General features: G+C 51.9%; 54 protein-coding genes and 1 riboswitch. Of the genes, 35 read left to right on the top strand and 19 right to left on the bottom strand.

All coding sequences use genetic code 11. The features are described 5' to 3' along the window. Window positions 1-172: 172 nt before the first annotated feature. The 4 genes from NNO03_RS12515 to glgS all read left to right on the top strand — a co-directional run bounded on the left by NNO03_RS12515 (window position 173) and on the right by glgS (window position 6414). Window positions 173-1474 (top strand): inorganic triphosphatase, encoded by a 1302-nt coding sequence (locus NNO03_RS12515; RefSeq protein WP_271449656.1) that lies wholly within the window; start codon window positions 173-175, stop codon window positions 1472-1474. A gap of 126 nt (window positions 1475-1600) precedes the next feature. Continuing rightward, a complete protein-coding gene (gene glnE, locus NNO03_RS12510; RefSeq protein WP_271449655.1) occupies window positions 1601-4441 on the top strand; it encodes a bifunctional [glutamate--ammonia ligase]-adenylyl-L-tyrosine phosphorylase/[glutamate--ammonia-ligase] adenylyltransferase in 2841 nt (946 codons plus the stop codon). Window positions 4442-4500: 59 nt separating this feature from the next. After that, the gene (hldE, locus tag NNO03_RS12505; RefSeq protein ID WP_137382550.1) at window positions 4501-5934 is read left to right on the top strand and encodes a bifunctional D-glycero-beta-D-manno-heptose-7-phosphate kinase/D-glycero-beta-D-manno-heptose 1-phosphate adenylyltransferase HldE; all 1434 of its coding nucleotides are present in this window, start codon (window positions 4501-4503) and stop codon (window positions 5932-5934) included. 273 nt (window positions 5935-6207) lie between these two features. Then, the gene (gene glgS / locus NNO03_RS12500; protein ID WP_137382553.1) at window positions 6208-6414 is read left to right on the top strand and encodes a cell surface composition regulator GlgS; all 207 of its coding nucleotides are present in this window, start codon (window positions 6208-6210) and stop codon (window positions 6412-6414) included. 33 nt (window positions 6415-6447) lie between these two features. On the opposite strand, the gene ubiK is transcribed toward glgS, so the two are convergent. After that, the gene (ubiK, locus tag NNO03_RS12495) at window positions 6448-6744 is read right to left on the bottom strand and encodes a ubiquinone biosynthesis accessory factor UbiK (protein WP_202037734.1); all 297 of its coding nucleotides are present in this window, start codon (window positions 6742-6744) and stop codon (window positions 6448-6450) included. Between the two features lie 132 nt (window positions 6745-6876). Next, a riboswitch (FMN riboswitch) is annotated at window positions 6877-7026 on the top strand. Between the two features lie 106 nt (window positions 7027-7132). Between ubiK and ribB the strand changes: the two genes are divergently transcribed. Both ribB and NNO03_RS12485 read left to right on the top strand, forming a co-directional pair. After that, entirely contained in the window at window positions 7133-7786 is a 654-nt protein-coding gene (gene ribB / locus NNO03_RS12490) for a 3,4-dihydroxy-2-butanone-4-phosphate synthase (RefSeq protein ID WP_137382554.1), read from the top strand. Window positions 7787-8286: 500 nt separating this feature from the next. Continuing rightward, window positions 8287-8463, top strand: a complete 177-nt coding sequence (locus NNO03_RS12485) for a hypothetical protein (RefSeq protein WP_271442242.1) — start codon at window positions 8287-8289, stop codon at window positions 8461-8463. 62 nt (window positions 8464-8525) lie between these two features. On the opposite strand, the gene zupT is transcribed toward NNO03_RS12485, so the two are convergent. Continuing rightward, a complete protein-coding gene (zupT, locus tag NNO03_RS12480; RefSeq protein ID WP_003024600.1) occupies window positions 8526-9299 on the bottom strand; it encodes a zinc transporter ZupT in 774 nt (257 codons plus the stop codon). 147 nt (window positions 9300-9446) lie between these two features. Between zupT and ygiD the strand changes: the two genes are divergently transcribed. After that, window positions 9447-10235, top strand: coding sequence for a 4,5-DOPA dioxygenase extradiol (gene ygiD, locus NNO03_RS12475; protein WP_271449654.1), 789 nt, complete (start codon window positions 9447-9449; stop codon window positions 10233-10235). A gap of 63 nt (window positions 10236-10298) precedes the next feature. Here ygiD and NNO03_RS12470 read toward each other — a convergent pair whose 3' ends face one another. The 3 genes from NNO03_RS12470 to tolC form a co-directional block, all read right to left on the bottom strand. Next, window positions 10299-11459: a glutathionylspermidine synthase family protein gene (locus NNO03_RS12470; RefSeq protein ID WP_271449653.1), complete on the bottom strand. Its 1161-nt coding sequence runs from the start codon at window positions 11457-11459 to the stop codon at window positions 10299-10301. A 5-nt stretch (window positions 11460-11464) separates the two neighbouring features. Beyond that, entirely contained in the window at window positions 11465-12142 is a 678-nt protein-coding gene (locus NNO03_RS12465; RefSeq protein WP_016154521.1) for a DUF1190 family protein, read from the bottom strand. 148 nt (window positions 12143-12290) lie between these two features. Next, a complete protein-coding gene (gene tolC, locus NNO03_RS12460; RefSeq protein ID WP_137382557.1) occupies window positions 12291-13772 on the bottom strand; it encodes an outer membrane channel protein TolC in 1482 nt (493 codons plus the stop codon). Window positions 13773-13971: 199 nt separating this feature from the next. Here tolC and nudF point away from each other — a divergent pair, with 199 nt between their 5' ends. From nudF to parE, 5 genes are read left to right on the top strand one after another with little or no spacing between them, the layout of a single operon-like run. Further along, the gene (gene nudF, locus NNO03_RS12455; protein WP_040233966.1) at window positions 13972-14604 is read left to right on the top strand and encodes an ADP-ribose diphosphatase; all 633 of its coding nucleotides are present in this window, start codon (window positions 13972-13974) and stop codon (window positions 14602-14604) included. Further along, the gene (locus tag NNO03_RS12450; protein ID WP_005123087.1) at window positions 14601-15023 is read left to right on the top strand and encodes a DUF1249 family protein; all 423 of its coding nucleotides are present in this window, start codon (window positions 14601-14603) and stop codon (window positions 15021-15023) included. Before nudF ends, NNO03_RS12450 begins: the two co-directional genes overlap by 4 nt. A 24-nt stretch (window positions 15024-15047) precedes the next feature. After that, window positions 15048-15875 carry a 3',5'-cyclic-AMP phosphodiesterase gene (gene cpdA / locus NNO03_RS12445; protein ID WP_271442239.1) on the top strand — a complete coding sequence of 276 codons (828 nt, stop codon included), beginning with the start codon at window positions 15048-15050 and terminating at the stop codon, window positions 15873-15875. Then, complete coding sequence (yqiA, locus tag NNO03_RS12440; RefSeq protein ID WP_003024575.1) at window positions 15875-16456, top strand: esterase YqiA; 582 nt, start codon at window positions 15875-15877, stop codon at window positions 16454-16456. The genes cpdA and yqiA overlap by 1 nt, the downstream gene beginning before the upstream one ends. Window positions 16457-16484: 28 nt before the next feature. Continuing rightward, the gene (gene parE / locus NNO03_RS12435; RefSeq protein ID WP_271449652.1) at window positions 16485-18377 is read left to right on the top strand and encodes a DNA topoisomerase IV subunit B; all 1893 of its coding nucleotides are present in this window, start codon (window positions 16485-16487) and stop codon (window positions 18375-18377) included. Window positions 18378-18483: 106 nt separating this feature from the next. On the opposite strand, the gene NNO03_RS12430 is transcribed toward parE, so the two are convergent. The 4 genes from NNO03_RS12430 to qseB all read right to left on the bottom strand — a co-directional run bounded on the left by NNO03_RS12430 (window position 18484) and on the right by qseB (window position 21525). After that, the gene (locus NNO03_RS12430) at window positions 18484-18798 is read right to left on the bottom strand and encodes a putative quinol monooxygenase (RefSeq protein WP_003024557.1); all 315 of its coding nucleotides are present in this window, start codon (window positions 18796-18798) and stop codon (window positions 18484-18486) included. Window positions 18799-18828: 30 nt separating this feature from the next. Next, window positions 18829-19410 (bottom strand): NAD(P)H-dependent oxidoreductase, encoded by a 582-nt coding sequence (locus tag NNO03_RS12425; RefSeq protein WP_271442236.1) that lies wholly within the window; start codon window positions 19408-19410, stop codon window positions 18829-18831. 109 nt (window positions 19411-19519) lie between these two features. Beyond that, the gene (gene qseC, locus NNO03_RS12420; RefSeq protein ID WP_271442235.1) at window positions 19520-20869 is read right to left on the bottom strand and encodes a quorum sensing histidine kinase QseC; all 1350 of its coding nucleotides are present in this window, start codon (window positions 20867-20869) and stop codon (window positions 19520-19522) included. After that, complete coding sequence (gene qseB / locus NNO03_RS12415) at window positions 20866-21525, bottom strand: quorum sensing response regulator transcription factor QseB (RefSeq protein WP_137382562.1); 660 nt, start codon at window positions 21523-21525, stop codon at window positions 20866-20868. The genes qseC and qseB overlap by 4 nt, the downstream gene beginning before the upstream one ends. Window positions 21526-21677: 152 nt before the next feature. Here qseB and NNO03_RS12410 point away from each other — a divergent pair, with 152 nt between their 5' ends. From NNO03_RS12410 to NNO03_RS12385, 6 genes are all read left to right on the top strand, one after another. Next, window positions 21678-22073 (top strand): YgiW/YdeI family stress tolerance OB fold protein, encoded by a 396-nt coding sequence (locus NNO03_RS12410; RefSeq protein ID WP_271449651.1) that lies wholly within the window; start codon window positions 21678-21680, stop codon window positions 22071-22073. A gap of 75 nt (window positions 22074-22148) precedes the next feature. Then, window positions 22149-23015: a GyrI-like domain-containing protein gene (locus tag NNO03_RS12405; protein ID WP_271449650.1), complete on the top strand. Its 867-nt coding sequence runs from the start codon at window positions 22149-22151 to the stop codon at window positions 23013-23015. Between the two features lie 147 nt (window positions 23016-23162). Further along, window positions 23163-25421, top strand: a complete 2259-nt coding sequence (parC, locus tag NNO03_RS12400; RefSeq protein WP_271449649.1) for a DNA topoisomerase IV subunit A — start codon at window positions 23163-23165, stop codon at window positions 25419-25421. A 196-nt stretch (window positions 25422-25617) separates the two neighbouring features. Beyond that, window positions 25618-26355: a 1-acylglycerol-3-phosphate O-acyltransferase gene (gene plsC / locus NNO03_RS12395; RefSeq protein WP_040233973.1), complete on the top strand. Its 738-nt coding sequence runs from the start codon at window positions 25618-25620 to the stop codon at window positions 26353-26355. 71 nt (window positions 26356-26426) lie between these two features. Further along, the gene (gene ftsP, locus NNO03_RS12390) at window positions 26427-27839 is read left to right on the top strand and encodes a cell division protein FtsP (protein WP_005123112.1); all 1413 of its coding nucleotides are present in this window, start codon (window positions 26427-26429) and stop codon (window positions 27837-27839) included. Window positions 27840-28028: 189 nt separating this feature from the next. Continuing rightward, a complete protein-coding gene (locus NNO03_RS12385) occupies window positions 28029-30200 on the top strand; it encodes a YgiQ family radical SAM protein (protein WP_202037744.1) in 2172 nt (723 codons plus the stop codon). Window positions 30201-30303: 103 nt separating this feature from the next. Here the strand turns inward: NNO03_RS12385 and NNO03_RS12380 are convergent, their stop codons facing one another. The 4 genes from NNO03_RS12380 to yqhD form a co-directional block, all read right to left on the bottom strand. Then, a complete protein-coding gene (locus NNO03_RS12380) occupies window positions 30304-30759 on the bottom strand; it encodes an HIT family protein (protein ID WP_271449648.1) in 456 nt (151 codons plus the stop codon). Window positions 30760-30803: 44 nt separating this feature from the next. After that, the gene (locus tag NNO03_RS12375; protein ID WP_137382568.1) at window positions 30804-32258 is read right to left on the bottom strand and encodes a DASS family sodium-coupled anion symporter; all 1455 of its coding nucleotides are present in this window, start codon (window positions 32256-32258) and stop codon (window positions 30804-30806) included. Window positions 32259-32446: 188 nt separating this feature from the next. After that, a complete protein-coding gene (gene dkgA, locus NNO03_RS12370; protein WP_271449647.1) occupies window positions 32447-33274 on the bottom strand; it encodes a 2,5-didehydrogluconate reductase DkgA in 828 nt (275 codons plus the stop codon). A 225-nt stretch (window positions 33275-33499) separates the two neighbouring features. After that, a complete protein-coding gene (gene yqhD / locus NNO03_RS12365) occupies window positions 33500-34663 on the bottom strand; it encodes an alcohol dehydrogenase (protein ID WP_271449646.1) in 1164 nt (387 codons plus the stop codon). 193 nt (window positions 34664-34856) lie between these two features. On the opposite strand from yqhD, the gene NNO03_RS12360 reads away from it, so the two are divergent. Then, window positions 34857-35756: an AraC family transcriptional regulator gene (locus NNO03_RS12360; RefSeq protein WP_271442227.1), complete on the top strand. Its 900-nt coding sequence runs from the start codon at window positions 34857-34859 to the stop codon at window positions 35754-35756. A gap of 90 nt (window positions 35757-35846) precedes the next feature. On the opposite strand, the gene yghB is transcribed toward NNO03_RS12360, so the two are convergent. Further along, window positions 35847-36506: a DedA family general envelope maintenance protein YghB gene (gene yghB / locus NNO03_RS12355; RefSeq protein ID WP_137382572.1), complete on the bottom strand. Its 660-nt coding sequence runs from the start codon at window positions 36504-36506 to the stop codon at window positions 35847-35849. 131 nt (window positions 36507-36637) lie between these two features. Next, the gene (gene metC / locus NNO03_RS12350) at window positions 36638-37825 is read right to left on the bottom strand and encodes a cystathionine beta-lyase (protein ID WP_271449645.1); all 1188 of its coding nucleotides are present in this window, start codon (window positions 37823-37825) and stop codon (window positions 36638-36640) included. Between the two features lie 251 nt (window positions 37826-38076). On the opposite strand from metC, the gene exbB reads away from it, so the two are divergent. Both exbB and exbD read left to right on the top strand, forming a co-directional pair. Further along, window positions 38077-38811, top strand: coding sequence for a tol-pal system-associated acyl-CoA thioesterase (gene exbB / locus NNO03_RS12345; protein WP_271442225.1), 735 nt, complete (start codon window positions 38077-38079; stop codon window positions 38809-38811). Window positions 38812-38817: 6 nt separating this feature from the next. Continuing rightward, a complete protein-coding gene (exbD, locus tag NNO03_RS12340; RefSeq protein WP_271449644.1) occupies window positions 38818-39243 on the top strand; it encodes a TonB system transport protein ExbD in 426 nt (141 codons plus the stop codon). Window positions 39244-39318: 75 nt separating this feature from the next. Here exbD and NNO03_RS12335 read toward each other — a convergent pair whose 3' ends face one another. Then, complete coding sequence (locus NNO03_RS12335; RefSeq protein WP_005123132.1) at window positions 39319-39726, bottom strand: hypothetical protein; 408 nt, start codon at window positions 39724-39726, stop codon at window positions 39319-39321. Between the two features lies 1 nt (window position 39727). After that, entirely contained in the window at window positions 39728-40132 is a 405-nt protein-coding gene (locus tag NNO03_RS12330) for a hypothetical protein (RefSeq protein WP_271442223.1), read from the bottom strand. 103 nt (window positions 40133-40235) lie between these two features. Here NNO03_RS12330 and NNO03_RS12325 point away from each other — a divergent pair, with 103 nt between their 5' ends. Next, complete coding sequence (locus tag NNO03_RS12325; RefSeq protein ID WP_333908919.1) at window positions 40236-40739, top strand: ESA_00282 family adhesion-associated protein; 504 nt, start codon at window positions 40236-40238, stop codon at window positions 40737-40739. Window positions 40740-40821: 82 nt separating this feature from the next. Here the strand turns inward: NNO03_RS12325 and NNO03_RS12320 are convergent, their stop codons facing one another. Further along, a complete protein-coding gene (locus NNO03_RS12320) occupies window positions 40822-41862 on the bottom strand; it encodes an aldo/keto reductase (RefSeq protein WP_271442221.1) in 1041 nt (346 codons plus the stop codon). 155 nt (window positions 41863-42017) lie between these two features. Here NNO03_RS12320 and yghX point away from each other — a divergent pair, with 155 nt between their 5' ends. From yghX to hybG, 11 genes are all read left to right on the top strand, one after another. After that, the gene (gene yghX, locus NNO03_RS12315) at window positions 42018-42905 is read left to right on the top strand and encodes a YghX family hydrolase (RefSeq protein ID WP_271449680.1); all 888 of its coding nucleotides are present in this window, start codon (window positions 42018-42020) and stop codon (window positions 42903-42905) included. A gap of 215 nt (window positions 42906-43120) precedes the next feature. Next, window positions 43121-44761, top strand: coding sequence for a methyl-accepting chemotaxis protein (locus NNO03_RS12310; protein ID WP_271449642.1), 1641 nt, complete (start codon window positions 43121-43123; stop codon window positions 44759-44761). Between the two features lie 85 nt (window positions 44762-44846). Then, on the top strand, window positions 44847-45134 hold the full coding sequence (locus NNO03_RS12305; RefSeq protein ID WP_048213218.1) for a DUF2623 family protein: 288 nt from the start codon (window positions 44847-44849) through the stop codon (window positions 45132-45134). Window positions 45135-45322: 188 nt separating this feature from the next. Further along, a complete protein-coding gene (gene hybO, locus NNO03_RS12300) occupies window positions 45323-46441 on the top strand; it encodes a hydrogenase 2 small subunit (RefSeq protein ID WP_016154493.1) in 1119 nt (372 codons plus the stop codon). Window positions 46442-46443: 2 nt separating this feature from the next. Next, on the top strand, window positions 46444-47430 hold the full coding sequence (hybA, locus tag NNO03_RS12295) for a hydrogenase 2 operon protein HybA (RefSeq protein ID WP_271449641.1): 987 nt from the start codon (window positions 46444-46446) through the stop codon (window positions 47428-47430). Continuing rightward, window positions 47420-48598 (top strand): Ni/Fe-hydrogenase cytochrome b subunit, encoded by a 1179-nt coding sequence (gene hybB / locus NNO03_RS12290; protein ID WP_137382580.1) that lies wholly within the window; start codon window positions 47420-47422, stop codon window positions 48596-48598. Before hybA ends, hybB begins: the two co-directional genes overlap by 11 nt. After that, entirely contained in the window at window positions 48595-50298 is a 1704-nt protein-coding gene (hybC, locus tag NNO03_RS12285) for a hydrogenase 2 large subunit (RefSeq protein ID WP_003828353.1), read from the top strand. The genes hybB and hybC overlap by 4 nt, the downstream gene beginning before the upstream one ends. Beyond that, a complete protein-coding gene (locus tag NNO03_RS12280; protein WP_271449640.1) occupies window positions 50298-50792 on the top strand; it encodes a HyaD/HybD family hydrogenase maturation endopeptidase in 495 nt (164 codons plus the stop codon). Before hybC ends, NNO03_RS12280 begins: the two co-directional genes overlap by 1 nt. Further along, the gene (hybE, locus tag NNO03_RS12275; RefSeq protein ID WP_271442646.1) at window positions 50785-51273 is read left to right on the top strand and encodes a hydrogenase-2 assembly chaperone; all 489 of its coding nucleotides are present in this window, start codon (window positions 50785-50787) and stop codon (window positions 51271-51273) included. Before NNO03_RS12280 ends, hybE begins: the two co-directional genes overlap by 8 nt. Beyond that, window positions 51266-51607, top strand: coding sequence for a hydrogenase maturation nickel metallochaperone HypA (hypA, locus tag NNO03_RS12270; protein WP_045447504.1), 342 nt, complete (start codon window positions 51266-51268; stop codon window positions 51605-51607). The genes hybE and hypA overlap by 8 nt, the downstream gene beginning before the upstream one ends. 30 nt (window positions 51608-51637) lie before the next feature. After that, window positions 51638-51886 carry a hydrogenase maturation factor HybG gene (gene hybG, locus NNO03_RS12265; RefSeq protein ID WP_048213216.1) on the top strand — a complete coding sequence of 83 codons (249 nt, stop codon included), beginning with the start codon at window positions 51638-51640 and terminating at the stop codon, window positions 51884-51886. A gap of 96 nt (window positions 51887-51982) precedes the next feature. On the opposite strand, the gene yghU is transcribed toward hybG, so the two are convergent. Further along, the gene (yghU, locus tag NNO03_RS12260) at window positions 51983-52849 is read right to left on the bottom strand and encodes a glutathione-dependent disulfide-bond oxidoreductase (RefSeq protein ID WP_137382583.1); all 867 of its coding nucleotides are present in this window, start codon (window positions 52847-52849) and stop codon (window positions 51983-51985) included. Between the two features lie 218 nt (window positions 52850-53067). Between yghU and NNO03_RS12255 the strand changes: the two genes are divergently transcribed. Both NNO03_RS12255 and gss read left to right on the top strand, forming a co-directional pair. Continuing rightward, entirely contained in the window at window positions 53068-55356 is a 2289-nt protein-coding gene (locus tag NNO03_RS12255; RefSeq protein WP_271449639.1) for an FdhF/YdeP family oxidoreductase, read from the top strand. A 152-nt stretch (window positions 55357-55508) separates the two neighbouring features. Continuing rightward, window positions 55509-57371, top strand: coding sequence for a bifunctional glutathionylspermidine amidase/synthase (gene gss, locus NNO03_RS12250; protein ID WP_271449638.1), 1863 nt, complete (start codon window positions 55509-55511; stop codon window positions 57369-57371). Window positions 57372-57671 lie beyond the last annotated feature (300 nt).

Here is a 57671-nt window from a genome sequence, read left to right as displayed (position 1 = left end):
GACATCAATCGGAATCATCTGTGTCCTTTTTGCCACCACTCGAAACTTTTACGCCCGTCAAATTGCACGTTGCATGGCAATTTGGCGCAAAATACTATCTACTGACAATAAAGAATGCACTTAGTTCGCAGTCTGTTTTCTCAACTGTGACATAACCCATAAGTACAAGACCATGGCCCAGGAAATCGAATTAAAGTTTATCGTCAATAGTGATGCTGTAGATGCGCTACGTGAACGTCTGAATACATTGGGGGGAGAGCATCACGCCCCCAGCCAGTTGCTGAATATTTACTACGAAACCCCGGATGCCTGGTTGCGAGGCCATGATATGGGGCTGCGTATTCGCGGGGAGAATGGTCGTTATGAAATGACCATGAAAATTGCCGGACGGGTAACGGGCGGTCTGCATCAGCGACCAGAATATAATGTCGCCTTGAGCGCGCCGGAACTGGATCTCACCCAGTTTCCTGCTGAGGTTTGGCCCAATGGTGAACTGCCAGCCGATCTTGCCTCTCAGGTGCAACCGTTGTTCAGCACCGACTTTTACCGCGAGAAATGGTTGGTTGATGTCGACGGCAGCCGGATTGAAATCGCTCTCGATCTGGGGGAGGTGAAGGCCGGCGAGTTTGCAGAACCCCTCTGCGAGCTTGAACTTGAGTTGTTGAGCGGCGATATCCGTGCGGTACTGAAGCTGGCAAGTCAGCTGGTGTCGCAAACCGGTTTACGTCAGGGCAGTCTGAGCAAGGCGGCTCGTGGTTATCATCTGGCGCAGGGGAACGCACCACGTGAAATCAAACAGACGGGTATTCTGAAAGTCCCTGCGAAAGCGAACATTGAACAAGGGCTGGAAGCGGCGCTGGAACAGGCATTGTCACAATGGCAGTATCACGAAGAGTTGTGGGTGCGCGGCGTCAAAGGCGCGAAAGCCGGCGTGTTGGCTGCAATAGGGTTGGTTCGCCACGTCCTGATGCTCTTTGGTGGTCATGTTCCACGTAAAGCGAGCGCTCACTTACGTGATTTGCTCACTCAGTCGGAAGCGACTATTGCTGCGGATGTTTCTGCCGTTTCGGCGGTTTATAGTACGCAAACGGCAATGGCTAAACTGGCACTGACCGAATGGCTGGTAACCAAAGGGTGGCAAACGTTCCTTGATGCAAAAGCACAGGCTAAAATTACCGACTCCTTTAAGCGTTTTTCTGACACCCATCTTTCACGCCATGCCGCTGAACTGAAAACGGCTTTTGCTCAACCGCTGGGCGATCAGTACACCGATCAACTCCCTCGTCTGACGCGAAATATTGATAGCATTCTGATGCTGGCGGGTTACTACGATGAGAATGTCGCATCAGAATGGATTGCCAACTGGCAGGGGCTGCGTCATGCCATCGAAACCCGCCAACATATTGAAATTGAACACTTCCGCAACGAAGCGATCTCTCAGGAACCGTTCTGGCTACACAGCGGTAAACGATAACCAGGATCGAGGCCGGGATGCCTGATGGCGCTGCGCTTATCAGGCCTACGCGATGGGTGTAAGTGTCATGTAGGCCGGATAAAGCGAAACGCCGCCATCCGGCACCATTCAAAGGATAACCCGTAGATGAAGCAGCTCTCTTCACCGTTACAGCAGTACTGGCCGACCGTTGTTGAGCGGCTGCCAGCAGCAATATCTGAGTCCTCACTTAGTGTGCAGGCGAAGTCAGTGCTTACATTCAGTGATTTTGTTCGCGACAGTGTGATTGCCCATCCTGAATGGCTGGTGGAGCTGGAAAGCGCCGCGCCACAGGCTGATGAATGGCAACACTATGTCACCTGGTTACAGCAAGCGTTGAACGACGTCAGTGATGAAGCGACGTTGATGCGTGAACTTCGCCTGTTCCGCCGTCGCATCATGGTGCGCATTGCCTGGGCGCAGACGCTGTCGCTGGTGGCTGAAGAGAGTATTTTGCAACAGCTAAGTCACCTGGCGGAGACGCTGATCATTGCCGCACGTGATTGGCTGTATGACGCCTGTTGCCGTGAGTGGGGAACGCCCTGTAATCAGGATGGCACCCCACAACCGCTGCTGATTTTAGGGATGGGAAAACTCGGTGGCGGCGAGCTGAATTTTTCTTCCGATATCGATCTGATTTTCGCCTGGCCGGAACATGGTTCTACGCAGGGTGGGCGGCGTGAACTGGATAACGCGCAGTTCTTTACCCGTATGGGGCAGCGACTCATCAAGGTGTTGGATCAGCCAACCATGGACGGGTTTGTTTATCGGGTAGACATGCGCTTACGTCCGTTTGGCGACAGCGGTCCGTTGGTGCTGAGCTTCTCCGCGCTGGAGGATTATTATCAGGAGCAAGGGCGCGACTGGGAACGCTATGCAATGGTGAAAGCACGTATTATGGGCGATGCCGACGGTACTTATGTCAGCGAGCTTCGCGCCATGCTACGACCGTTTGTCTTCCGTCGCTACATCGATTTCAGTGTGATCCAGTCCCTGCGTAATATGAAAGGAATGATTGCCCGTGAAGTTCGCCGTCGTGGTCTGAAGGACAACATTAAGCTCGGCGCGGGCGGTATTCGTGAAATTGAATTTATCGTTCAGGTATTCCAGCTGATCCGCGGCGGGCGTGAGCCTTCTCTGCAATCCCGTTCGCTTTTACCTACACTAAGCGCCATCAATGCGCTGCATTTGCTGTCTGATACCGATGCGGAACAACTGCGGACGGCCTATCTCTGTTTACGCCGCCTGGAAAATCTGCTGCAGAGTATCAATGACGAACAGACCCAAACGCTGCCGGGCGATGAGCTGAACCGGGCAAGACTGGCGTGGGGGATGCGTGTCGATGACTGGCAGCAACTGACTGATGTGCTGGCGGCGCACATGAGTAATGTGCGCCGGGTGTTTAATGAGTTAATTGGTGATGACGACAGTGAAACTCAGGAAGAGTCGCTGTCGGAACAGTGGCGCGAGCTGTGGCAGGATGCGTTGCAGGAAGATGATACTACGCCAGTGCTGATGCATCTGGCGGATGATGATCGCCGCCGTGTGCTGACACTGATCGCTGATTTCCGTAAAGAGCTGGATAAGCGCACGATAGGCCCGCGGGGGCGTCAGGTGCTGGATCATTTGATGCCGCATCTGCTGAGCGATGTCTGTTCCCGCGATGATGCCTCCGTGCCGTTGTCGCGTATTACTCCGCTGCTGGTGGGCATTGTCACCCGCACGACTTATCTGGAACTGCTGAGCGAATTCCCAGGGGCGCTTAAACACCTGATTTCGCTGTGCGCTGCCTCACCCATGGTGGCCAGCCAACTGGCACGCTATCCGCTGTTGCTCGATGAACTGCTGGACCCCAACACGTTGTACCAACCCACGGCGACTGACGCCTATCGTGATGAGTTGCGCCAGTATTTGCTACGCGTACCGGAAGATGACGAAGAGCAGCAGCTGGAAGCCCTGCGTCAGTTTAAGCAAACGCAGTTGCTGCGTATTGCGGCGGCTGATATCGCCGGGACGCTGCCAGTCATGAAGGTAAGCGATCACCTGACCTGGCTGGCGGAAGCCATTATTGATGCCGTAGTTCAGCAGGCGTGGACGCAAATGGTCGCCCGCTACGGGCAACCAACGCATCTTGGCGATCGTGAAGGCCGCGGTTTTGCCGTTGTTGGCTACGGCAAACTGGGCGGTTGGGAGCTGGGCTATAGCTCCGATCTCGACTTGATCTTCCTGCATGATTGCCCGATGGATGTGATGACTGACGGCGAACGTGAGATTGACGGGCGGCAGTTCTATCTGCGCCTGTCGCAGCGCATTATGCATCTTTTCAGTACCCGCACCTCATCTGGCATTTTATATGAAGTGGATGCACGGCTGCGTCCGTCCGGTGCGGCGGGAATGCTGGTGACCTCAACAGACGCTTTTGCTGACTACCAACGTAACGAAGCCTGGACGTGGGAGCATCAGGCGCTGGTGCGGGCTCGTGTGGTGTACGGCGACCCGCAACTAACCTCTCAGTTTGATGTGGTGCGGCGCGATATCATGACCCTCGCCCGTGATGGAAAAACATTACAGACAGACGTGCGCGAAATGCGTGAGAAAATGCGTGCCCATCTGGGCAATAAACATCGCGATCGTTTTGATATTAAAGCAGATGAAGGCGGTATCACCGACATTGAGTTTATTACGCAATATCTGGTGCTGCGCTATGCCCACGAAAAACCCAAGCTGACGCGCTGGTCGGATAACGTGCGCATTCTGGAATTACTGGCACAAAACGACATTATGGACGAACAGGAAGCGCTGGCGCTTACCCGCGCTTACACGACGCTGCGCGATGAACTTCACCATCTTGCCCTGCAGGAACTTCCGGGCCATGTCGCGCCGGAGAGCTTCAGTGCTGAACGTACGCTGGTGCGTGACAGCTGGCAGAAGTGGCTGGTTGCCGAGTGAAGTGTGCTATTATCGCGCGCAAATTTTAAGACCCTCAGAGAATCTCTCAGGAGACAGGAATGAAAGTAACGCTGCCAGAGTTTGAACGTGCAGGAGTCATGGTTGTCGGTGATGTGATGCTGGATCGCTACTGGTACGGCCCTACCAGCCGTATCTCCCCAGAAGCGCCGGTCCCGGTGGTAAAAGTGGATACCATTGAAGAACGTCCCGGTGGCGCAGCAAACGTGGCGATGAACATTGCCTCTCTGGGAGCGAATTCGCGTCTGGTGGGCCTGACCGGCATTGACGATGCGGCGCGTGCACTCAGTAAAACGCTGGCGGACGTAAACGTAAAATGTGACTTCGTTTCCGTGCCGACGCATCCGACGATAACCAAGCTGCGAGTGCTTTCCCGCAACCAGCAGCTGATTCGCCTGGATTTTGAAGAAGGCTTTGAAGGTGTGGATCCGCAGCCACTGCATGAGCGTATCAATCAGGCACTGGGATCTATCGGCGCGCTGGTGCTGTCGGACTACGCCAAAGGTGCGCTGGCAAGCGTGCAGCAAATGATCGCACTGGCACGTAAAGCTGGGGTTCCGGTACTTATCGATCCGAAAGGGACCGATTTTGAACGTTACCGCGGCGCGACACTGTTGACGCCGAATCTGTCCGAATTTGAAGCGGTTGCGGGTAAGTGCAAGAGCGAAGATGAACTGGTTGAACGCGGCATGAAGGTGATTGCTGATTTCGGTCTTTCTGCACTGTTAATCACGCGCTCCGAACAGGGAATGACGCTGCTGCAACCGGGCAAAGCGCCATTGCACATGCCGACGCAAGCGCAGGAAGTGTATGACGTGACCGGCGCGGGCGATACGGTTATCGGTGTGCTGGCAGCGACGCTTGCCGCGGGTAATTCACTGGAAGAGGCGTGCTATTTTGCTAACGCGGCAGCTGGTGTTGTTGTCGGTAAGCTGGGGACCTCTACGGTTTCACCGATCGAGCTGGAAAATGCCGTGCGCGGTCGCGCTGATACCGGCTTTGGCGTGATGAGTGAAGATGAGCTGAAGCAGGCTGTCGCCAGCGCCCGTAAACGTGGCGAGAAAGTGGTGATGACCAACGGCGTGTTCGACATCCTGCATGCGGGTCATGTCTCCTATCTGGCAAATGCGCGCAAGCTGGGGGACCGTCTGATCGTCGCGGTTAACAGCGATGCGTCCACCAAACGTCTGAAAGGTGAAACGCGCCCGGTCAACCCGCTTGAGCAGCGTATGATCGTGCTGGGTGCGCTGGAGTCCGTCGACTGGGTCGTCTCTTTTGAAGAGGATACGCCGCAGCGTCTGATTGCCGGTGTTCTGCCGGATCTGCTGGTCAAAGGTGGCGATTACAAGCCGGACGAGATTGCCGGCAGCAAAGAGGTGTGGGCCAACGGCGGAGAAGTATTGGTACTCAACTTCGAAGATGGTTGTTCAACGACCAATATCATCAAAAAGATCCAGAAAGACAGCGATAAATAACAATTACCGGAAACGCGTCGAACCTTCCGTTTAGCGCGCTTTCCTTGCTTGACGATGCTGTTTGCTCGATCCGGAGTACCGGAAGAAAGATCAGAGGAGGAGATGTATTCCTCCTCTGATAGACCTCATTTGACTCTCTCACAGATTTCGTAGAAAAGTGTGAAGCAGAGCCCTCATTTTGCGCACATAATGTACAGAACAGCTTCGCGTATAGGGAAATACTGAAATCAGAAAAAGCATATGGCCTTAACAGATATTCAATAACTGGAGGGTATGCTCATGAACAGCAATATGTATTCACTGAACAATTTCGATTTCCTGGCCCGGAGTTTTGCCAGAATGCAGGCTGAGGGCCGACCCGTTGATATCCAGGCTGTCACTGGAAATATGGATGAGGAACATCGCAGCTGGTTTTGCAAACGCTATGCACTTTACTGCCAGCAGGCAACAGAGGCGAAAAAATTAGAACTGGAACACTGACATATTAACGGGCCTTACGGCCCGTTGTCGTTTTTATACTTGTGGATCGACTGGCGGGATTGCGGGCGCAGGCTTAACTTCAGCCGTTTTCTCACGCGCTTCAAGCTCCGTCAGGCGTTGCTCAAGCAACGCCAGTTTTTCACGGGTACGCAGTAAAACCTGGGTTTGTACGTCAAACTCTTCGCGGCTTACCAGATCCAGACGTGTCAGCTGCGACTGCAGCGTTTGGCGAATTTTCTTCTCGACGTCTTCGCCAAACTCCCGGATCCCTTTCGGCATCGACTCGTGAACCTGACGAGCAATCTGCTCAATTTTTTTCGGGTCAATCATTATGGTTTCCCTGAACTGGTACGTGTTGCTGCCTATTGTAGTGCGAACTGCCCCAGGCATAAACCAGAATTGTGTGAAGCTAAGTCGAGTAAAGGCGTTGATGAAGGTAATCAATAGCGTTATAGTTAACCCGCTTATTCTCAGGGCGGGGCGAAATTCCCCACCGGCGGTAAATCAACGAATGTTGAAAGCCCGCGAGCGCTTTTTGTTACGGCAAAAAGGTCAGCAGATCCGGTGTAATTCCGGGGCCGACGGTTAGAGTCCGGATGGGAGAGAGTAACGATCCAGTCGGGCATGGACCCGCTCACGTTATTTTTTTGCCGCTTTGACGGCACTCCTAAGACTGCCCTGATTCTGGTAACCATAATTTTAGTGAGGTTTTTTTACCATGAATCAGACGCTACTTTCCTCTTTTGGTACGCCTTTCGAACGTGTTGAACATGCGCTTGCTGCGCTGCGTGAAGGACGCGGTGTGATGGTGCTTGACGATGAAGACCGTGAAAACGAAGGTGATATGATTTTCCCGGCAGAAACCATGACTGTTGAACAGATGGCGCTGACCATCCGTCACGGTAGCGGTATTGTTTGCCTGTGCATCACTGAAGACCGACGCAAACAGCTCGATCTGCCGATGATGGTGGAAAATAACACCAGCGCTTACGGTACGGGTTTTACCGTGACCATTGAAGCGGCAGAAGGTGTGACTACCGGTGTTTCCGCAGCAGACCGTGTCACTACCGTTCGCGCGGCGATTAAAGATGGCGCTAAACCTTCCGATCTGAACCGCCCGGGCCACGTTTTCCCGCTGCGTGCTCAGGCTGGTGGTGTGTTAACTCGCGGTGGCCACACCGAAGCCACCATCGATCTGGTGACGCTGGCGGGTTTTAAACCGGCTGGTGTGCTGTGCGAACTGACTAATGATGATGGCACCATGGCGCGCGCGCCGGAGTGCATTGCATTTGCCGGCAAGCACAATATGGCTGTAGTCACTATCGAAGATTTAGTGGCTTATCGTCAGGCGCACGAGCGCAAAGCCAGCTAATAGCGTATTCCCACGCTTGTTGTGGTAGAAAAAACCGAAGTCAGTTTTCTGTCTTCGGTTTTTTGTTGTTATGGCCGGAAAATTTAGCTTTAGTTAGATGGGATGCTCGGTACTACGTATCAACACTAAATAATAGTTCTTAATATATTTTTCGTATGCTGATGCGTTGTCATAATTAAATGGCATAACCCGTGAGTGTTTAAATAAATATCACGTTCCGTGAGAAAATTATTAATTATCAGTGGGTAACATTTTTATTATTATGTGAATGACAATGAGGGACGTTGTTCTGGATAATGAGTTTTTTATTTGGTCGTATGAATCTGATGATATTGTTTCCTTTTTAATGCAGGTTTTTTGATTAGCTTTATCCGTTACGTTATATGATCGAAATCATATATTTGTTTTCATGTTATGCCACTATAGAGGTAGGTCAGAATATAGTTATGTAAAATTTTAACGTTAAATGTTTAATGATGTTAAATTTTAAGGGTAAAAGAATGTTTATTGCCTGGTATTGGATTGTATTAATTGCACTCGTTGCTATCGGTTATTATTGCCATATGAAACGTTATTGCAGAGCGTTCCGGCAAGACAGAGATGCATTACTCGAGGCGCGCAACAAACTGTTTCGCCATACGGGCGAAGGTGGTACCACCGTCAAGGACCACGAATAGCAGCCCTGCCACCATGAATGAGGCGGATGTTCTGAGTCACAGAGCCGCATCCGCCATCGGCTTCACCCGATTCCCATAGATTGCAGGATAACCAGGCTGAGGCCCATTACCGACATTCCACACAGTACCCCATAGCTGGGATTATTATTGGGGTCGATTTCTTTTGCCAGCGGCATCAGTTCATCAACGGATAATGCGACCATAATTCCGGCGACCGCGGCCATAATTGCCGCCATTACCACGGGCGAAATCAAACTGCCCAGAATTAACCATGCCAGTACCCCACCTAATATTTCCGCCATTCCTGAGATCCCTGCCCAGAATATAGCGGTACGTTTGGAACCTGTGGCAGCATAAACGGGCCCGGCAACGGCTAAACCTTCAGGTATATTATGTAATGCAACGGCCAGTGCGATACCAAAACCCAACTCCAGGTTGCTGCTGGCAGTAACAAAAGTCGCGATCCCTTCCGGAAAGTTGTGCAGGCTGATACCCAGCGTTAATAAAATCGCAGTACGCTTAATGGAACCGGGTAACGGCTGTGTGGTTTTTTGGACTAAATCCTGAGGGTGAGCGTGCGGCAGCAAACGATCCAGGCCAAAGTAGCCCAACAAACCAACGATAAACATCCCGTAACCCAGCACCGGCGACATTCCCTCTGCTGCCAGTGCGGCTGGCAACATTTCCATCAGGGAAATCAGCAGCATGATACCTGCGGCAAAACCCAGAGAAAACGCGAGAACGCGGTTAGAGGGTTTTTGTCCCAGCACGCCAAGAAATGCACCGATAAATGTGGCGGCGCCTGCCAGTAAGGTCAGAAGTAAAGGTACTGACATCGACAAATAAAACTCCTTATCAATCTGCTGTTCGGGGCGGATCGTCAAAATAACTGATGATCTTCATCATGGTTATCTGAGTTCTTCATCAACCGAAAAAGCGTATTGTGGTGATATCAAAATGACTCCCTCAGTAAGGATATCATCATGTCTTCAACTCGTATGCCAGCATTGTTTTTGGGACACGGCAGCCCAATGAATGTTCTGGAAGATAACGTTTATACCCGCGCCTGGCAGCAACTGGGGGAAACGTTGCCACGCCCGAAAGCGATTGTTGTGGTCTCGGCACATTGGTTCACTCGTGGGACAGGTGTGACGGCGATGGAAGCACCAAAAACGATCCACGATTTTGGTGGTTTCCCGCAAGCACTGTATGACACGCATTATCCGGCCCCTGGGTCTCCTGAACTGGCTCGGCATCTGGTGGATCTGCTTTCTCCAGTGCCAGTCACGTTGGATAAAGAGGCGTGGGGATTTGACCACGGCTCATGGGGCGTGCTGATCAAGATGTACCCGAACGCGGATATCCCGATGGTGCAGTTGAGTGTCGATAGCACTAAACCTGCGGCCTGGCATTTTGAAATAGGCCGTAAGCTGGCAGCATTGCGCGATGAAGGCATTATGCTGGTGGCCAGTGGCAACGTGGTACATAACCTGCGTACAGCACGCTGGCACGGTGAGAATACACCATACCCATGGGCGACCTCATTCAATGATTATGTGAAAGCCAACCTGACCTGGCAGGGACCGGTTGAACAGCATCCGCTGGTGAATTATCTCGAGCATGAAGGCGGATCGTTGTCGAACCCAACACCGGATCACTTCCTGCCGCTGCTGTATGTTTTAGGCGCATGGGATGGTAAAGAACCTGTAACAATCCCGGTCGATGGCATTGAGATGGGTAGCCTGAGTATGTTGTCGGTGCAGGTGGGGTAGTATTTTACCGGATGGTATCGAACGTAGGCCCGGTCAGCGTGAGCGCCACCGGGCACAACAGATTTATTCGACAAAAATATGCGGATAGAAGCGTGAGAGATCCTGGGTGATCAACGCGCGGTCTTCACGAATGCCGATCCCGGCGGGTTGATCGTTAATCAGCCAGCTGCCGATCAGCATATAGCTGTCGCCAAACTTCGGTAGCTGATGGAACTGCTGCACGATCATACCTTCTTCACCGTATGGCCCTTCCACGGCTTCGATCGTTTTACCGTTTTCAATGATGGAAACGTTAGCCCCTTCACGCGAGAAGATCGGTTTCACGACAAATTTATCCATCTGCGGATAGTCGTCTTCGGCGAAATATGCCGGTAGCAGATTCGGGTGATCCGGGAACATTTCCCACAGCAGCGGCAGCAGTGCTTTGTTGGAGATAATGCTCTTCCATGCCGGTTCCAGCCAGCGAACGCCAGCGTCTTCCAGCTTGGTGGAGAACATTTCACGCAGCATAAACTCCCACGGATACAGCTTGAACAGGTTGGCGATCACCTGGTCCTGCATGTCCGTGAACTGACCTTTTTCACCGAGCCCGATATCTTCGACATAGAGAAATTCAGTGGCAATTTCAGCCTCAGCCGCGCAATCCTGCAAATACTGGATCGTTCCACGATCTTCGACCGTATCGCGACAGCAGGTCAGGTGCAGCAACTGAAAACCGTACTGCTCGCGCAGCTCAGTGAAACGTTCGATCAGTTTTTCCTGCAGGCTGTTGAACTGATCGCTGCCTTCCGGCAGGTTGCCCGCATTAAGCTGATCTTCCAGCCAGATCCACTGGAAAAAAGCCGCTTCATACAATGAGGTTGGCGTATCTGCGTTGTTTTCCAGCAGCTTGGGTTCACCCGTGCCATCCCACGCCAGATCGAGACGGGAGTAAAGCGACGGCTGCTGTGTCTGCCAGGACTGGCGAACAAAGCCCCAGGTATGTTTTGGAATGCGAAACTTGGTCATCAGCTCATCGCTGTTGATGACTCTTTCCACCACTTTGAGGCACATCTGATGCAGCTCTGCGGTGACCTCTTCCAGTTTTTCAACCTGGGCCAGCGTGAGCTTGTAGTAGGCATCTTCACACCAGTACGGCTCGCCGTACATGGTGTGAAAGTTGAAACCGTATTCGGTAGCTTTGTCGCGCCAGTCCGGGCGCTCAACAATACTGACTCTTTCCATAGGGATCAGCCACCCATCGAACGTGTCGTGGTGCCGCTGGCGCTACGTTGCATGGTGCTCTGTTTTGCCACCGACTCACCAAATCCACCGCGCGTAACGGTAGACGTTGTGGCAGGTTTTGGTGCCATCGCGGTTTTCGGCACGGTCATGGTGCGGCCCGGTGTGGCGGCCCCGTAGTTTTTACCGCCGGCATCAGTGTATTTGCCATATGCCGGGCTTGCCGGATTTTTCGAGCTGAACAGCGGTTGTTGCGCGCCCATGCCGCCGCCCATCATCCGACCCATCATGTAACCCGCCATCAGCGGCATCCAGAAGCTGCCACTGCTTTGATTCTGCGCTTGAGCCTGGCCTTCGCCCGTAGGTGCCATTCCTGCCTGGGCAGGTGCCTGCTGGCACTGACCTTCACCGAACTCGGCAATACAGTCTTCGCGCGTGGCGTATTTTGGCGCCGTGCGTTCAGCTTCTTTCAGTGCGTTGTTGAATGCGGTAGTACATTCAGCGCTTTTACCCGGATTCGCCGCAGAGCAGTCGTCCGCATTCTGATAAAGCGAAACTGTTTCGTCACTCTTTTCACAGCCTGCCAGCATAAAAACAGCGGTCACAGCCAGTGCGACAGGAGTCAGATGGCGTGCGCTCCAGCTTTTGCGGAACGACGCGTGATGTATAGATTTTGTCCGTTTCATTTATGTCTTCCAGGACCCAGTGGTAAATACTGCTCAGAATAGAGGATGGCTGGTCGAAATTGAAGCGGGAAGAGGCGAGAATGCGGGAGAAGGGGCGGATCTTTACGTTGTCTTACGTTCAGACGGGGCCGAAGCCCCGTCATCAACATCAATTACGGAACGGGTTGTTGCCGTTACTGCTGCTGGTTGTACGTGCTGCTGCCGGTTTGACCGCCGGTGCCGCACTGTTCGCGGTATATCCGTCTGCTGCGGCGTCTTGCTGGGTGTTTTCCGGCGCAACGGCGTCAGGCGCGGTGGAAATAGGTTTGCCCAGCGTATTGTTCAGCGCCACCAGATCCTGCTCGTTAAGCGTACCGAGTGCAGATTTGATGTTTAACTGGTTGATAAGATAAGTATAACGCGCATTTGCTAACTGCTGCTTAGCGTTGTACAGCGTGGTGGTGGCATCCAACACGTCCACGATGGTACGTGTACCGACAGAATAACCCGCTTCCATCGCGTCAAGGGAGCTTTGCGCAGAGACAACGGCTTGTTTGTACGCATTAATGCTACTGATAGACGCATTAATGTTATTGAATGACGAACGAACGGTCTGTACTACGCTGCGGTGCGCGCTTTCCAGTTGCTCGCTGGCACCAACAAAGTTGTACTGCGCTTGTTTTACCTGCGAGTTAACCATCCCGCCCTGGTACAGCGGCAGCGAGAAGTTCAGACCAATTTTGTTCTGGCCCTGGTTGCTGTCGTCATACTGAGAGGTGTTAGTTTTAGAACCACTGTAAGAGGTATCAGATACACCGGTAGAGGCGGTTAAACCCAGCGTCGGCAGATGACCGTCCTGCGCCAGACGAATTTGCTCACGCGCCAGATCCTGACTTAAACGTGCCTGCAATAACGTCAGGTTGCGGTTTTCTGCTTCTTTCAGCAGCGAATTCACCGCCTGCGGTTTGTTGGTTTTAAAACCATCAACATTTAGCGAGGCCAGTTCCGGGTAGTAATTGCCGGTGACCTGACGCAGCTGTTCAACGGCGTTGTCCAGGTTGTTACGCGCGGTAACTTCGTTCGCCAACACGGTATCGTACTGTGAACGGGCGTTCTGTACGTCAGTAATGGCAACCAGGCCAACGTTAAAACGCTGGGTCGTCTGATCTAACTGACGATAAACGGCGTCTTTTTGTGCCTGGGTATAAGAGAGCACGTCAATCGCGTTCAATACGTTAAAATAGGCCGTGGCGGTATTCAGGATCAGCGTTTGCTGATCGGTCTGATAAGTCACATCCTGGATGCCTGCTGATTTTTCTTGCAGCGTCAGGGCACGCCATTTTGACATATCGAACAGAGTCTGAGTCAGGCTTAACGAAGCACTGGTCGCGTTGGAGTTGACGCCATTGGCATCACGAAAGCCATTGCTGTAGGTGTAATCGGCACCTAAGCCCAGTTGCGGCAGTAAAGGACTACGCGCTTCGTTAATTTTTTCGAATGCAGCATCGCGATCGGCGGCGGATTTACGCAATTCCGGGTTGCTCAGGCGTGCTTGCTGATAAACCTGCATCAGGTTTTCTGCCTGGCTCAGAGTACTGAACCCCGACAGGCTCAGGCCGATAAGGATGGGGAGCAATTTCTTCATTTGCATTCCTTGTTGTGAAGCAGTATTTAGCGCTGATCAAATTGTAAAAATAATTGCTGATTCTAGCAGAATCCGCCACTTCAAAAAGTTGGCGTTACGTGCCATACGGCGTTAATTTGCATCAATTTAACACAAGGGCGCTCAAACAGCAGTCAAACGACCTTGAAATTCACACTTTAATCACTATTGGTACCAGGACAGCACAATGCGTAAACCAGACAACTTGCCAATGACATTCACTAAAAATGATGTAGAAATTATTGCACGAGAAACACTTTACCGCGGTTTTTTTTCACTGGATCTTTATCGCTTCCGTCATCGTCTGTTTAACGGTGGTATGAGCGGTGAAGTGAAGCGTGAAATTTTTGAGCGCGGACACGCGGCAGTCTTGCTACCCTTTGACCCTGAGCGGGATGAAGTTGTGCTGGTTGAACAGATCCGTATCGCGGCCTATGACACCAGCGAAACGCCGTATCTGCTGGAAATGGTAGCTGGAATGATCGAAGAAGGTGAAACCGTTGAAGATGTGGCCCGCCGTGAAGCAATGGAAGAAGCCGGACTGGATGTGAAGCGGACTAAGCCCGTGCTGAGCTATCTGGCAAGCCCGGGCGGCACCAGTGAGCGCCTGTCGATTTTGGTAGGTGAAGTGGACGCTTCGACCGCAAATGGTATTCATGGTCTGGCGGATGAAAACGAAGATATTCGTGTTCATGTGGTGAGTCGGGAGCAGGCTTACCAATGGGTAGAAGAGGGGATAATCGACAACGCGGCTTCTGTCATCGCCTTGCAATGGTTACAGCTGCACTATCAAGAGTTAAAAACTGAGTGGAAAAAATGAAGCGTTACACACCTGACTTCCCTGAAATGATGCGCCTGTGCGAAACCAATTTTTCGCAGTTGCGCCGCCTGTTGCCACGCAATGATGCAGCCGGTGAAACAGTGAGCTATCAGGTTGCAAACGCACAATATCGATTAACGATTGTTGAATCGACCCGATACACTACGCTTGTCGCGATTGAACAAACGGCACCAGCGGTTACCTACTGGAGCCTGCCGTCGCTGACTGTGCGCCTGTATCATGATGCGAGGGTGGCTGAAGTGTGTTCAAGTCAGCAGATCTTTCGCTTCAAAGCGCGGTATGATTATCCAAATAAAAAGTTGCATCAACGCGACGAAAAGCATCAAATTAATCAGTTTTTGGCCGACTGGTTACGGTACTGTTTAGCACATGGAGCGATGGCGATTCCGGTTTATTAGCGTCGTGAAACCTAAGGACACCATTTGGAAAGCCTGTTAACCCTTCCTTTGGCTGGTGAGGCCAGAGTCAGGATCTTACAAATTACAGACACTCACCTGTTTGCCGAAAAGCATGAAACCTTGCTGGGTGTGAACACCTGGGATAGCTACCAGTGCGTACTGGATGCAATACATGCAGAGTCGCCAGAGTACGATCTCATCGTCGCGACTGGGGATTTGGCGCAGGATCAATCCGCTGCGGCTTATCAGCATTTTGCTGAGGGCATCGCAAGTTTTCGTGCGCCCTGCGTTTGGTTACCCGGTAATCACGATTTTCAGCCAGCGATGTACAGCGCGCTTCAGGATGCGGGTATTTCCCCCGCCAAACGCATCTTCATCGGTGAACAGTGGCAAATTTTGTTGCTGGACAGCCAGGTTTTTGGCGTCCCTCACGGTGAGTTAAGCGAATTTCAGCTTGAATGGCTGGAGCGTAAACTTGCTGATGCGCCTGAACGTAATACGTTGCTGCTTCTGCATCATCATCCTTTGCCTGCGGGCTGCAGTTGGCTCGATCAACACAGTCTGCGTAATGCGGCGGAGCTCGACAACGTGCTGGTGAACTATCCGCGCGTGAAGTATCTGCTCTGTGGGCATATTCACCAGGAGCTGGATCTCGACTGGAACGGCCGCCGACTGCTGGCGACGCCATCAACATGCGTGCAATTTAAGCCGCATTGCGCCAATTTCACGTTAGATACGATAAGCCCCGGCTGGCGTACGCTGGAACTCTTTGCAGACGGTACGTTGCAGACCCAGGTGTGTCGTCTACAGGGAAATCGGTTTCACCCTGATACCGCTTCAGAAGGCTACTGATGTCTACGCTTCTCTATCTTCATGGATTCAATAGTTCTCCTCGTTCGGCGAAGGCATGTCTGCTAAAAAACTGGCTGGCGGAGCACCATCCGCACGTTGAGATGATTGTGCCGCAGTTACCTCCGTATCCAGCCCAGGCGGCAGAGATGCTGGAGTCTATTATCCTTGAACATGGCGGCGAGTCGCTGGGGATTGTCGGCTCCTCATTAGGAGGCTACTACGCCACCTGGCTGTCGCAATGTTTTATGCTGCCAGCGGTGGTCGTGAACCCTGCCGTGCGGCCTTACGAACTGCTGGTCGACTATCTCGGTCAAAACGAGAACCCCTACACGGGGCAGCAATATGTGCTAGAGTCACGCCATATTTACGATCTTAAAGTCATGCAGATTGACCCGCTGGAAGCGCCGGATTTGATTTGGCTGCTTCAACAAACGGGCGATGAAGTGCTGGACTACCGCCAGGCGGTGGCGTATTACGCCTCCTGCCGTCAGACAGTTATTGAGGGCGGAAACCACGCATTCACGGGCTTCGAAGATTATTTCAACCCGATTGTCGATTTCCTTGGACTGCACAGTTTCTGACGATCAATTCGAATTGCTAATTTAAACCATGACGCAAACTTATAACGCTGATGCCATTGAGGTACTCACTGGGCTTGAGCCGGTACGCCGTCGCCCTGGGATGTACACTGACACGACCCGTCCTAATCACCTTGGACAGGAAGTGATTGATAACAGTGTGGATGAAGCACTGGCTGGCCACGCGAAACGCGTGGATGTGATCTTACATGCCGATCAATCGCTGGAAGTCATTGACGACGGACGCGGCATGCCGGTGGATATTCACCCAGAAGAAGGCGTTCCCGCGGTCGAGCTGATCCTCTGTCGCCTGCATGCAGGCGGTAAGTTTTCCAATAAGAACTACCAGTTTTCAGGCGGTTTACACGGGGTGGGTATCTCCGTGGTCAACGCACTCTCAAAACGTGTAGAAGTGAACGTGCGTCGCGATGGTCAGGTGTACAACATCGCGTTTGAAAACGGTGACAAAGTGCAGGATCTGCAGGTGGTCGGTACTTGCGGTAAACGCAATACCGGTACCAGCGTGCACTTTTGGCCGGATGAAACCTTCTTTGACAGCCCACGTTTCTCTATTTCTCGCTTAACGCACGTACTGAAAGCGAAAGCGGTACTGTGCCCGGGCGTCGAAATCACCTTTAAAGATGAAGTTAACAATAGCGAGCAGCGCTGGTGCTATCAGGACGGTCTGAATGACTACCTGAGCGAAGCCGTCAACGGCCTGCCAACGCTGCCGGAAAAACCGTTTATCGGTAACTTCAGTGGTGAGACTGAGACTGTAGACTGGGCATTGCTGTGGCTGCCGGAAGGCGGTGAGTTGCTGACTGAAAGTTATGTCAACCTGATCCCTACTATGCAGGGCGGTACGCATGTTAACGGCCTGCGTCAGGGACTGCTGGACGCGATGCGCGAATTCTGCGAGTACCGTAATATTCTGCCGCGCGGCGTGAAGCTGTCAGCAGAAGATATCTGGGATCGTTGCGCCTATGTGCTGTCGGTAAAAATGCAGGATCCACAGTTTGCCGGACAGACCAAAGAGCGTCTTTCTTCACGTCAGTGTGCGGCATTCGTTTCTGGCGTAGTGAAAGATGCCTTCAGCCTGTGGCTGAACCAGAACGTGCAGTCAGCCGAGCAACTGGCGGAAATGGCGATTTCCAGCGCGCAGCGTCGTTTGCGTGCGGCGAAAAAAGTAGTACGCAAAAAGCTGACCAGCGGTCCGGCGCTACCGGGGAAACTGGCGGACTGTACCGCACAGGATCTCAACCGCACCGAACTGTTCCTCGTTGAAGGTGACTCGGCGGGCGGGTCGGCCAAGCAGGCGCGCGATCGTGAATTCCAGGCGATCATGCCGCTGAAAGGTAAGATCCTCAATACCTGGGAAGTCTCTTCTGATGAAGTGTTGGCCTCGCAGGAAGTTCACGATATTTCGGTAGCGATCGGTATCGATCCAGACAGCGATGATCTGAGCCAACTGCGCTATGGCAAGATCTGTATTCTGGCGGATGCGGACTCCGATGGTCTGCACATCGCGACGCTGTTGTGTGCGCTGTTTGTGAAACACTTCCGTACGCTGGTGAAACACGGTCACGTCTATGTGGCGCTGCCTCCGTTGTACCGTATCGATCTCGGTAAAGAGGTGTATTACGCACTGACAGAAGAAGAAAAAGCGGGCGTGCTGGAGCAGTTAAAGCGCAAGAAAGGGAAACCGAACGTACAACGCTTTAAAGGTCTGGGTGAAATGAACCCGATGCAACTACGTGAAACGACGCTGGACCCTAATACGCGTCGTCTGGTACAGCTCATCATTGATGATGAGGACGATCAGCGTACGAATGCGGTGATGGATATGCTGCTGGCCAAGAAACGTTCAGAGGATCGTCGCAACTGGCTGCAGGAGAAAGGTGACCTGGCGGATCTCGAAGGCTAAGGAATATGAGTATGTAGGCCGGATAAGGCGGCTAATACCGCCATCCGGCAAGGTCATTCTGCCCGATGGCGCTGCGCTTATCTGGCCCGGCGGCCAATACGATAACTTAAATGCCCGATTCCAGAATACGAATATTCATGTCCAGCACGTCACCTTTAACGGCTTCGCTGTAGGCTTTCATATGCGGGGTCTGCAAATGCGCTTCAAGATGCGCGATGCTTTCCCACTGTTCAACCATCACGATTGAGTCTGGTGCTGTGGTCTGAAAACTCACACCCGCAGCATGATCCACCATCGGCGCATAGCCGTGGCAGCCTTCTTCCTTCAGTACGGTCGGAACGATTTTAGCAAACTGATCCAGTACCGCCTGGCGGTGATGTTGACCTGGACGTGTACGGATTTCTGCAATAACAGTAAGCATGATTAACTCCTTCTAATTCCAGGTACCTAGTTAACCAAAAATCTCGGTCAGATGCTTGCGATATTCTGCGATATAACGCGGAACATCTGGCATTTTAATCACGTCATTGGTGATAAACGTCGGCAGTGCTTCCATTCCCAGGAACTGATTTGCTTTATGGAACGGCAGATACACACCATCAACGCCAACACCATGGAAGAATTGGTCTTTTTCAGTGAAGGCTTCCATTGGCGCGTTCCAGGTCAGGGACAGCATGTATTTTTTGCCCTGAATCAGCCCGCCGGAACCGTATTTTTTAGAGGCATCTGAACGCGTACGACCATCGCTGGCATACAGCGTACCGTGACCTTCGGTAAACACATCATCGATGTATTTTTTCACCGTCCACGGTGCACCCATCCACCAGCCCGGCATTTGCCAGATAACCACATCAGCCCAGACGAAGTTCTGCACTTCAGTTTTAATGTCGTAATCGCCATCTGCACGCACGATTTTAACATCATGCCCGAGGTCGCGCAGGAGGCCATCCGCGACCTCGGTCAGGGTGTCGTTTAACTGACCGTTGGAGTGAGCGAATTTTTTCGCACCATTGATAATCAGAATGTTGCTCATTTTGTGTCCTCAAGGAAATACGTTTGAGGACGATTTTACCCCCACGGGCGGTGCGGTGAAATTAGCAAAATGTGCAAAGTCTTTTGCATTATTAGCAATAATGAGGTCTTTACCAGCTGATTTTTGCCTCAAAACCGCCTTCCGGAGCATTACCAAAGGAGGCAGACATCCCGTGTAAGGTCGCGATACGACGAACGATCGACAGGCCCAGACCACTGCCGGTAACGCTTTGTCCCGGTGGACGATAAAAGCGTTCACCAATGTGTGTCAGGACTTCCGGTGCAACGCCCGGGCCGTTATCTTTGACGCTAAAATTGCGGGCGTTGAGCGTCACTTCCACAATGCTGCCCTGCGGACTGTAGCGAATCGCATTATCCAGCAGATTCCGCACCATCAGGCTAAGTAACAAGGGTTGTCCCATACGCTTGATATCGTGGGCGTTAATCTGCAAACGCACATCAATATGCGCCTGTCGGGCCGAATGGTAGATATCCATCACCGAAGATTGCAGCAACTCCTCCAGCGAGATTTCCGCTACATCCTGAAGGTTGTCGAGGGAGTCAAGGCGCGAAAGCGTCAGTAACTGATCGACCAGACGTGTAGCGCGATCGATCCCGGCCTGCATCTGCATTAAGGCTTTTTGCCTTGCCTGAGGATCATCGTCAGACAGTTGCGCCACTTCGGTTTGCACTTTCAGCGCCGTCAGCGGACTACGCAGCTCGTGAGCAGCATCTGAAGTAAAGCGCCGTTCACGCACCATGGTGGTATGAATACGAGTGAAAAGTTGATTGAGTGATTCAACCAACGGGCGGACCTCGCCAGGAATGCCTTTCAAACTGAGCGGTTCTTCTGATTCCGGGTCGCGTAAACGTAGCGCCTTCGCCAGTTTTTTCAGTGGTTTAAGTTCAAGACTTAACAACACAATCAGGATTAACAGCATCAGCGGCAAAGCGACCAACCACGGCACTAATTGTGCTGTCACAATCGCTAAAGCCATATCTTCACGATATTCCCATTCCTGGCCGACAACGATTCGATACTTTTTATCTGCGGAAGTCAGCCAGACAAAACGCCATTTATCGTTGTCGCCATTCAGATAGCCATCGTCAAAACCTTCCCGGCGATAGCTATAGGGAATGTACTGACCATTGTCGCCATCGTGAAGAACCATTTTCCCTTCTGGCGTGTAGGCCGCAAAGGTTAGAACATCGTCGTCAATATGACCATGTTTGAATTTTTTCGGGGTATGCGCTATGCGTTCAGAGGCTTTTAGTTCATCGAGATCCAGCGTGATAAGGCGTTTGGCGAACAGCATCTGTTGCGTGTCGAACATCTCATTCACGTTATCGGTCGTTTGCTTCCAGGCGACAAAGCTGGAAATCAGCCAGGTCACTAAAACCAAAATCATGAATATAAGCGTTAGCCTGACGCGCAGGCTGAGGCGTTGTGTGAGTTTCATGCGTCACCCAGGGTGTAGCCAATGCCATGTACAGTGCGGATAAAGTCGCTGCCGAGCTTACGGCGTAAGTGGTGGACGTGCACTTCAACAGCGTTGCTGGAGACGTTTTCATCCCAGTTATACAGTTTTTCTTCGATCAGTTTGCGGGGCAGCACGCGGCCTTTATTACGCATCAGTAGTTCCAGTAGGGCGAACTCTTTGGGTTTGAGTGACAAAGGTTCACCTGCGACTGTCGCGACCAGCGCGCCGGGATCAAGTGAGACCTGACCATGGCTCAGAATATTGCTGGCCTGACCGCTGGCGCGGCGTACCAATGCTTCCAGTCTGGCGGCAACCTCGATGAGTGCAAAGGGTTTGCACAGATAGTCATCCGCGCCCAGGCGCAGGCCTTCAACGCGTTCTGTCAGCGCATCCCGAGCCGTCAGAATCAGCACAGGCTCTTGCTTACCTTTTGCCCGCCATTCGCGCAGGATATCGCGCCCGTCGATGCCTGGTAGCGTCAGGTCAAGGATCACCGCATCATAAGGGGCGCTGTACAGCGCTTCTTTTCCCTGACGACCTTCGGTAAACCAGTCAATGCTGAAACCCATTTTACTCAGACCTGTTTTAAGGCCATCGCCAATCAACGTGTCATCTTCGATCAGTAAAATACGCATATGTTCTTCCCTGCGGTAACGCTCTTTGCCGACAGTAAACCTTGTGACAACGGTCTCTGTACAGCAAAAAAAGTATCTTTTTTTGCCTTAAGAACTTGTTAAGGATTAACTTATTAAATAGTCGTAAACCAACATGAAAGGGAGACATGAAGATGAAAAAATTAGCTGCAATGGTTGCCGTGATGGCATTGTGTTCCGCACCTGTTCTGGCAGCGCAGCAGGGCGGCTTCTCTGGGCCAACGACGACTACGCAAAGCCAAAGCGGCGGGTTTGTCGGCCCGAACGGCAGCATCACGACAGTAGCAAGTGCTAAATCGCTGCGCGATGATGCGTGGGTTACCTTGCGTGGGAACATCGTTGAGCGTATTTCCGACGATCTGTATGTGTTTAAAGATGCGACCGGCACGGTGAATGTGGATATTGACCATAAGCGCTGGAACGGCGTAACCGTCACGCCGCAGGATGTGGTTGAGATCCAGGGCGAAGTGGATAAAGACTGGAACTCCGTTGAAATCGACGTGAAACAAATCCGCAAAGTAAATCCGTAATCCTACGAAGAGTGCGCAAGATCGGTCAGGATTCAATGCGGCCAGGTGGACAGAATAAGCCACAAGGAGGCAGTGATGAATGACCGATTCAGCGCGGCTTATGCCAGACGATTGCGGTGTGTTTGTGAACACATTGAGCGTCATCTGGACGAGCCCCTTACACTTGAGGCGTTAAGCCGAATGGCGCACAGTTCGCCATTTCATTTTCACCGGCAGTTTACTGCCTGGAGTGGCCAACCGCTTTATCGCTATATCCAGTGGCTTCGTCTGCGCCGTGCTTCATGGCGGCTGGCGTTTAACCCGCAGGATAAAGTCATTGATATTGCGCTGGATGCCGGGTTTCAGAATCCGGAGTCGTTCACACGTGCTTTCAAAACTGCGTTTGGTAAAAGCCCTCGCCAGTTCCGGCAAACCCCGGACTGGCTGGACTGGCACCAGCGTATTCCTAAGCAGGTATTTCAGGAGCAGCACGTAATGGACGTAAAAATTGTCGATGTCCCTCGTATTCAGGTGGCGATGTTAACGCATCGGGGCCATCCGGATTTGGTTAACGCCAGTGCCGCAAAGTTTATCGAATGGCGACGCACGACGGGCTTGTCACCGGTTGCTGGCAGCCAGACATTTGGAATTGCCTGGCATGACCCACAGAGCACGCCGCCGGCAGAGTTTCGTTTTGATATTTGCGGGAGCGTCAGCCAGGCGGTCCCCGAAAATGCGTTTGGCGTCGTGAACAGTGAAATTCCCGCCGGACGCTGTGCAGTAGTGCGCCACCAGGGGGCATTGGACACGCTTTCTGACAGCGTGTGGTTTCTTTTCCGGGAATGGCTACCGGGTAGCGGTGAAACACCGCGTGATTTCCCGGTCTATTTCCAGTATCTCAATTTCGTGCATGAGGTTGCCGAACACGAGTTACTCACGGATATTTATTTGCCGTTGGTATAGCGTTGTTCACCATCAATGCCTGGCGATGCATTGTTATTTCTGCGTCGCCAAATCCACTGAACTTTGTGACTCAACACGCCAGATAGGGTAGTATCTGCGGCAATATTGCCCTTCAATAGACGGGTATAAGTTGAGGAACCACGATTAATGAGCGATATGGCAGAGCGCCTTGCGCTGCATGAATTCACGGAAAACGCCTATCTGAACTACTCCATGTACGTCATCATGGACAGGGCGTTGCCGTTTATTGGTGATGGTCTGAAACCTGTTCAGCGTCGCATCGTTTACGCGATGTCCGAACTGGGGCTGAACGCCAGCGCCAAGTTTAAAAAATCAGCCCGTACTGTCGGTGACGTGCTGGGTAAATACCATCCACACGGCGACAGCGCCTGCTATGAAGCGATGGTGCTGATGGCCCAGCCGTTCTCTTACCGTTATCCGCTGGTTGACGGGCAGGGGAACTGGGGGGCACCGGACGATCCGAAATCCTTCGCCGCGATGCGTTACACGGAATCCCGTCTGTCGAAATATGCGGAAGTCCTGCTGGGTGAACTTGGTCAGGGAACGTCGGATTGGGTGCCAAACTTCGACGGCACCATGCAGGAACCGAAAATGCTGCCTGCGCGTCTGCCGAATATTCTGCTGAACGGCACGACCGGAATTGCTGTGGGTATGGCGACGGATATTCCACCGCATAACCTGCGTGAAGTGGCCAAAGCGGCAATTACGCTGATTGAACAGCCGAAAACGACGTTGGATCAGTTGCTGGATATCGTACAGGGACCGGATTACCCGACCGAAGCAGAGATCATTACTTCGCGTGCGGAGATTCGTAAAATATACGAAAACGGACGCGGTTCCGTACGCATGCGTGCGGTATGGACGAAAGAAGATGGCGCGGTGGTGATTTCCGCGCTGCCGCACCAGGTTTCCGGCGCAAAGGTGCTGGAGCAGATTGCGGCTCAAATGCGCAATAAAAAGCTGCCAATGGTCGACGACCTGCGCGATGAATCGGATCACGAAAACCCGACTCGTCTGGTGATTGTCCCGCGGTCGAATCGCGTGGATATGGAACAGGTGATGAACCATCTGTTTGCCACTACCGATCTGGAAAAAAGCTATCGCATTAACCTGAACATGATTGGCCTCGACGGTCGTCCGGCAGTTAAAAACCTACTGGAGATCCTCACCGAGTGGCTGACGTTCCGTCGCGATACTGTGCGCCGCCGCCTGAACTATCGCCTGGAGAAAGTACTCAAGCGCCTGCACATTCTTGAAGGTTTACTGATAGCGTTCCTCAACATTGACGAAGTCATTGAAATTATTCGTCATGAAGATGAACCTAAACCCGAGCTGATGTCACGGTTTGGTATTTCAGAAACTCAGGCGGAAGCCATTCTTGAGCTGAAATTACGTCACCTTGCCAAACTGGAAGAGATGAAAATCCGCGGTGAGCAGGATGAACTGGCTAAAGAGCGCGATCAACTGCAGGGCATTCTGGCCTCTGAACGCAAAATGAGTAACCTGCTGAAGAAAGAACTACAGGCTGATGCGGATGCCTATGGTGACGATCGCCGTTCTCCATTGCAGGAGCGCGAAGAAGCGAAGGCGATGAGCGAGCACGACATGTTGCCGTCTGAGCCGGTGACCATTGTGCTGTCTCAGAGTGGCTGGGTGCGAAGTGCGAAAGGCCACGATATAGACGCTCCGGGCTTAAGCTATAAAGCAGGCGACAGCTTTAAGTCGGCAGTGAAAGGGAAGAGCAACCAGCCAGTGGTGTTCGTTGACTCGACCGGACGCAGCTACGCTATCGACCCGATTACGCTGCCGTCGGCACGGGGTCAGGGGGAGCCGTTGACCGGTAAGCTCACGCTACCACCGGGTGCGACGGTTGAACATATGCTGATGGAAGGCGACGATCAGAAACTGCTTATGGCATCTGATGCCGGTTATGGTTTTGTCTGCACCTTCAATGACCTCGTTGCGCGTAACCGTGCGGGCAAGGCATTGATTACGCTGCCTGAAAACGCGCATGTTATGCCGCCGGTGGTGATTGAAGATGAAACCGATATGCTGCTGGCGATAACGACGGCCGGTCGCATGTTGATGTTCCCGGTGAGCGATTTGCCGCAACTGTCGAAAGGCAAAGGGAACAAGATAATCAATATTCCTTCTGCAGAAGCGGCGAAAGGCGAAGATGGTCTGGCACAACTCTACGTGCTGCCGCCGCAAAGCACGCTGACTATCCACGTCGGGAAACGCAAAATTAAACTGCGCCCTGAAGAGCTACAGAAGGTAACCGGCGAGCGTGGTCGTCGCGGTACGCTCATGCGCGGTCTGCAACGCATCGACCGTGTTGAGATTGACTCGCCTCGACGCGCCAGTCACGGCGACAGCGAAGAATAACGCCAGCGTCTGGCTCTCCCTGTTTTCGCACAGGGAGAGCTTGTTTTAAAAATTCCCGTGAAACCGTTGTTTATTCGTGCGTTGCGATTAACAATACGCTTTTCCAGAGAGCCGCTCTTAACAATGCCCTAACCTGATGTAGTGTTCGGAATCAGGTGACGTAGAATGCCAGGCTCTTAGGCCTTTAGAGGTTGTTATGCTATATATTTTTCGTTTAATTATTACTGTTATTTACTGCATTTTGGTCTGTATTTTCGGTTGCATATACTGTCTGTTCAGCCCAAGAAATCCAAAACACGTTGCGACGTTCGGCCATATGTTTGGTCGCCTGGCTCCCCTGTATGGCCTGAAGGTCGAGTGCCGCATGCCGCCTGACGCGAAGAACTATGGTAATGCTATCTATATTTGTAACCACCAGAATAACTATGACATGGTTACCGCAGCGAATATCGTTCAGCCACCGACGGTTACAGTAGGTAAAAAAAGCCTGTTGTGGATCCCTTTCTTCGGACAGCTGTACTGGCTCACCGGTAATCTGTTGATCGACAGAAATAACCGCGCCAAAGCGCACAGCACCATTGCGGCAGTTGTGAATCACTTTAAAAAGCGTCGTATCTCTATCTGGATGTTCCCTGAAGGAACGCGTAGCCGTGGCCGTGGTCTGTTACCGTTTAAAACAGGGGCGTTCCATGCGGCAATTGCTGCGGGTGTCCCGGTTATCCCTGTTTGCGTTTCAACGACTTCTAATAAGATCAAATTGAACCGGCTGAATAATGGGCTGGCGATTGTAGAGATGCTGCCGCCAGTGGATATCAGTCATTTTGGTAAAGATCAGGTTCGTGAACTGGCAGCGCATTGCCGTACGCTGATGGAACAAAAAATCGCAGAACTCGATAAAGAAGTTGCTGAGCGGGAAGCTGCCGGTAAGGTTTAATTCGCTCATTTCGGGTTTGTTACAGGAAATGATTTCCTGCGTGTTAATCGCCAGTTTTTCATGGAGCTTATATGTCATTCAGTCGGCGTCAGTTCATTCAGGCATCGGGGATCGCACTGTGTGCAGGTGCTGTTCCGCTGAAGGCTAATGCTGCCGGTCAGCAACAACCGCTACCTGTTCCCCCCCTGCTGGAGTCCCGTCGGGGACAGCCGCTATTTATGACGCTGCAACGTGCGCACTGGTCGTTTACGCCTGGCACGCGCGCACCCGTCTGGGGTGTTAACGGGCGCTACCTGGGGCCGACAATCCGCGTCTGGAAAGGCGATGACGTCAAGCTTATCTACAGCAACCGTCTGACAGAAAATGTCTCAATGACCGTTGCCGGATTACAGGTGCCAGGTCCTCTTATGGGGGGGCCGGCGCGTATGATGTCGCCTAATGCGGACTGGGCACCCGTGCTGCCGATCCGCCAGAGCGCTGCGACCTTGTGGTATCACGCCAATACGCCAAATCGCACAGCCCAGCAGGTCTATAACGGCCTTGCCGGGATGTGGCTGGTTGAAGATGAAGTGAGTAAATCACTGCCAATCCCTAACCACTATGGCGTGGATGATTTTCCAGTCATTATTCAGGATAAACGCCTGGATAACTTCGGTACGCCAGAATATAGCGAGCCGGGCAGCGGTGGTTTTGTGGGGGATACTCTTCTGGTCAACGGGGCGCAAAGTCCGTATGTCGAAGTGTCCCGTGGCTGGGTGCGTTTGCGTTTGCTGAATGCTTCAAACTCGCGTCGTTATCTGCTGAAAATGAGCGATGGTCGTGCGCTGCATGTTATCTCAGGCGATCAGGGTTTTTTACCCGCGCCGGTTTCGGTGAAGCAGCTATCGCTGGCGCCAGGTGAGCGTCGTGAGATTCTGGTCGATATGACCAACGGTGATGAAGTTTCGATTACCTGCGGCGAGGCGGCCAGTATTGTTGACAGGATCCGTGGTTTCTTTGAACCTTCCAGTATCCTGATCTCCACGCTGGTACTGACTCTGCGACCAACCGGCCTTCTGCCGCTGGTAACGGATAGCCTGCCAATGCGTCTGTTACCCACCGAAATTTTAAGCGGCTCGCCGATTCGCAGCCGTGATATTAGCCTTGATGACGATCCCGGAATCAATGGCCAACTATGGGATGTCAATCGCATGGATATCACGGCGCAGCAGGGCTCCTGGGAGCGCTGGACGGTGCGCGCGGATATGCCGCAGTCGTTCCATATTGAAGGCGTCTCTTTCCTGATCCGTAATGTGAATGGTGCGATGCCGTTCCCGGAAGACCGTGGCTGGAAAGATACCGTCTGGGTTGATGGACAAGTGGAGTTGCTGGTCTATTATGGACAGCCTTCCTGGGCGCATTTCCCGTTCTACTTCAACAGCCAGACGCTGGAAATGGCAGACCGTGGTTCTATTGGACAGATGCTGGTGAATCCGGCTCCGTAACGGATATTCCTGTGCCGGGTGGCGGTTTCGCCTAACCCGGCCTGGGCCGTGCGAAAGCACAGGCACGGTCAGCGTAGCACCAGCAGAGATGAAATTTAACATCCTTACAATACTCCTTCATTTCCCCTGTTGATCCAGCGTATAATCCCCGGCCTTTGATTATTTTTTTACCATTTTTTTGGAAGCATTATGAGCGCAATATCCCTGATCCAACCGGACAGAGACCTTTTCTCCTGGCCGCAGTACTGGGCCGCCTGCTTTGGGCCGGCACCATTTTTGCCGATGTCACGCGACGAAATGGATCAACTTGGCTGGGATAGCTGCGACATCATTCTGGTTACCGGCGATGCATACGTCGATCACCCGAGCTTCGGCATGGCTATTTGCGGCCGTATGCTGGAAGCACAGGGCTTTCGCGTGGGGATCATCGCCCAACCGGAATGGAACAGCAAAGATGACTTTATGCGTCTGGGCAAACCGAACCTGTTCTTCGGCGTAACTGCCGGCAACATGGACTCGATGATCAACCGTTATACCGCCGATCGCCGACTGCGCCATGACGATGCCTATACGCCGGACAACGTGGCGGGTAAACGCCCGGACCGCGCGACGCTGGTTTATACCCAGCGCTGTAAAGAAGCCTGGAAAGATGTGCCGGTTATTCTCGGCGGTATTGAAGCCAGCCTGCGCCGTACTGCACATTACGATTACTGGTCAGATACCGTGCGTCGTTCCGTGCTGGTGGATTCAAAAGCGGACATGCTGATGTTTGGCAACGGCGAACGCCCATTGGTGGAAGTCGCACACCGTCTGGCGATGGGCGAAACCATTGATCAGATCCGCGACGTGCGTAATACCGCGATTATGGTTAAAGAAGCGCTGCCGGGCTGGAGCGGGGTGGATTCCACACGTCTGGATATGCCAGGAAAAATTGACCCCATCCCCCATCCGTATGGCGAAGATTTGCCGTGTGCTGACAACAAACCGGTGGCACCGAAAAAACAAGAAGCGAAAGCGGTAACCGTACAGCCGCCGCGTCCGAAGCCGTGGGAAAAAACCTATGTACTGTTGCCGTCTTTCGAGAAAGTGAAAAGCGACAAAGTACTGTACGCCCATGCGTCGCGCATTCTGCACCACGAAACGAACCCAGGATGCGCGCGTGCACTGATGCAAAAGCATGGCGATCGCTATATTTGGGTTAACCCGCCAGCGATCCCGTTGTCGACCGAAGAAATGGACAGCGTCTTTGCACTGCCGTACAAGCGTGTACCGCATCCGGCATACGGTAGCAGCCGTATTCCCGCCTATGAGATGATCCGTTTCTCGATCAATATCATGCGTGGCTGTTTTGGTGGTTGCTCGTTCTGTTCGATCACCGAGCACGAAGGGCGCATTATCCAGAGCCGTTCTGAAGATTCGATCATCAATGAGATCGAAGCCATTCGCGATACCGTTCCGGGCTTTACCGGCGTGATTTCCGATCTCGGCGGCCCAACGGCAAACATGTATATGCTGCGCTGTAAGTCTCCGCGTGCAGAACAGACCTGTCGTCGTCTGTCCTGTGTTTATCCGGATATCTGCCCGCATATGGATACTAACCACGAACCGACGATTAATCTTTACCGCCGCGCGCGTGATCTGAAAGGCATTAAAAAGATCCTTATCGCATCCGGGGTGCGTTATGACATCGCCGTTGAGGACCCGCGCTATATTAAAGAGCTGGCAACTCACCATGTGGGTGGCTACCTGAAGATTGCGCCGGAGCATACCGAAGAAGGCCCATTGTCGAAGATGATGAAGCCGGGGATGGGCAGCTACGACCGCTTTAAAGAGTTGTTCGATACCTATTCTAAACAGGCCGGTAAAGAACAGTACCTGATCCCCTATTTTATCTCTGCGCACCCGGGTACGCGTGATGAGGATATGGTGAATCTGGCTCTGTGGCTGAAACAGCGTCGTTTCCGTTTGGATCAAGTGCAGAACTTCTACCCATCACCGCTGGCAAACTCTACAACCATGTATTACACCGGGAAAAACCCGTTGGGCAAAATTGGTTATAAGAGTGAAGATGTGGTGGTGCCAAGAGGTGATAAGCAGCGTCGTCTGCATAAAGCCCTGCTGCGTTACCATGATCCTGCTAACTGGCCGTTAATCCGTCAGGCGCTGGAAGATATGGGGAAAAAGCATCTGATTGGTGGTCGTCGCGAATGTCTGGTTCCGGCCCCGACGCTGGAAGAGATGCGTGAAGCACGTCGTCAGAACCGCCATACCCGTCCGGCGCTGACTAAGCATACGCCGGTCGCGCACCAGCGTCAGACACCTGCGGCGAATAAAAAACGCGGTAAGGTTGCAGGACGTTAAACGGTCTTAACTGGTGGTGAAGTGTGGACCAGGCCTACGAACTGCACAGTTTTGTAGGCCGGATAAGGTGCTTGCACCGCCATCCGGCAGACGTGCTCCGTATTTATGCTTCGCGAATTCTGGCCGCTAATGCGGCCAGTTTTTCATCGTCAGCCCGTTCGTGGTCATGTGACGACAGATACCCTTCATATCGCTCGAAAAATTTAGTCTGCCGGGACTCAATCGGTTTCCAGTGCGTCAAATCACCTGTGCCATGCATAGGACTGAGCTTACTGTGCACATGATCCACGCCAAACCCTTCGAAAAACATCCCTGTACGGCTGACGTCCGGGAAAGCGTTATCCAGTTTTTTCGCCACCTTTTGGGTCGCCAGCATCAGGTCTGCCAGCGCCTGCGGCGGCATATCAAATGCATAGCTGGGGTAGTGCTTTTTCGGGATCACCACGGTAAACCCCTCGGTGTTCGGGAAAATCGACAGAAAGGCCAGGTGATGCTCGTCTTCCCAGACTTTATGGCAGGGCGCTTTACCTTCAACAATTTGACAGAAAATACAGGTCATTCCTTTTCTCCGTAGATAAGACGTTTCGTCAGGACGCAGTGAGTTTAGTACAGACCCAGCATCTTCCACCACATCAGCCCTACGGTGATAAAGACGGCTTGATTAAACAGGCTGATGATGAATCCTGTGCGCCACCAGACGCCCGTTGGAACGTACCCGGCACCAAACAGAATCGGGCCGCGAGCGTGGGTGTACTGAGTGAGGGAACAGTACAGGCTGCTGGTGAAGGCCAGCATCAACGCCGTAGGGGCTGCTGGAATATTCAAATGCAGGCCGACGCCAAGGAAAACGGCGTACAGCGCCGCAATCTGCGCATTACCGCTGGCAAAAAAGTAGTGAGTATAAAAGTACGCGGCGTTCAGCAGCAGCAGGACAACCACCCAACTGGTTCCATGCATGGTACTGCTCAGGCTATCGCCAATCAGGTTGCCAAACCAGGTGGTAAAGCCCAGTTTTTTCAACTGATTTGCCATCATCAATAGTGCGGCAAACCAGATCAGCGTATCCCATGCACCTTTCTCGCTTTTGACATCTTCCCAGCTCAGAACGCCGCTGAGCAGCAAGATGGATAAGCCAACAAATGAGGCGGTGGTGGCGTCGACGCCCAGCGTATCACCAAAAATCCACAGCACCAGCAGGACGCCGACAGTAGCCAGCATCAGCCATTCACCGCGTGACATACGGCCCATTTCCGCCAGCTCTTTACGCGCCAGATTAGGGGCATCCGGCGTGTGTTTAATTTCCGGACGCACAATCCAGTAGACCAGTAATGGAACCAGCAGTAAGGAAACCAGGCAAGGCAGCAGCGCCGCCATAAACCAACTGCCCCAGGTGAGCGTGACCCCCGCGTTGGCTGCCAGTTTCACCGCCAACAGGTTGCCGGTATAGCCGGTCATAAAGAGCGCGGCGGTGACGTCGTTGACGTTGCCAATACAGGTGATAAGAAAGGTGCCGATCTTACTGCGGGATTCATCTTCCGGGTTCGAATGGAAACTGCGCGCCAGAGAGTCGGCAATCGGATAGATGACGCCGCCGCAGCGTGCCGTATTGCTTGGCATTGCTGGGGAAAGTATCAGGTCCGCAAACGCCAGTCCGTAGGCGAGTCCCAGGGTACGTTTTCCGAGCAGGCGGATCATCTGCAGTGCAATACGTCGACCGAGGCCGGTTTTGATAAATCCGCGGGCAATCATAAAGGCGACGACAATCAGCCAGATTAGCGAACTGTTCAGTTCGCTCAGTGCGGTGGTAATAGCACCACTGGCGGTTTTATCCCCGGCAGCATAAGCGAGGGCAAAAACGGTAATACCGATAATGCCGACTGCGCCAATAGGCAGAACTTTTGCCACGATAGAAGCAATGGTAGCAACGAAGATAATGGCTGAATGCCAGGCTGGCGCACTTAACCCACTGGGTGGGGTAAGCTGCCAGAGCCCGGCAGAAATAAATAGTATAAGAATCAATGGGAACCATTTGACGCCTTGCTGTGTTTTTCCCGCCATGGTCACGCACCTATAGATATTTGTGATGTATTCATGAGATCAATATTATTACTGAATAATTAGTAAGTTATATTGCGTAATGCTGCACGTGGATGTGCCATAAATACATCTATAGTTGTGCGTTTATTGTTTCTTAATATTTCGGCAAGGGAAAAGCCCGACGGGAATGCCGGGCTGGAGAGGAGAGATTAACCGCCGAACTGATCCGGGTCAGGGCCCAGTCGTTTACCCTGATCGAGTTTTGCAATTTCACCGACTTCATCTTTATCCAGGCGGAAGTCCCAGACGTTGAAGTTCTCGGCAATGCGGGCAGGGGTGACGGATTTCGGGATGACAACCAGACCGCTATCCAGATGCCAGCGAATGACGACCTGCGCCGGTGATTTGCCATATTTTTCAGCGAGGTCGCGAATGATCTTTTGATCGAATACTTCTTTACCGCCTTGCGCCAGTGGGCTCCAGGACTCAGTCTGGATCTTATGTGTTGCGTTCCAGGCGTGAAGCTGGCGTTGCTGCATAAGCGGGTGAAGTTCTATCTGGTTAATCACCGGAGGTACGCCGGTTTCATCCATCAGGCGCTGGAGATGATTGATCTGAAAGTTGCACACACCGATGCTCTTGATCAGCCCCTCTTTTTGCAGGTCGATCATGTTTTCCCACGCTTCAACGTAGTGATCGATTGCCGGGACAGGCCAGTGCATCAGGTAGAGATCGAGGTAATCGAGCTGGAGTTTCTCCATGCTTTCGAGCAATGCTTCCCGCGGGCGCTTCTGGTCATCATTCCACAACTTGGTGGTAATGAATAACTCTTCGCGTGGCACGCCCGCATTGCGTAATGCTTTGCCGACACCTTCTTCGTTTTTGTACGCCGCAGCGGTATCAATTGAGCGATACCCTACTTCCAGCGCTTTATGAATAGCGGTGATGACTTCTTCGTTGCTTGCCTTCCAGACCCCCAGGCCCAGTTGCGGCATGACGTTACCATCCTGTAGCTTGATAATGGTTGGACCGGTCATAATTCCCCCCCACACTTAATCCTTCAGGCTGCCTCTTTGTTGGCTGCTTGCGTTTACCCCGGTCACGTACTTATGTACGCTCCCGGGGATTCACTCAATTGCCGCCTCGATGCATCATGAATGATTGGGTGTAAATTGAGTACACCGGAGCAAGCCCCGGTGAGGTTTATGTGACTTAAGCCTGGTATAAATAGCCAAAAACGAAAGCCGGAGGTTAAAAAAACCTTAGCGGGCAGCTTCGTAAATCCGGCGGCTGACGTCCAGCGTAATGTCCTGATGTTCACCCAGTTTCGTGCCGCCATGCGCTTCCAGTTTTTCCAGCAGTGCCGGGATGGAGCTGCCATCCAGACCGTAGTCAGACAGGCGAGTCGGTACACCCATTTGTTCGAAGAACTGACGGGTGGCGGCAATCGCGGCATCAATGCGCTGGTCTTCGGAGCCTTCGGTGATATTCCAGATGCGCTCTGCGTATTGCAGCAGTTTGGCACGCTTGGTATCGCGTTTTTCATTCCACAATGCAGGCAGGACGATTGCCAGCGTCTGAGCGTGGTCAAGCCCGTGCATTGCCGTCAGTTCGTGACCCAGCATATGGGTTGCCCAGTCCTGCGGTACGCCTGCGCCGATCAGACCGTTCAGTGCCTGAGTGGCTGCCCACATGACGTTAGCACGCACATTGTAGTTTTCCGGCTCCTGCAACGCTTTCGGACCGTCTTCTATCAGCGTCAGCAGAATGCCTTCGGCGAAGCGATCCTGAATTTTCCCGTCTACCGGATAAGTCACGTATTGTTCTACGGTATGAACAAAAGCATCTACCACGCCGTTGGCAACCTGACGCGGTGGCAGGGTATAGGTGTAAACCGGATCGAGTACAGCAAATACCGGCTGGACAAACGGGGTCATGAAGGCCAGTTTGTCGCCAGTCGTTTTACGCGAAATTACCGCGCCAGAGTTAGATTCTGAGCCGGTTGCTGGCAGGGTCAGTACCGAGCCCATTGGGACGGCGCTTTGTACGTCGTTACCGCGAGTTTCCAGAATGCGCCACGGGTCAACGCCGTCTGCATAATGTGCCGCTGCGGCGATGAATTTTGTGCCATCCAGTACAGAACCACCGCCTACCGCCAGCAGGAATGTCACCTTCTCATCACGCACGATTTTTACCGCGTTCATCAGCGTTTCATAGGATGGGTTCGGCTCAATACCGCCAAACTCGAGCACATCCAGACCTTTCAGTGCGTCCTGAACTTGTGCCAGAACGCCTGTTTTTTTCACGCTACCACCGCCGTAGGTAATCAGTACGCGAGCATCCTGCGGGATTTGGTCGCGCAGTTCTGCAATCGCGCCTTTACCAAACAGAATGCGGGTTGGGGTATGGAGATTAAAGTTGTTCATTGCTCGTTACCTTGTGTGGGTAAAAAAGAGGGTAGGCGAGTGTCTGCCTGATGGTGAACATTGTGGTCGTCAGACGCGTTCCTCTCAATGCTCATTTCTGCCGATGTCTTGCCCATTTCTACAGACTACTGGAGAAAAGAGATAAAAGTGCGCACTATATCAAGGTTGCAAATCAATGATGAAATGGTGCCCTATGAACCGTGATGAGATCTGTCTCCTGCTGACAGATAAAATTAAGCAGCTGAAAAACAATGAAAATAAATTGAATGATCTGCTGCCTGATATTCGCTTATTGTATGGTTCTGAACCAGGGATGCGCACACCAGTGATGTATCAGCCTGGCATCATATTTCTCTTTTCAGGACATAAAATTGGTTATATCAACGAGCGTGTCTTTCGCTATGACGCCAACGAATATTTACTGCTAACAGTACCTTTACCCTTTGAATGTGAAACTTATGCGACACCGGACGTTCCGTTGGCTGGTATCCGCCTGAACGTCGATATCCTGCAATTGCAGGAATTGCTGATGGATATTGGGGAGGATGAGCTGTTCCAGCCCGCAATGGCGGCAAGCGGGATCAATTCGGCGACGCTATCCGATGAAATTCTCTGTGCAGCGGAACGCCTGCTGGATGTGATGGAGCGGCCACTGGATGCACGTATTCTGGGAAAACAGATTATTCGTGAGATCCTCTACCATGTGCTGACCGGGCCACGCGGAGGAGCCTTACTGGCGCTGGTCAGTCGCCAGACACATTTCAGTTTGATAAGCCGTGTGCTGAAGCGAATTGAAACCAAGTACACCGAAAATCTCAATGTTGAGCAATTGGCGGCAGAGGCCAATATGAGCGTGTCGGCGTTCCATCATAATTTTAAATCGGTGACCAGTACTTCACCGTTGCAGTATCTGAAGAGCTATCGATTGCATAAAGCGCGGATGATGATGATTCATGATGGGATGAAAGCCAGTGCGGCGGCAATGCGCGTGGGTTATGAGAGTGCATCGCAGTTTAGTCGGGAGTTCAAACGTTACTTTGGCGTCACGCCAGGGGAAGATGCAGCCAGAATTAGGATGATGCAGGGGAGTTGATCTCTTGTCGAACAGACGGGTTCTCCGTAGGCCTTAACGCTGTGCGCTATAAGGCGAAATGCCGGGGTTTACCCGGCCTACGGACGCAGCTCAGGCGCTACAGTATTTTTTTTTAATCACCACGAACAGCGTTCCCAGCAAACCTGCGGTTAGCAGGGCGATTGGCAGGATCATTAAAAATGTCATTACCTGATCTTCGTGGCGTTTAACAAACGGGATCATGCTGAGCGCATAGCCGAAACTGGTGACCACAGTGACCCACAGCAGGCCGCTCAGCCAATTAAAAAACTGGAAGCGACGGTTAGGCAGCCCTGAAATCCCCGCCATGGTCGGCAGCAAGGTGCGTACAAACGCCAGGAAACGTCCGGCGAGTAGTGCCATCAACCCGTGCTGGTCAAACATACAGGTAGCACGCTGATGATATTTTTCAGGTAATTGTGCCAGCCAGCCTTTCACTGTTCGTGTATTGCCCAGCCAGCGCCCCTGAATGTAGCTCAGCCAGCAACCGAGGCTGGCAGCGGCAGTCAGAATCGCTATGGTAGGTAAAAAACTCATCACGTCCTGAGCGATCAGCGCTCCTGCCAGTAATAGCAGGCTGTCACCGGGCAAAAAGGAAGCGGGCAGTAGGCCATTTTCTAAAAACAACGTGGCGAACATCACAAAGTACACCACGCTCACGACGTGTGGATCCGCCAGCGCGGCAAAATCGTGTTGCCAGAGCGCGGAGATAATATCTTGAATGACTACCATGGACTTTCCTGTGGAACAGCGTTTATAAGTGGATTGTACTCCTGAATTGTCCGGGATGCCTTGATCCCGGACGCAACAATTGCAGACTTTTCCACCAGAAGTGTCTGCATATATGTCCATCTGCGGCAATGTTACTCGATTCGGGTAAATCCTGCGGCTAAATCGGCAATCAGATCGTCAACATTTTCTAAACCGATGTGTAAACGGATGAGCGTTCCGCTGAAATCCACTTTGCCTTCCGGACGGATTGCCGCGATATGTTCCGGTTGGTTAGCCAGAATCAGTGATTCAAAACCGCCCCAGGAATAGGCCATGCTGAACAGGCTGAAGTGATCCAGATACGCAGACAGCTCTTCATTATTTAGCTTCTTATTCAGAACAAATGAGAACAGGCCGCTGCTACCGGTAAAGTCGCGTTTCCAGAACTCGTGTCCCTTGCTGCCGGGAAGTGCCGGGTGATTCACACGGGCAACCTGCGGATGGCCAGCCAGCCACTCGGCGACTTTTAAACTGCTTTCATGGTGTTGGCGCAGGCGAACGCTTAACGTCCGCAATCCGCGACTGGTCATATAGGCAGTATCGGCATCCAGCATTTGTCCCATCAGATAGGCGTTTTCACGCAGTTGATCCCAGCAACGGGCATTGGATACCGCTGTCCCAACCATGCCGTCAGAATGACCAATCAGATATTTCGTCCCTGCCTGAATTGAGATATCGATACCGAAATCCAGCGCGTTGAACAACACGCCCGCAGCCCAGGTGTTATCAATCATGATTACAGCCTCAGGCACTACGCTTCTGACTGCGGCAACAATAGCCGGAACATCATGAACTTCCATGGTGACAGAACCTGGAGACTCAAGAAAAACGACTTTAGTGTTCGGCTGTATATGCTTCACAATATCCGCACCGACCAGCGGATCGAACCAGCCGGTTGTCACGCCAAGCTTGCCCAGTACCTTAGTGCAGAAATCCTGGCTGGGTTCATAGGCGGTGTTTGTCATCAGCACATGATCGCCTTGTTCAACAAAGGCAAGGATGGTGTTGGCAACGGCTGCTGCCCCGCAAGGGAACAGGGCGCAGCCCGCGCCGCCTTCCAGTTCACACATCGCTTCCTGCAGTGAGAAATGCGTCAGCGTGCCGCGACGTCCATAGAAAAGGGCACCGTTTGCGCGGTTATGCGTCGCCTGTTTTTTCGCCTCAACGGTGTCGAATACCAGTGAAGACGCGCGCTGGATCACGCTATTTACCGAACCCAGCGTGTATTTTTTACTACGCCCGGCGTGAACGAGTTTGGTCTCAAGCTGCTTATCTGCCATGTTGTATTACCTATTTTTATACGTCTGGATGTCTAAACTAGCATGAATCTCATCTGCCGCGTCCTGCAGAATAGCCATAAAGTACAAAATATTCTCAAATCGATTTCTGGTGACTTTTTTACTGCGTGAGCGCAAGGAAAAGAAACCAAAGGTGCGGCACTATGTAAATAGTAATGAGAACGACTATCAATTCGACGTCGTTTTGATATGATTACGCTCAGATTTTGTGATTTGCGTCCTGGAGATACAGAGTGGGTAATAATTTGATGCAGACGGACCTTTCCGTCTGGGGTATGTATCAGCACGCCGATATCGTGGTTAAGTGCGTGATGATTGGGCTGATTTTGGCGTCAGTGGTCACCTGGGCTATCTTCTTTAGTAAGAGCCTTGAGTTCTTTACGCAGAAGCGCCGTCTTAAGCGTGAACAGCAAATGCTGGCAGATGCCCGCTCTTTAGAAATGGCAAGTGAGATTGCCGCTGGATTCGATGCCAAAAGCCTGGGTTCTCTGCTGATTAATGAAGCGCAGAATGAACTGGAACTGTCAGAAGGCAGTGATGACAACGAAGGGATCAAAGAGCGTACCGGTTTCCGTCTGGAACGTCGCGTTGCCGCAGTTGGCCGTCAGATGGGGCGGGGTAATGGATACCTGGCAACCATCGGGGCTATCTCTCCATTTGTCGGGTTGTTCGGTACAGTATGGGGTATCATGAATAGCTTCATCGGTATCGCACAAACCCAAACCACCAACCTGGCTGTTGTTGCTCCAGGTATTGCAGAAGCACTGTTAGCGACCGCGATCGGTCTGGTTGCGGCAATCCCTGCGGTTGTTATCTACAACATTTTTGCTCGTCAGATTGGCAGCTATAAAGCGATGCTGGGCGATGTCGCGGCGCAGGTGCTGTTGCTGCAAAGCCGTGACCTGGACCTGAGTGCAAGCGCGTCTGCACACCCGGTACGTGCTGCGCAGAAATTACGTGTAGGGTAATGTTCCATGGCAATGAGCTTTAATGAAAACCTGGACGATAACGGTGAAATGCATGACATCAACGTGACGCCGTTTATCGACGTCATGTTGGTATTGTTGATCATCTTTATGGTGGCAGCGCCACTGGCAACCGTAGATGTGAAGGTGAATCTCCCTGCATCCACCAGTACGCCGCAACCGCGTCCGGAAAAACCGGTTTACCTGTCAGTAAAAGCCGATAACACTATGTTTATTGGTAACGATCAGGTAACCGATGAGACGATGATTAACGAGCTAAATACGCTAACTGAAGGCAAGAAAGACACCACTATCTTCTTCCGGGCAGATAAAACCGTTGACTACGAAACCATGATGAAGGTTATGGATACGTTGCATCAGGCGGGCTACCTGAAGATTGGTTTGGTCGGTGAAGAGACCGTCAAAGCCAAATAATCGTTGTTGCCGGGTACAGGTTTGACCTTACCCGGCAAGCTTCTCCTGATATCATTCCCCTGTAAGTCTTTTGCCTTATCTGTTCTCGTCCAACGCAACCGTAGTGATTTTTGTGGGCTCGTAGTTCCCTTCGGATAGCTTACGGGTCAGGCGTAGTGTGGCTGTTTCACGTGCAAGCAGATGCTGGTATGTGCTTTCCAGACGGGCCATGATTTTGTCCCGCAATTCTGGCTGCTGAGCGATGATGGCCTCGATAGTGGCACCGTAAATCTCTTCTTTGGCTTGCAGTGCGTAGATTTCATGACGATTTTGCCATTTCATCCGCACCAGCGCGGCGGGTATAGAAACCATCTCTTGAGCAAGGCTTTCCAGCGTCGCGTTTTTATTGGCTATCAACACAGACAGATTTTGTTTTAAGACAAACTCATCACTTTTGTGGTTATCTAAAGCCAAATAAACATTATTATCTTCAACATCTTTCATTTTATTTCTCTTCCAGAGAATAAAAAATAGGATCGTTGGTTTCGCGAGTAATTAAATTAAGCCAAATTTTGTTGCCTTGTTCATTTATCATGGCTGTATTTTTGGACAGAATTTTACTTAATTCCTGGGCGTTAATGTCGCCTTCCGCCTGTAATGAATTGAGCAGGCGAGTAAATGACTCGATTTTTGCGGCGCGGAAAAGACGCTCTTTTAAATGACGATCGCACTCTTCAAATAACATATTCCGGGATTGGCCGGTAGTTGTGGAGCTAATCAAAATTTCTGATTCGTAATCACTTAGCGTTATCTTTCCCTGAGTCAAATTTTCACTATTTTCTGTGGTATTTGTATTGTTCGGGGTTGCGGATAAATGAAAACGAGAGGGAACAAGATGCTCGGGAAGCATGTTGAAATATCCTTTGCTGCCAATAATATGATGTTTTTAATAAGGTAGGCCGCGTTGACAATAGCATGGGGTAATTTTAAAATCAAAAAAAATGGAGCCTGCTATGAACAGTATATTTTATTCTGTTATTACCCTGCTATTGCTTACCTGCGGGGTACTTTTGCTAATGCGTAGTGCAAATAAAAACCGTTATACAGAAGATGTTAACGCTCAGCACCAGCCGGAAATGCTAAGTAAAGAAGAGGGAGAAGATCATTTTTCTGCCCTGATGAATTCGATTACTCCGGTATGGTATTGGCGAGTCAATCACGAATATATCGATTTTATCCACTCCACAGTCAAGCGGATGACGATGGTGGAGCTGAATGAAACGCCCGGGCTCTTTGACGCACAGCGGCGCTGTAGCGATCTTAACTCTGCGGTTTATAAATATTACGACAATATCAAAAAGCGCTGCCTCAGCGGGGAGAAAGTCCCGCACGCCGATCTGGATGTGCTTAACTTGCGACAGTGCTTCAGGGAGTTCAGCCTGGAAGCCTATCCTGCACTTGTCGCGCTGGTGTGGCCGGAATATCAGCGTCCATTGATCAAAGAGGACGAGGTGTGATGTGAGGCGAGATTGTCTTGCCCACCCTCATCAGCAGACCATGACGCCGGGTAGGACTACACCCGGCGTCATGGTCAGATCGTTACTTGTCTGATGAGGCTTGCCACAGATTGAGCTTGCCGTCAGCGACATGTTTATCGATCTGTGCCAGTTCTTCGGCACTGAATGTCAGGTTTGCCAGTGCCTGAACGTTCTCTTCTAACTGCTCAGGTCGGCTGGCGCCAATTAATACCGATGTGACCCGGTTATCTTTTAGCAGCCAGCTTAACGCCATTTGCGCCATCGACTGCCCACGCTGTTGTGCCATCTCATTGAGCAAACGCAGACTGCTGAGGTTTGCTTCCGTCAGCATATTTTCCGTCAGTCCACGGACTTTTTTCCCTTCACGCTGCATGCGGGAACCATCAGGAATACCGTTGAGGTATTTCCCTGTCAGCAACCCCTGCGCCAACGGGGTGAAGGCTATACATCCCATCCCGTTGGATTCCAGCGTATCCAGCAAGCCGCTGCTGTCTACCCAGCGGTTAAGCAGGTTGTAGGATGGCTGGTGGATAAGCAGAGGAATTTTCCATTCCCGCAGCAGTTCGGCCATCTTCTGTGTGCGCTCTGGAGAATAAGATGAAATGCCGACATACAGCGCTTTGCCACTTTGCACGGCCTGGGCCAGCGCGGAAGCTGTCTCTTCCATTGGGGTGTTTTCATCAACGCGGTGCGAATAGAAGATATCGACGTAGTCGAGACCCATACGCTTGAGGCTCTGGTCGAGGCTGGCCAGCAGATACTTGCGTGAGCCGCCAGAACCGTACGGCCCCGGCCACATGTCGTAACCCGCTTTGGTCGAGATAATCAATTCATCACGATAGTGTGCAAAATCCTCGCGCAATAACCGACCAAAATTCTCCTCAGCACTGCCCGGAGGCGGCCCGTAGTTGTTGGCTAAATCAAAATGTGTGATCCCTAAATCAAATGCTTTTCGCAGCAGTGCTCGTTGTGAATCCAGAGCTTGAACGTGTCCAAAACTGTGCCATAAACCCAGCGATAGCGCGGGCAAGCGCAAGCCGCTGCGACCACAGTAGCGATAGAGCATTTGCTCATAACGTTCAGGATTGGCAAACCAGGCCATGAGATCTCCTTAGTGCAGGTGAATTTCAAAACAACGTTTCTATTCTAGCGGGTTCGTGGTGAATATCCCGTTCCCCAGGTCACATTGGGATGAAAAACTGGGCAAAAACAGACCACTGTGCTTTGCTTAAAAAAACATCACTCAGGAGTGCAACCATGCCGCGTTTGACTGCTAAAGACTTTCCGCAGGAGTTACTCGATTACTATGACTATTACGCCCATGGCAAAATATCTAAACGAGCGTTTCTGAATCTGGCGGCGAAATATGCGGTAGGTGGCATGACGGCACTGGCGCTATTCAATTTGCTGAAACCGAATTATGCCCTGGCAACGCAGGTAGAATTTACCGACCCCGATATTCTGGCAGAATACATTACCTATCCATCGCCAGATGGGCATGGTGATGTGCGAGGTTATCTGGTGAAACCTGCGAAGGTGACGGGGAAGGTTCCGGCAGTGGTTGTGGTACATGAGAATCGCGGTTTGAATCCGTATATTGAGGATGTAGCACGGCGGGTGGCGAAGGCCGGCTATATTGCGCTGGCCCCCGATGGATTAAGTTCACTGGGCGGTTATCCCGGCAATGATGATAAAGGCCGGGAATTACAGCAGCAGGTTGATCCTGTTAAGCTGATGAATGATTTTTTTGCTGCTATTGAATTTATGCAGCATTATTCGATGACGACGGGAAAGGTGGGGATCACTGGATTTTGCTACGGTGGTGGTGTGGCGAATGCAGCGGCTGTTGCTTTCCCTGAACTGGCATGTGCGGTGCCCTTTTATGGGCGTCAGGTTCCTGCCTCCGATGTCCCTAAAATTAATGCGCCTTTATTATTACACTATGCAGAACTAGACACACGAATTAATGACGGCTGGCCCGCTTATGAAGCCGCACTCAAAGCGAATAAGAAAATCTATCAAGCATATATCTATCCTGGTGTTAATCATGGTTTTCATAACGACTCGACACCCCGTTATGATAAAGCAGCTGCTGATTTAGCCTGGGAACGCACTCTTGCCTGGTTTGATAAATATTTGTTATGAAAAACAACGCATTATTTACAGATTTAGATTAATTATCTGAATAATAATGCTACCTAATTTCATTAACATTCATATTGATATGACCAGCAGGGATAATAGATAGACTTAAAAAAGTAAAAAAATAAAGAACGTATTATATCTTCTTCATTGCCTGCCGATAACAAGGGGAAGTATCGCCTGATGGCGAATTCCTCATCAATGGCAAGGAAATTATTATGTATTTGCTGAAAAACTTCACTATTCGTATTGTCATGCTGGCAATACTTGGACTTTTTTGCCTGCTCTGGTCGGGCGTGGGTTTATTCAGTCTTCATGCTTTATCAAAAATATCAGAAGGGAATGATATTGATCGCCATCTCGTCAAACAGATGACGGTGTTGAGTCAGGGTAACGATCAGTACTTTCGCTTTGTGACACGCCTGAGCCGTGCAGTGGATGTCAAAATTGGTGGTGGAACGCCGGATTTTACACCTGCCCAGCAATCGCTGGATAATCTGAGCCAAAAGCTCCAGGAGATGAAAACATTATCTCCGGGGCCGATGGACCCGGAAATTTCAGCAGCAGTGCTGGCCAAGTGGCAAGCTTTGCTGGATAAAGGCGTGATACCGCAAATGCAGCTGGCGCAGCAGGGCTCGCTGACGGCGTTTTCGGAACATGCCAGCACGATTACGCCCGCACTGAGCCGTGAATTTGGTGCCAGCGCTGAACGGTTTAATACCACAGCCGGAAAGAGACTTGATGCGACGCGCATTATGGTAGACGGTAAAACGTCGATCATTCGGACACTGATTATTACTGCCGTTATCCTCGGGATCGCCCTCCTTTTCTTCACCGATCGTTACCTCGTTACCATGATGGTGAAACCTCTCGGCCGTATTCGCCAGCAGTTCCGCCAGATTGCCCAGGGCGATCTCAGCCAGCCGATTGAAGAATTCGGCCGGAACTGTGTAGGCCAACTGGTCCCTTTATTGTGCGCAATGCAGGACAGCCTGCGTGAGGCCGTAAGTACGATTCGTTCAGGCAGTGACAACATCTGGCGAGGTGCTACGGAAATTTCTACCGGCAATAACGATCTCTCTTCCCGTACTGAAGAGCAGGCGGCAGCGCTGGAAGAGACAGCAGCCAGCATGGAAGAGCTAACCGCAACGGTAAAACTTAACGCCGAAAATGCGCGTGAGGCCAGCCAGCTTGCCGATACCGCAACAGAAACGGCAGGTAAAGGAAGCAAATTGGTTTCTGAAGTGGTCGACACCATGGATGGTATTGCTGCCAGTTCTAAACAGATCGCAGAAATTACCTCCGTCATTAATAGCATTGCTTTCCAGACCAACATTCTGGCGCTTAACGCCGCCGTTGAGGCGGCCAGGGCTGGTGAACAGGGTCGTGGTTTTGCCGTGGTGGCGGGGGAGGTACGTAACCTCGCCAGCCGTAGCGCCGGCGCGGCAAAAGAGATTGAGACATTAATCGGTGAATCGTCGCGTCGTGTCGATCAGGGGGCGCGACTGGTCAAAGAGACCGGGTTAACGATGGAAGCGATTCTGCGCGGCGCGACCGAAGTGACCGTTATCATGAAACAAATTGCCTCTGCTTCTGAAGAGCAGAATAAAGGCATCTCGCAGGTCAGCGTTGCAATCACTCAGATGGACAGCGTGACGCAACAGAATGCCGCGTTAGTAGAACAAGTCTCCGCTGCGGCAGTAGCGCTGGAACGGCAAACGGAAGAGCTGCAACGCTCTGTACAGCAATTCCGGCTTTCAGCTAACGATGTGCAATATGCATCGACAAATACCACTTCCCCTTCCGCAGAAAGCAGAACCTCTGCAGCACCTAAAACGGACGAGTGGGTGTCCTTTTAATCTGGCACAAAAAAGTGCGTGATACCTCTGGCCTTTGCTTAAAAAATCGCTATATAATTTGTTATATAGCGATTGGAGGTTATGCATGGACAACCATTTTGGTAAGGGCCTGATGGCCGGATTGAACGCCTCAAGTGCGGACAGTGCTCGTTCAGTGGCGAATTTTTGTTCAGATTATAAACGCGGTTTTGTTCTGGGTTTTTCACATCGAATGTTTGAAAAAACGGGCGACCGACAGCTCAGCGCATGGGAAGCGGGGATCCTGACGCGCCGTTACGGGCTGGATAAAGAGATGGTGATGGATTTCTTCAAAGAGAACCAGTCGAGTACAACAATTCGGTTTTTCATGGCCGGCTATCGGCTCGAAGCTTGATCCAAAAGGGGTATTATCTTGCTTTAATTAATTACACTATTGACCTACGCCTTCGTTTTGTTGCTCCGCCGAAGTATTATAATGCACATAACCATATAAAAAGTGTGGTAATGGCGCGCCGATCGCAATAAGCAACATGCGAATGGTGCAAAATAAAAGCCAGGTCTTCGCAACGGAATAACAATAAAATGACTGGAGATAATTCTCTCATCAATTCGAACGGCATCAATCGCCGTGATTTCATGAAGCTTTGTGCAGCACTGGCCGCTACCATGGGGCTCAGTAGCAAAGCCGCCGCAGAAATGGCCGAATCAGTTTCTCGTCCTCAGCGCCCACCGGTTATCTGGATTGGTGCTCAGGAGTGTACGGGTTGTACTGAATCGCTGCTTCGTGCGACACACCCTACAGTGGAAAACCTCGTTCTGGAGACGATCTCTCTGGAATACCATGAGGTACTCTCTGCCGCCTTTGGCCACCAGGTCGAAGAGAACAAACATAACGCTCTCGAGAAGTACAAAGGGCAATATGTTCTGGTGGTAGATGGTTCTATACCACTAAAAGATAATGGTATTTACTGCATGGTTGCCGGTGAGCCAATTGTGGATCACATCCGCAGAGCGGCCGAAGGTGCAGCAGCTATCATCGCTATCGGCTCTTGTGCCGCATGGGGTGGTGTCGCTGCCGCTGGCGTGAACCCAACGGGTGCCGTTGGCTTGCAAGAAGTTCTGCCAGGCAAAACCATCATCAACATCCCAGGCTGTCCGCCTAACCCGCATAACTTCCTCGCCACGGTCGCGCATATCATCACTTACGGTAAGCCGCCGAAGCTGGATACCAAAAACCGTCCGACATTTGCCTACGGTCGTTTGATTCACGAACACTGCGAACGTCGCCCGCACTTTGATGCCGGTCGTTTTGCTAAAGAGTTCGGCGATGAAGGTCACCGTGAAGGTTGGTGCCTCTATCATCTGGGCTGTAAAGGGCCAGAAACGTACGGCAACTGCTCAACATTGCAATTCTGCGATGTTGGCGGCGTGTGGCCGGTGGCGATCGGTCACCCTTGCTACGGCTGTAACGAAGAAGGCGTCGGTTTCCATAAAGGCATTCACCAACTCGCCCATGTGGAAAACCAAACCCCGCGTTCAGAGAAGCCTGATGTCAACATGAAAGAAGGCGGCAACATTTCAGCTGGGGCTATTGGGCTGCTTGGCGGCGTAGTAGGACTGGTTGCCGGCGTCAGCGTGATGGCGGTACGTGAACTGGGGCGTCAGCAGAAGAAAGATAACGCTGACTCACGGGGAGAATAACCGTGAACAGACGTAACTTTATTAAAGCAGCCTCCAGCGGGGCATTGCTGTTGGGCGCTGCGCCGTCCATCAGTCATGCGGCTGCAGAAAACCGTCCGCCGATCCCAGGTTCACTTGGGATGCTCTATGATTCGACGCTGTGCGTAGGCTGCCAGGCCTGCGTCACCAAGTGTCAGGATATCAACTTCCCGGCGCGTAACCCGGAAGGCGAGCAGACCTGGTCGAACAACGACAAACTGTCACCGTACACCAACAACATCATCCAGGTGTGGCGTAGCGGAACAGGTGTTAACAAAGACCAGGAAGAGAACGGCTACGCATATATTAAGAAACAGTGCATGCACTGTGTCGATCCAAACTGCGTCTCCGTTTGCCCGGTTTCCGCGCTGAAGAAAGACCCGAAAACCGGCATCGTCCACTATGACAAAGATGTCTGTACTGGTTGCCGCTATTGCATGGTTGCCTGCCCGTACAACGTCCCTAAATACGACTACAACAACCCGTTTGGTGCGCTTCATAAATGTGAACTGTGTAACCAGAAAGGCGTTGAACGTCTGGACAAAGGGGGGTTACCGGGGTGTGTTGAAGTGTGTCCTGCTGGTGCCGTGATTTTTGGTACGCGTGAAGAGCTGATGGCTGAGGCAAAAAAACGTCTCGCCCTGAAGCCTGGCAGCGAATACCACTATCCGCGTCAGACAGTGAGCGCTGGTGATACCTATTTGCATACGGTACCGAAGTACTATCCGCACCTGTACGGTGAAAAGGAAGGCGGTGGTACGCAGGTTATGGTGCTGACGGGTGTTCCTTACGAGGATTTGGATCTGCCAAAACTGGATGACCTTTCAACCGGTGCGCGTTCCGAACATGTTCAACATTCCCTGTATAAGGGCATGATTTTACCCCTGGCTGCGCTGGCGGGCTTAACCGTGCTGGTTCGTCGTAATACGAAAAACGACCATCACGATGGAGGAGACGATCATGAGTCATGATCCTAAACCGCTGGGCGGAAGAATAATCAGCAAACCGGTCATTATTTTTGGGCCGTTAATCGTCCTGTGTATGCTCCTGATCGTAAAACGTCTGGTCTTCGGATTGGGGTCAGTTTCCGATCTGAACGGCGGTTTCCCGTGGGGCGTATGGATCGCGTTTGACCTGTTGATCGGTACCGGTTTCGCGTGCGGTGGTTGGGCGCTGGCGTGGGCGGTGTATGTTTTCAACAGAGGGCAATACCATCCGCTGGTACGTCCGGCGTTGCTGGCAAGCCTGTTTGGTTACTCGCTGGGTGGTTTGTCGATCACCATTGACGTCGGTCGTTATTGGAACTTGCCGTATTTCTACATTCCGGGTCACTTCAACGTGAACTCGGTACTGTTTGAAACGGCGGTCTGTATGACCATCTATATCGGTATCATGGCGCTGGAATTTGCTCCGGCCTTGTTTGAACGTCTGGGCTGGAAAGTATCGCTCAAGCGTTTGAATAAAGTGATGTTCTTTATTATCGCTCTCGGCGCGCTGCTGCCGACCATGCACCAATCTTCAATGGGTTCATTGATGATTTCTGCGGGCTATAAAGTACATCCGCTATGGCAAGCTTATGAAATGCTGCCACTTTTCTCTGTATTAACCGCCTTTATAATGGGTTTCTCGATCGTCATTTTTGAAGGCTCACTGGTACAAGCGGGTCTGAAAGGTAACGGTCCGGACGAGAAAAGTCTGTTCATCAAGCTGACGAATACCATCAGCATATTGCTGGCGATTTTCGTGGTCCTGCGCTTTGGCGAGTTGATCTACCGCGACAAGCTGTCGTATGCGTTTGCAGGCGATCTTTACTCCGTGATGTTCTGGATTGAAGTCGTGCTGATGGTCTTCCCGCTGGTGGTGCTGCGTGTCACGAAGCTGCGCAATGACTCGCGTATGCTGTATCTGTCCGCGTTGAGCGCATTGCTGGGTTGTGCAACATGGCGTCTGTCCTATTCGCTGGTGGCATTCAATCCTGGTGGTGGCTACCACTACTTCCCGACCTGGGAAGAGCTGTTGATTTCTATTGGTTTTGTGGCTATTGAGATTTGTGCATACATCGTACTCATTCGTCTACTGCCGATACTTCCTCCTTTAAAACAAAACGATCAAAATCGTCATGAGGCGAGCAAAGCATGAGCCAGAGAATTACTATTGATCCGGTAACCCGTATTGAGGGTCATTTACGCATCGACTGCGAAATCGAAAATGGCGTGGTATCTAAAGCATGGGCTTCCGGTACCATGTGGCGCGGCATGGAAGAGATCGTGAAGAATCGCGATCCGCGCGATGCCTGGATGATTGTGCAGCGTATCTGTGGTGTTTGCACCACAACTCACGCTATCTCTTCTGTTCGTGCAGCTGAAAGCGCGCTGAATATTGATGTTCCGGTGAACGCACAGTACATCCGTAACATCATTCTGGCTGCGCACACCACGCATGACCATATCGTGCACTTCTACCAGCTCTCTGCGCTGGACTGGGTGGATATCACCTCTGCGCTGAAAGCCGATCCGGCGAAAGCCTCGGCGATGCTGAACGGCGTGTCTTCCTGGCATCTGAACAGCGCTGAAGAGTTCACCAAGGTACAGAACAAGATCAAAGACCTTGTTGCCAGCGGTCAGTTAGGTATTTTTGCCAACGGCTGCTGGGGTCACCCGGCAATGCAGTTGCCGCCGGAAGTGAACCTGATTGCGGTTGCACACTACCTGCAGGCGCTGGAATGCCAGCGTGATGCTAACCGCGTTGTGGCGCTGTTGGGTGGTAAAACACCGCACATCCAGAACCTGGCCGTTGGTGGGGTTGCTAACCCCATTAACCTTGACGGCCTCGGCGTACTGAACCTTGAACGTCTGATGTACATCAAGTCCTTCATCGATAAGCTGAGCGACTTTGTTGAGCAGGTTTACAAGGTGGATACCGCAGTTATTGCGGCGTTCTATCCTGAGTGGCTGGAACGTGGTCAGGGTGCGGTTAACTACCTGAGCGCGCCGGAATTCCCGACTGACGGTAAAAACGGTAGCTTCCTGTTCCCGGGCGGTTATATCACCGATGCTGATCTGTCGACTTATCGTCCGATCACCTCTCACTCCGATGAATACCTGATTAAAGGGATTCAGGAGAGTGCGAAACACGCATGGTACAAAGACGAAGCACCGCAGGCACCGTGGGAAGGCACAACGGTTCCTGATTACACGGGCTGGTCAGATGATGGCAAATACTCCTGGGTTAAAGCACCGACCTTCTACGGTAAAACGGTTGAAGTGGGTCCGCTGGCCAACATGCTGTGTAAACTGGCGGCCAAACGCGAGTCTACCCATGCCAAGCTGAATGAAATCATCGCGATTTACACCAAGCTGACCGGTAAAACCATCGAAGTGTCGCAACTGCACTCAACGCTGGGCCGTATCATTGGCCGTACCGTTCACTGCTGTGAACTGCAGAACGTTCTGCAGGATCAGTACAACGCGCTGATTGTGAACATCGGTAAAGGCGACCACACCACCTTCGTGAAACCGGATATCCCGGCAACAGGCGAATTCAAAGGTGTAGGTTTCCTTGAAGCGCCGCGCGGTATGCTTTCTCACTGGATGGTGATTAAAGACGGCATTATCAGCAACTACCAGGCGGTTGTTCCGTCAACCTGGAACTCCGGCCCACGTAACTTTAATGATGAAGTGGGACCGTACGAGCGTTCGCTGGTCGGTACACCAATTGCCGATCCAAACAAACCGCTGGAAGTGGTTCGTACCATTCACTCCTTCGACCCTTGTATGTCATGTGCGGTGCATGTGGTGGACGTTGACGGGAACGAAGTGGTCTCAGTTAAGGTTCTGTAATGCGGATATTAGTCTTAGGGGTCGGCAATATTTTGCTGACCGATGAAGCCATCGGGGTACGTATCGTTGAGGCATTAGAACAACGATACATCCTGCCAGACTATGTTGATGTTCTGGACGGTGGTACGGCTGGGATGGAGCTTCTCGGCGATATGGCGAACAGAGATCATCTGATTATCGCTGACGCCATTGTGTCGAGAAAAAACACGCCGGGAACGATGATGGTCCTGCGGGACGAAGAGATTCCGGCGTTGTTTACCAACAAAATCTCACCGCACCAGCTTGGCCTGGCCGACGTTTTGTCGGCCCTGCGTTTTACCGGCGAGTTTCCGAAAAAACTGACCCTGGTGGGTATCATTCCGGAATCGCTGGAACCGCATATTGGGCTGACACCGACGGTTGAAGCGATGATTGAACCTGCGCTTGAGCAGGTTCTTGCTGCGCTGCGCGAGTCTGGCGTTGAAGCTATTCCACGGGAGAAGGCACATGTCTGAGGAGTTCTTAGGCTTTCAGACAGCCCCGAAGCAGCAAATTCAGGCAGCGTTTGAAGAGGTTTCCCGGCGTTCGATGCACGATCTTTCTTTCCTGCATCCGAATATGCCGGTGTATGTCTCTGATTTTACGCTGTTTGAAGGGCAGTGGACGGGATGCGTTATCACGCCCTGGATGCTCAGTGCACTGATTTTCCCAGGGCCGGATCAGATCTGGCCCGTGCGTAAAGTCAGCGAAAAAATCGGGTTGCGTCTGCCGTATGGCGAGATGACCTTTACCGTGGGTGAACTGGATGGTGTATCGCAATACCTCTCCTGCTCGCTGATGTCGCCGCTTTCGCATAGTCTGTCGGCACAGGAAGGTGTTCGCCTGGCTGACGATTGTGCGCGGATGGTGTTATCGCTACCGGTAAGTGACCCGAATGCGCCGCAGATGGGGCGTCGTGCGCTGCTGTTGGGCCGGCGGAACTGCGAAAATGCATGAGCTGTCTCTTTGTCAGAGCGCGGTTGAGATTATTCAGCAGCAGGCAGAGCAGCACGATGTAAAACGCGTTACCGGCGTTTGGCTGGAAATTGGCGCACTCTCGTGTGTTGAAGAGAGTGCCGTCCGTTTCAGTTTCGACATCGTATGCCAGGGAACGCTGGCGCAGGGTTGTGAACTGCATATTGATTACAAACCCGCCCAGGCCTGGTGCTGGGATTGCAGTCAGGTCGTAGAGATCACCCAGCATGATGCACAGTGCCCTCTCTGTCAGGGCGATCGCCTGCGGGTAGATGCTGGCGATTCACTGAAAGTGAAAAGTATTGAAGTCGAATAGCCCATAGGTTGCTATGGGGCGGAGTCAGATATGTGTATTGGAGTCCCTGGTCAGGTTCTGGCCGTTGGTGAAGATATTCACCAGCTTGCGCAGGTTGAAGTGTGCGGCATCAAGCGTGATGTTAATATTGCCCTGATTTGTGAAGGCGAACCTGCCGAACTGGTTGGGCAATGGGTGCTGGTGCACGTAGGGTTCGCCATGAGCATCATTGACGAAGATGAAGCTAAATTCACGTTGGATGCACTTCGCCGCATGGAGTATGACGTCACCAGCGCGTGATTTTATGCCGGATGGCGGCGCAAACGCCTTATCCGGCCTACGGTATGGCGTCTTTGTTGGCCTGATGGCGACGCCCCGGCGTCGCCATCAGGCATTTTAACCCTGACGTTTATCTTCGGTATTGGTATCGAAGTCGCTGGCATCATGGCGTTCATGAAGCTGCTCATTCAGCGGTCCGTTAGTGCGGTTTACAATGCGACCACGCTTAACTGCCGGACGTGCTGCAATCTCTTTTGCCCAACGCTGAACGTGCTTGTAACTACCCGCATCAAGGAATTCTGCCGCATCATAGACATTCCCCAATACCACATTGCCAAACCACGGCCAGACCGCCATATCGGCAATGGTGTACTCATCTCCCGCCACAAACTGATGATGTGCAAGTTGCTTATCCAGCACGTCGAGTAAACGCTTGGCTTCCATTGTGAAGCGATTGATTGCGTACTCAATTTTAACCGGCGCATAGTTGTAGAAGTGGCCGAAACCACCACCGAGGAAGGGGGCCGCACCCTGTAACCAGAATAACCAGTTCAGCGTTTCGGTGCGTTTCGCCAAATCCTGCGGCAGGAAGTAACCATATTTTTCCGCCAGATAGAGCAGAATCGAGCCAGATTCAAATACACGTACCGGCGGGTTTTGTGAATGGTCGCGCAGCGCCGGGATCTTAGAGTTTGGATTCACTTCAACAAAGCCGCTGGAGAACTGATCGCCATCGCCAATGCGAATGATCCAGGCATCGTATTCCGCCCCCTTGACGCCCTGCGCCAGTAACTCTTCCAGCATAATCGTCACTTTCTGACCGTTTGGCGTACCCAGCGAGTACAGCTGCAACGGATGTTTGCCGACCGGTAGCGTTTTCTCGTGCGTTGCACCGGAAACCGGGCGGTTGATATTGGCGAATGCACCGCCGTTGGATTTTTCCCACGTCCAGACTTTCGCGGGCTGATAAGTGTTGTCTGACATGTTGACCTGCCTTCTGAGTGGTTGTGTTGAAGCAGTGTAGCAGCTAGGTAGAACTCAACTTAACAGATTGGGACTTTATGTCGCTTTGTGCTGAAAGGGGAAGATAAAACTAACCCGTTCATTGTACCCAGGCTGTACTCCATGAAGAGGAAATCAATATTGGACGGAAATTGCTACCGTACTCACCATCAATAATTGGCGGTCAGTAAGCAGTAACAATGAAAAATGGTGTTCCAGGAGTTAGCGGTTATCAGGGCCCGGCAGGTGGGTGGGGCGCGGTAAAAGCCGTCACTGCTTCGGTGTTTTCGCAAAAGGCTGTTGTACGCGACATTATCGCGATGTTCAAAATGAACCAGGTGAAAGGGTTCGATTGTCCGGGCTGTGCGTGGCCGGACCCGGGTCATCGTGCGCCAATGGAGCTGTGCGAAAACGGCGTTAAGGCCGTGTCCTGGGAAACAACCCGCAAGAAAGCGTCACCGGAATTTTTCAGCCGTCACCCGGTTTCCACACTCTGGCACTACAGCGATTATGAGCTGGAAAATATAGGTCGTCTGACGCATCCAATGAAATACGATGCAGCGTCGGATACCTGGCAGGCCGTGGAATGGGCCACTGCGTTTCAGGAAATCGGCGAGCGCCTGCGCAGCTATGATTCCGCTGAGCAGGTCGAGTTTTACACCTCAGGCAGAACGTCCAATGAGGCTGCGTTCCTGTACCAACTTTTTGCCCGCGAATACGGCAGCAGCAACTTTCCGGATTGCTCAAACATGTGCCACGGTCCTACCAGTGCAGGGTTAACGCAGGCTATTGGCCTTGGGAAAGGGACCGTTGAACTCGATGATTTTGACCATTGCGAACTGGTTATTTGCATAGGACATAACCCCGGCACGAACCATCCGCGCATGCTCACCACGCTGCGCGATGTTGCCAGACGCGGGGCTAAGATTATCTCCATCAATCCGCTGACCGAACGAGGGCTTGAGCGCTTTAGCTTCCCGCAGAGTCCGAAAGAGATGTTCACCGGCCAGGCAACGGAACTCAGCAACGACTACTACCAGGTCAAAATGGGCGGTGATGCCTCGCTGCTTAAAGGCATCATGAAGGCGCTGATCGAGATGGATGAAGCGCGGATCTTGTTGAACAGACAACCTTGTCTCGATCATGCCTTTATCGATGAACATACCGAAGGCTATTCGGCGCTGTATGACGATTTACGCCAGTGTAGCTGGGCGACGCTGGAATTGGACTCTGGCCTGACGCGCAGCCAGATGGAAGACCTGGCACACAGTTACAACAAGTCCCGCGCGACTATCATCTGCTACGGTCTGGGGATCACCCAGCATAAAAACGGTACTGAGAACGTTCAGCAATTGATCAATCTGCTGTTGCTGAAAGGCAATATGGGTAAGCAGGGCGCAGGGATCTGCCCGCTGCGCGGCCACTCGAACGTGCAGGGTGACCGTTCTGTGGGGATTAACGAGGCAGCATCCGAAGACTTCTTGCAACGCCTGGAAGCGCATTTCTCTATCCGCGTTCCGCGCAAGCATGGTCGCTCCAGTGTGGAAAGTATTCGGGCAATTGAGCGGGGAGAGGCGAAAGCGCTTATCTGCATGGGGGGAAACCTGGCGGTGGCGATGCCGCAACCACAGCGTACCTTCGCCGCGATGAAAAAACTCGATATGCAGGTCCATATCGCAACCAAGCTTAATCGATCGCATTTGCTGTTGGCTAAACATAACTATCTGCTACCCGCATTGGGCAGAACGGAACGCGATCTGCAAGCGACAGGCATTCAGTCGGTGACCGTCGAGGATTCAATGTCGATGGTCCACGCTTCCTGTGGTGGGCTGAAACCCGCTTCGCGATGGTTAAAGTCTGAACCGGCAATTGTGGCTGCAATGGCACGCGCCACGCTGCCTCACTCGCCGGTGAACTGGGAGACGTTAGCTGGAAACTACGCGCTGATCCGCGATGCCATTGAAGCTGTGATTCCGGCGTTCCACGATTACAATGCGCGTATTACTGCTCCTGGCGGATTTCGTATGGATACACCAGCCTCACGTCGTGAATGGCATACGGAGAATGGTAAAGCCAACTTTATCGTCAGCCGCCAACGGGCCGTGGTGCGGGAAAACCAACCTGCTGACGCGCTGGTTCTGGCTACGTTGCGCAGTCACGATCAATACAACACCACTATCTATGGCATGAACGATCGCTATCGAGGTATTACCGGTCGGCGCGATGTGGTGTTTTTGAGTGCCACTGAAGCAGCGGCTCGTGGGCTGAGTCAGGGGGATGTTGTTAACGTTCAGGCGCTGGACGATAAGGGGTTGCCCTGTGCCGATCGCGTGATGTACGGGTTAACGGTGGTGATTTACAACATGGCAGCGGGCTCTATTGGTGCTTATCTGCCGGAAGCGAATGTGTTGTTGTCGCTGGATGCGGTAGACACTAAAAGCTTAACCCCTGCGTATAAAAGCGTACCGGTGACGTTGAAGAAAGCGTAGTTCCTGCTGTGAATTTTTCGCCTCTGAGCGCCAGCCGCTGCGTTGAGGTGTATGATAGGTCGACCTCTGTCCGGTTAGTGTCGCAGAGCAGGCAATCAGAGCGAAAAATTCACGCCAACCTGCTCAGACTGTATTGTTTTGAGGTAAGGTGCATGAGCAAAGGAACGACCAGTCAGGATGCCCCATTCGGGACATTATTGGGCTACGCCCCAGGCGGCGTAGCAATCTACTCTTCAGATTACAGCTCCCTCGACCCACGGGACTACGACGATGATGCTGCTTTTCGTAGCTATATCGACGACGAATATATGGGCCACAAATGGCAGTGTGTAGAATTTGCACGCCGTTTTCTCTTCCTCAACTATGGCATGGTCTTCACTGATGTGGGCATGGCATGGGAGATCTTCTCCTTGCGCTTCCTGCGTGAAGTGGTGAATGACAACATCCTGCCGTTACAGGCATTTCCGAATGGTTCGCCCCGCGCGCCGGTTGCAGGTGCTCTGCTTATCTGGCAGAAAGGCGGCGAATTTAAAGACACCGGCCATGTGGCGGTCGTCACCCAGTTGCTGGAAAACAAAATCCGTATTGCCGAGCAGAACGTGATTCATACGCCGCTGCCGCCAGGGCAGCAGTGGACACGCGAGCTGGAAATGGTCGTGGAAAATGGCTGCTACACGCTGCGTGACACTTTTGATGACACCACCATCCTTGGCTGGATGATCCAGACTGACGACACTCGTCACAGCCTGCCGCAGCCGGAGATCGCCAATGACTCGCTGAAAATTGGCGGCGCACGACTGGAAGATAACGGGCAGTTTGACGGTAAGTGGCTCGATGAGCAGGACCCGCTGCAAAAAGCCTACGTGCTGGCGAACGGTCATGTGATCAATCAGGATCCGCATCAGTACTTTACGATTACCGAAAGTGCAGAGCAGGAGCTGATTAAAGCGACCAACGAACTGCACCTGATGTATCTGCACGCTACCGACAAGGTACTGAAAGACGATAACCTGCTGGCGCTGTTTGATATCCCGAAAATCCTCTGGCCGCGTCTGCGCTTATCCTGGCAGCGGCGTCGTCATCATATGATTACGGGGCGCATGGATTTCTGTATGGATGAGCGTGGGTTGAAAGTGTACGAGTACAACGCCGATTCCGCATCCTGCCATACCGAAGCCGGTCTGATCCTCGAAAGATGGGCTGAGCGGGGTTATACCGGGCATGGGCACAACCCGGCAGAAGGACTGATTAATGAACTGGCGGGGGCATGGAAACACAGCCGTGCGCGTCCTTTCGTTCATATCATGCAGGATAAGGATATTGAGGAAAACTACCATGCGCAGTTTATGCAGCAGGCTCTGCACCAGGCTGGTTTCGAAAGTAAGATCCTGCGTGGTCTGGACGAATTGCGGTGGGATGATGCGGGCCAGTTGATTGATGGTGACGGTCGTCTGGTGAACTGTGTCTGGAAAACCTGGGCGTGGGAAACCGCGATTGAACAGGTGCGTGAGGTGAGTGAAACTGAATATGCGGCTGTGCCGATTCGTACCGGACATACCCAGCAGGAAGTGCGCTTGATAGACGTGTTGTTGCGCCCGGAAGTATTGGTATTTGAACCACTTTGGACAGTGATTCCAGGGAACAAAGCGATTCTGCCGATTCTGTGGCAGCTCTTCCCTCATCATCGCTATCTGCTGGATACGGATTTCACGGTGAATGATGAGCTGGCGAAAACGGGTTATGCGGTGAAACCGATAGCTGGGCGCTGCGGTAACAACATCGATTTGGTTAGCCACCAGGAAGAGTCGCTGGATAAAACCAGCGGTAAGTTTGCCGAGCAGAAAAACATTTATCAGCAACTTTGGTGTCTGCCAAAGGTTGCCGGTAAATATATTCAGGTCTGTACCTTCACCGTAGGTGGTAACTACGGCGGGACCTGCCTGCGCGGTGACGAGTCGCTGGTGATTAAAAAAGAGAGTGATATCGAGCCGTTGATTGTGGTGAAGGAAGCGTAATCTTTCTGCGTGATCCGGAATGAGGTGGGAAAAGCCGAAATATATCTTCGGCTTTCTTTATTTATAGTTAAATTGATTTTGATTATGTTTTAATAAATGACGTGGCCTATGCATGTGATGGTAAATATTCTCCTTGGTAATATTTCAAAATAAAAATACATTTATTCAGTGAATGCATTTAACGTTAATTAATTCCTGTTGTTTGTATTAGATAAAGTGCTTCTTGATCTCTCTTTTAAATAAATAATACTGATGTATTATTTGATTGATTGGTGATATTGATCATGTTTTCTATTAGAG

It is taken from the genome of Citrobacter sp. Igbk 16, assembly GCF_028069755.1.
In the GTDB taxonomy this organism is placed as follows: domain Bacteria; phylum Pseudomonadota; class Gammaproteobacteria; order Enterobacterales; family Enterobacteriaceae; genus Citrobacter.
The sequence above is the reverse complement of the archived record's forward strand: the minus strand, read 5'-3'. Positions and strand labels throughout refer to the sequence as shown.

Bases quoted from the DNA above. Each gene is read 5' to 3' on its own strand.
- NNO03_RS12515 (WP_271449656.1), top strand. From the start codon at position 173: ATGGCCCAGGAAATCGAATTAAAGTTTATCGTCAATAGTGATGCTGTA.
- glnE (WP_271449655.1), top strand. From the start codon at position 1,601: ATGAAGCAGCTCTCTTCACCGTTACAGCAGTACTGGCCGACCGTTGTT.
- hldE (WP_137382550.1), top strand. From the start codon at position 4,501: ATGAAAGTAACGCTGCCAGAGTTTGAACGTGCAGGAGTCATGGTTGTC.
- glgS (WP_137382553.1), top strand. From the start codon at position 6,208: ATGCTCATGAACAGCAATATGTATTCACTGAACAATTTCGATTTCCTG.
- ubiK (WP_202037734.1), bottom strand. From the start codon at position 6,744: ATGATTGACCCGAAAAAAATTGAGCAGATTGCTCGTCAGGTTCACGAG.
- ribB (WP_137382554.1), top strand. From the start codon at position 7,133: ATGAATCAGACGCTACTTTCCTCTTTTGGTACGCCTTTCGAACGTGTT.
- NNO03_RS12485 (WP_271442242.1), top strand. From the start codon at position 8,287: ATGTTTATTGCCTGGTATTGGATTGTATTAATTGCACTCGTTGCTATC.
- zupT (WP_003024600.1), bottom strand. From the start codon at position 9,299: ATGTCAGTACCTTTACTTCTGACCTTACTGGCAGGCGCCGCCACATTT.
- ygiD (WP_271449654.1), top strand. From the start codon at position 9,447: ATGTCTTCAACTCGTATGCCAGCATTGTTTTTGGGACACGGCAGCCCA.
- NNO03_RS12470 (WP_271449653.1), bottom strand. From the start codon at position 11,459: ATGGAAAGAGTCAGTATTGTTGAGCGCCCGGACTGGCGCGACAAAGCT.
- NNO03_RS12465 (WP_016154521.1), bottom strand. From the start codon at position 12,142: ATGAAACGGACAAAATCTATACATCACGCGTCGTTCCGCAAAAGCTGG.
- tolC (WP_137382557.1), bottom strand. From the start codon at position 13,772: ATGCAAATGAAGAAATTGCTCCCCATCCTTATCGGCCTGAGCCTGTCG.
- nudF (WP_040233966.1), top strand. From the start codon at position 13,972: ATGCGTAAACCAGACAACTTGCCAATGACATTCACTAAAAATGATGTA.
- NNO03_RS12450 (WP_005123087.1), top strand. From the start codon at position 14,601: ATGAAGCGTTACACACCTGACTTCCCTGAAATGATGCGCCTGTGCGAA.
- yqiA (WP_003024575.1), top strand. From the start codon at position 15,875: ATGTCTACGCTTCTCTATCTTCATGGATTCAATAGTTCTCCTCGTTCG.
- parE (WP_271449652.1), top strand. From the start codon at position 16,485: ATGACGCAAACTTATAACGCTGATGCCATTGAGGTACTCACTGGGCTT.
- NNO03_RS12430 (WP_003024557.1), bottom strand. From the start codon at position 18,798: ATGCTTACTGTTATTGCAGAAATCCGTACACGTCCAGGTCAACATCAC.
- NNO03_RS12425 (WP_271442236.1), bottom strand. From the start codon at position 19,410: ATGAGCAACATTCTGATTATCAATGGTGCGAAAAAATTCGCTCACTCC.
- qseC (WP_271442235.1), bottom strand. From the start codon at position 20,869: ATGAAACTCACACAACGCCTCAGCCTGCGCGTCAGGCTAACGCTTATA.
- qseB (WP_137382562.1), bottom strand. From the start codon at position 21,525: ATGCGTATTTTACTGATCGAAGATGACACGTTGATTGGCGATGGCCTT.
- NNO03_RS12410 (WP_271449651.1), top strand. From the start codon at position 21,678: ATGAAAAAATTAGCTGCAATGGTTGCCGTGATGGCATTGTGTTCCGCA.
- NNO03_RS12405 (WP_271449650.1), top strand. From the start codon at position 22,149: ATGAATGACCGATTCAGCGCGGCTTATGCCAGACGATTGCGGTGTGTT.
- parC (WP_271449649.1), top strand. From the start codon at position 23,163: ATGAGCGATATGGCAGAGCGCCTTGCGCTGCATGAATTCACGGAAAAC.
- plsC (WP_040233973.1), top strand. From the start codon at position 25,618: ATGCTATATATTTTTCGTTTAATTATTACTGTTATTTACTGCATTTTG.
- ftsP (WP_005123112.1), top strand. From the start codon at position 26,427: ATGTCATTCAGTCGGCGTCAGTTCATTCAGGCATCGGGGATCGCACTG.
- NNO03_RS12385 (WP_202037744.1), top strand. From the start codon at position 28,029: ATGAGCGCAATATCCCTGATCCAACCGGACAGAGACCTTTTCTCCTGG.
- NNO03_RS12380 (WP_271449648.1), bottom strand. From the start codon at position 30,759: ATGACCTGTATTTTCTGTCAAATTGTTGAAGGTAAAGCGCCCTGCCAT.
- NNO03_RS12375 (WP_137382568.1), bottom strand. From the start codon at position 32,258: ATGGCGGGAAAAACACAGCAAGGCGTCAAATGGTTCCCATTGATTCTT.
- dkgA (WP_271449647.1), bottom strand. From the start codon at position 33,274: ATGACCGGTCCAACCATTATCAAGCTACAGGATGGTAACGTCATGCCG.
- yqhD (WP_271449646.1), bottom strand. From the start codon at position 34,663: ATGAACAACTTTAATCTCCATACCCCAACCCGCATTCTGTTTGGTAAA.
- NNO03_RS12360 (WP_271442227.1), top strand. From the start codon at position 34,857: ATGAACCGTGATGAGATCTGTCTCCTGCTGACAGATAAAATTAAGCAG.
- yghB (WP_137382572.1), bottom strand. From the start codon at position 36,506: ATGGTAGTCATTCAAGATATTATCTCCGCGCTCTGGCAACACGATTTT.
- metC (WP_271449645.1), bottom strand. From the start codon at position 37,825: ATGGCAGATAAGCAGCTTGAGACCAAACTCGTTCACGCCGGGCGTAGT.
- exbD (WP_271449644.1), top strand. From the start codon at position 38,818: ATGGCAATGAGCTTTAATGAAAACCTGGACGATAACGGTGAAATGCAT.
- NNO03_RS12335 (WP_005123132.1), bottom strand. From the start codon at position 39,726: ATGAAAGATGTTGAAGATAATAATGTTTATTTGGCTTTAGATAACCAC.
- NNO03_RS12330 (WP_271442223.1), bottom strand. From the start codon at position 40,132: ATGCTTCCCGAGCATCTTGTTCCCTCTCGTTTTCATTTATCCGCAACC.
- NNO03_RS12325 (WP_333908919.1), top strand. From the start codon at position 40,236: ATGAACAGTATATTTTATTCTGTTATTACCCTGCTATTGCTTACCTGC.
- NNO03_RS12320 (WP_271442221.1), bottom strand. From the start codon at position 41,862: ATGGCCTGGTTTGCCAATCCTGAACGTTATGAGCAAATGCTCTATCGC.
- yghX (WP_271449680.1), top strand. From the start codon at position 42,018: ATGCCGCGTTTGACTGCTAAAGACTTTCCGCAGGAGTTACTCGATTAC.
- NNO03_RS12310 (WP_271449642.1), top strand. From the start codon at position 43,121: ATGTATTTGCTGAAAAACTTCACTATTCGTATTGTCATGCTGGCAATA.
- NNO03_RS12305 (WP_048213218.1), top strand. From the start codon at position 44,847: ATGGACAACCATTTTGGTAAGGGCCTGATGGCCGGATTGAACGCCTCA.
- hybO (WP_016154493.1), top strand. From the start codon at position 45,323: ATGACTGGAGATAATTCTCTCATCAATTCGAACGGCATCAATCGCCGT.
- hybB (WP_137382580.1), top strand. From the start codon at position 47,420: ATGAGTCATGATCCTAAACCGCTGGGCGGAAGAATAATCAGCAAACCG.
- hybC (WP_003828353.1), top strand. From the start codon at position 48,595: ATGAGCCAGAGAATTACTATTGATCCGGTAACCCGTATTGAGGGTCAT.
- NNO03_RS12280 (WP_271449640.1), top strand. From the start codon at position 50,298: ATGCGGATATTAGTCTTAGGGGTCGGCAATATTTTGCTGACCGATGAA.
- hybE (WP_271442646.1), top strand. From the start codon at position 50,785: ATGTCTGAGGAGTTCTTAGGCTTTCAGACAGCCCCGAAGCAGCAAATT.
- hypA (WP_045447504.1), top strand. From the start codon at position 51,266: ATGCATGAGCTGTCTCTTTGTCAGAGCGCGGTTGAGATTATTCAGCAG.
- hybG (WP_048213216.1), top strand. From the start codon at position 51,638: ATGTGTATTGGAGTCCCTGGTCAGGTTCTGGCCGTTGGTGAAGATATT.
- yghU (WP_137382583.1), bottom strand. From the start codon at position 52,849: ATGTCAGACAACACTTATCAGCCCGCGAAAGTCTGGACGTGGGAAAAA.
- NNO03_RS12255 (WP_271449639.1), top strand. From the start codon at position 53,068: ATGAAAAATGGTGTTCCAGGAGTTAGCGGTTATCAGGGCCCGGCAGGT.
- gss (WP_271449638.1), top strand. From the start codon at position 55,509: ATGAGCAAAGGAACGACCAGTCAGGATGCCCCATTCGGGACATTATTG.